General features: G+C 62.3%; 41 protein-coding genes (2 of these 41 only partly in view). 14 read left to right on the forward strand and 27 right to left on the reverse strand.

What is annotated here, in order from left to right; all coding sequences use genetic code 11:
* The 3 genes in view from ASD58_RS24375 to ASD58_RS24385 are tightly spaced (at most 45 nt apart) and all read right to left on the reverse strand, a layout consistent with a single transcriptional unit that may run on beyond the window.
* On the reverse strand, positions 1-461 hold the 5' portion of the coding sequence (locus ASD58_RS24375) for a GDSL-type esterase/lipase family protein (protein ID WP_057263996.1). The gene continues 262 nt to the left of window position 1, outside the view; the window shows 461 of its 723 coding nt (coding positions 1-461); it begins with the start codon at positions 459-461; its stop codon lies beyond the left edge, outside the window.
* Positions 462-465: 4 nt separating this feature from the next.
* On the reverse strand, positions 466-1,725 hold the full coding sequence (locus tag ASD58_RS32390) for a GDSL-type esterase/lipase family protein (RefSeq protein ID WP_057263998.1): 1,260 nt from the start codon (positions 1,723-1,725) through the stop codon (positions 466-468).
* A 45-nt stretch (positions 1,726-1,770) separates the two neighbouring features.
* Positions 1,771-3,000, reverse strand: coding sequence for a DUF418 domain-containing protein (locus ASD58_RS24385; RefSeq protein ID WP_057264000.1), 1,230 nt, complete (start codon positions 2,998-3,000; stop codon positions 1,771-1,773).
* 51 nt (positions 3,001-3,051) lie between these two features.
* Here ASD58_RS24385 and ASD58_RS24390 point away from each other — a divergent pair, with 51 nt between their 5' ends.
* Positions 3,052-4,311, forward strand: a complete 1,260-nt coding sequence (locus ASD58_RS24390; RefSeq protein WP_229210094.1) for an anion transporter — start codon at positions 3,052-3,054, stop codon at positions 4,309-4,311.
* A gap of 12 nt (positions 4,312-4,323) precedes the next feature.
* Here ASD58_RS24390 and ASD58_RS24395 read toward each other — a convergent pair whose 3' ends face one another.
* On the reverse strand, positions 4,324-5,625 hold the full coding sequence (locus ASD58_RS24395) for an alpha-L-fucosidase (RefSeq protein WP_162253059.1): 1,302 nt from the start codon (positions 5,623-5,625) through the stop codon (positions 4,324-4,326).
* A gap of 38 nt (positions 5,626-5,663) precedes the next feature.
* Positions 5,664-6,605, reverse strand: a complete 942-nt coding sequence (locus ASD58_RS24400) for an esterase family protein (protein WP_162253060.1) — start codon at positions 6,603-6,605, stop codon at positions 5,664-5,666.
* A 186-nt stretch (positions 6,606-6,791) separates the two neighbouring features.
* Here ASD58_RS24400 and ASD58_RS24405 point away from each other — a divergent pair, with 186 nt between their 5' ends.
* The 3 genes from ASD58_RS24405 to ASD58_RS24415 all read left to right on the forward strand — a co-directional run bounded on the left by ASD58_RS24405 (position 6,792) and on the right by ASD58_RS24415 (position 12,462).
* Positions 6,792-7,796 (forward strand): sugar kinase, encoded by a 1,005-nt coding sequence (locus ASD58_RS24405; protein ID WP_057264006.1) that lies wholly within the window; start codon positions 6,792-6,794, stop codon positions 7,794-7,796.
* Positions 7,797-7,990: 194 nt separating this feature from the next.
* Complete coding sequence (locus ASD58_RS24410) at positions 7,991-9,292, forward strand: hypothetical protein (RefSeq protein ID WP_156401462.1); 1,302 nt, start codon at positions 7,991-7,993, stop codon at positions 9,290-9,292.
* Between the two features lie 41 nt (positions 9,293-9,333).
* The gene (locus tag ASD58_RS24415; protein WP_057264010.1) at positions 9,334-12,462 is read left to right on the forward strand and encodes a TonB-dependent receptor; all 3,129 of its coding nucleotides are present in this window, start codon (positions 9,334-9,336) and stop codon (positions 12,460-12,462) included.
* Between the two features lie 54 nt (positions 12,463-12,516).
* Here ASD58_RS24415 and ASD58_RS24420 read toward each other — a convergent pair whose 3' ends face one another.
* The 19 genes from ASD58_RS24420 to ASD58_RS24510 form a co-directional block, all read right to left on the reverse strand.
* Positions 12,517-14,655 (reverse strand): exo-alpha-sialidase, encoded by a 2,139-nt coding sequence (locus ASD58_RS24420; RefSeq protein ID WP_156401463.1) that lies wholly within the window; start codon positions 14,653-14,655, stop codon positions 12,517-12,519.
* Between the two features lie 183 nt (positions 14,656-14,838).
* Positions 14,839-15,768 carry a GntR family transcriptional regulator gene (locus ASD58_RS24425; protein WP_057264014.1) on the reverse strand — a complete coding sequence of 310 codons (930 nt, stop codon included), beginning with the start codon at positions 15,766-15,768 and terminating at the stop codon, positions 14,839-14,841.
* Between the two features lie 7 nt (positions 15,769-15,775).
* The gene (locus tag ASD58_RS24430; RefSeq protein WP_057264016.1) at positions 15,776-16,456 is read right to left on the reverse strand and encodes a FadR/GntR family transcriptional regulator; all 681 of its coding nucleotides are present in this window, start codon (positions 16,454-16,456) and stop codon (positions 15,776-15,778) included.
* A gap of 11 nt (positions 16,457-16,467) precedes the next feature.
* Positions 16,468-17,298, reverse strand: coding sequence for an amidohydrolase (locus ASD58_RS24435; RefSeq protein ID WP_057264018.1), 831 nt, complete (start codon positions 17,296-17,298; stop codon positions 16,468-16,470).
* Entirely contained in the window at positions 17,295-18,416 is a 1,122-nt protein-coding gene (locus ASD58_RS24440) for a mannitol dehydrogenase family protein (protein ID WP_057264021.1), read from the reverse strand. Before ASD58_RS24440 ends, ASD58_RS24435 begins: the two co-directional genes overlap by 4 nt.
* The gene (locus ASD58_RS24445; protein WP_057264023.1) at positions 18,417-19,427 is read right to left on the reverse strand and encodes a zinc-binding alcohol dehydrogenase family protein; all 1,011 of its coding nucleotides are present in this window, start codon (positions 19,425-19,427) and stop codon (positions 18,417-18,419) included.
* 1 nt (position 19,428) lies between these two features.
* Positions 19,429-21,354 (reverse strand): glycoside hydrolase family 97 protein, encoded by a 1,926-nt coding sequence (locus ASD58_RS24450; protein ID WP_200951676.1) that lies wholly within the window; start codon positions 21,352-21,354, stop codon positions 19,429-19,431.
* 8 nt (positions 21,355-21,362) lie between these two features.
* The gene (locus ASD58_RS24455; protein WP_057264025.1) at positions 21,363-22,127 is read right to left on the reverse strand and encodes an SDR family NAD(P)-dependent oxidoreductase; all 765 of its coding nucleotides are present in this window, start codon (positions 22,125-22,127) and stop codon (positions 21,363-21,365) included.
* The gene (gene fucP / locus ASD58_RS24460; protein WP_057264026.1) at positions 22,120-23,439 is read right to left on the reverse strand and encodes an L-fucose:H+ symporter permease; all 1,320 of its coding nucleotides are present in this window, start codon (positions 23,437-23,439) and stop codon (positions 22,120-22,122) included. Before fucP ends, ASD58_RS24455 begins: the two co-directional genes overlap by 8 nt.
* Positions 23,440-23,473: 34 nt before the next feature.
* Positions 23,474-24,340, reverse strand: coding sequence for a fumarylacetoacetate hydrolase family protein (locus tag ASD58_RS24465; RefSeq protein ID WP_057264028.1), 867 nt, complete (start codon positions 24,338-24,340; stop codon positions 23,474-23,476).
* 36 nt (positions 24,341-24,376) lie between these two features.
* On the reverse strand, positions 24,377-25,390 hold the full coding sequence (locus ASD58_RS24470; protein WP_057264030.1) for an aldo/keto reductase: 1,014 nt from the start codon (positions 25,388-25,390) through the stop codon (positions 24,377-24,379).
* Between the two features lie 13 nt (positions 25,391-25,403).
* Complete coding sequence (locus ASD58_RS24475; RefSeq protein WP_229210095.1) at positions 25,404-26,609, reverse strand: UxaA family hydrolase; 1,206 nt, start codon at positions 26,607-26,609, stop codon at positions 25,404-25,406.
* Between the two features lie 14 nt (positions 26,610-26,623).
* Positions 26,624-26,959, reverse strand: coding sequence for a UxaA family hydrolase (locus ASD58_RS24480; RefSeq protein WP_057264034.1), 336 nt, complete (start codon positions 26,957-26,959; stop codon positions 26,624-26,626).
* A 12-nt stretch (positions 26,960-26,971) separates the two neighbouring features.
* Positions 26,972-27,301: an L-rhamnose mutarotase gene (locus ASD58_RS24485; RefSeq protein ID WP_057264036.1), complete on the reverse strand. Its 330-nt coding sequence runs from the start codon at positions 27,299-27,301 to the stop codon at positions 26,972-26,974.
* A gap of 157 nt (positions 27,302-27,458) precedes the next feature.
* The gene (locus ASD58_RS24490) at positions 27,459-28,784 is read right to left on the reverse strand and encodes a glycoside hydrolase family 27 protein (RefSeq protein ID WP_200951677.1); all 1,326 of its coding nucleotides are present in this window, start codon (positions 28,782-28,784) and stop codon (positions 27,459-27,461) included.
* A 56-nt stretch (positions 28,785-28,840) separates the two neighbouring features.
* A complete protein-coding gene (locus tag ASD58_RS24495) occupies positions 28,841-31,774 on the reverse strand; it encodes a TIM-barrel domain-containing protein (RefSeq protein ID WP_057264040.1) in 2,934 nt (977 codons plus the stop codon).
* Between the two features lie 12 nt (positions 31,775-31,786).
* Positions 31,787-33,694, reverse strand: a complete 1,908-nt coding sequence (locus ASD58_RS24500) for a glycoside hydrolase family 97 protein (RefSeq protein ID WP_057264154.1) — start codon at positions 33,692-33,694, stop codon at positions 31,787-31,789.
* Between the two features lie 28 nt (positions 33,695-33,722).
* On the reverse strand, positions 33,723-34,457 hold the full coding sequence (locus ASD58_RS24505) for a polysaccharide deacetylase family protein (protein WP_082565656.1): 735 nt from the start codon (positions 34,455-34,457) through the stop codon (positions 33,723-33,725).
* The gene (locus tag ASD58_RS24510; protein ID WP_082565657.1) at positions 34,454-36,445 is read right to left on the reverse strand and encodes a sialate O-acetylesterase; all 1,992 of its coding nucleotides are present in this window, start codon (positions 36,443-36,445) and stop codon (positions 34,454-34,456) included. Before ASD58_RS24510 ends, ASD58_RS24505 begins: the two co-directional genes overlap by 4 nt.
* A 196-nt stretch (positions 36,446-36,641) precedes the next feature.
* On the opposite strand from ASD58_RS24510, the gene ASD58_RS24515 reads away from it, so the two are divergent.
* From ASD58_RS24515 to ASD58_RS24555, 9 genes are all read left to right on the forward strand, one after another.
* Positions 36,642-38,180, forward strand: coding sequence for an alpha-L-fucosidase (locus ASD58_RS24515; RefSeq protein ID WP_057264044.1), 1,539 nt, complete (start codon positions 36,642-36,644; stop codon positions 38,178-38,180).
* Positions 38,181-38,354: 174 nt separating this feature from the next.
* Positions 38,355-40,709, forward strand: a complete 2,355-nt coding sequence (locus ASD58_RS24520) for a sialidase family protein (RefSeq protein ID WP_057264046.1) — start codon at positions 38,355-38,357, stop codon at positions 40,707-40,709.
* A 51-nt stretch (positions 40,710-40,760) separates the two neighbouring features.
* Positions 40,761-41,342 (forward strand): PEP-CTERM sorting domain-containing protein, encoded by a 582-nt coding sequence (locus ASD58_RS24525; protein WP_057264047.1) that lies wholly within the window; start codon positions 40,761-40,763, stop codon positions 41,340-41,342.
* 6 nt (positions 41,343-41,348) lie between these two features.
* A complete protein-coding gene (locus ASD58_RS24530; RefSeq protein WP_057264050.1) occupies positions 41,349-42,548 on the forward strand; it encodes an acyltransferase family protein in 1,200 nt (399 codons plus the stop codon).
* A 17-nt stretch (positions 42,549-42,565) separates the two neighbouring features.
* Entirely contained in the window at positions 42,566-45,199 is a 2,634-nt protein-coding gene (locus tag ASD58_RS24535; protein ID WP_057264052.1) for a glycoside hydrolase family 3 C-terminal domain-containing protein, read from the forward strand.
* 98 nt (positions 45,200-45,297) lie between these two features.
* Positions 45,298-46,566 carry an ABC transporter substrate-binding protein gene (locus tag ASD58_RS24540; RefSeq protein WP_082565658.1) on the forward strand — a complete coding sequence of 423 codons (1,269 nt, stop codon included), beginning with the start codon at positions 45,298-45,300 and terminating at the stop codon, positions 46,564-46,566.
* Positions 46,567-46,691: 125 nt separating this feature from the next.
* Entirely contained in the window at positions 46,692-47,753 is a 1,062-nt protein-coding gene (locus ASD58_RS24545) for a non-reducing end alpha-L-arabinofuranosidase family hydrolase (protein ID WP_200951679.1), read from the forward strand.
* Positions 47,754-47,906: 153 nt separating this feature from the next.
* Complete coding sequence (locus ASD58_RS24550) at positions 47,907-50,537, forward strand: discoidin domain-containing protein (protein ID WP_229210096.1); 2,631 nt, start codon at positions 47,907-47,909, stop codon at positions 50,535-50,537.
* Positions 50,538-50,550: 13 nt separating this feature from the next.
* Entirely contained in the window at positions 50,551-52,533 is a 1,983-nt protein-coding gene (locus ASD58_RS24555; protein WP_156401465.1) for a beta-L-arabinofuranosidase domain-containing protein, read from the forward strand.
* On the opposite strand, the gene ASD58_RS24560 is transcribed toward ASD58_RS24555, so the two are convergent.
* From ASD58_RS24560 to ASD58_RS24570, 3 genes are all read right to left on the reverse strand, one after another.
* A complete protein-coding gene (locus tag ASD58_RS24560) occupies positions 52,530-53,531 on the reverse strand; it encodes an NADP-dependent oxidoreductase (RefSeq protein ID WP_057264058.1) in 1,002 nt (333 codons plus the stop codon). The genes ASD58_RS24555 and ASD58_RS24560 overlap by 4 nt on opposite strands.
* 52 nt (positions 53,532-53,583) lie before the next feature.
* Positions 53,584-54,387 (reverse strand): oxidoreductase, encoded by an 804-nt coding sequence (locus tag ASD58_RS24565; protein ID WP_057264060.1) that lies wholly within the window; start codon positions 54,385-54,387, stop codon positions 53,584-53,586.
* 86 nt (positions 54,388-54,473) lie between these two features.
* Entirely contained in the window at positions 54,474-55,082 is a 609-nt protein-coding gene (locus tag ASD58_RS24570) for a TetR/AcrR family transcriptional regulator (RefSeq protein WP_057264062.1), read from the reverse strand.
* 556 nt (positions 55,083-55,638) lie between these two features.
* Between ASD58_RS24570 and ASD58_RS24575 the strand changes: the two genes are divergently transcribed.
* Positions 55,639-57,671, forward strand: the 5' portion of a protein-coding gene (locus ASD58_RS24575; protein WP_057264064.1) for a hypothetical protein. Its footprint extends 34 nt past the window's final position; only the first 2,033 of its 2,067 coding nucleotides appear in the window; the start codon lies at positions 55,639-55,641; its stop codon lies off the right edge, out of view.

Here is a 57,671-nt window from a genome sequence, read left to right on the forward strand (position 1 = left end):
TGCGGATACTGCTGCCTAAGCTTCGCCACCACGGCCTCGATACCGCTGAATACCTCGTCGGCGCCCTCATTGCACAGGTTGATGTTATTCACACCAATCATCAGCACAACCAGCTTCGGCCTGAGCGCGGCGATGGCGGGATCCTGCAAACGCCACAGGACATTGCCGGTGTGGTCGCCGCCAATGCCGAAATTGGCAGCCTTGAGCGGGCCGAAATGCTTGTCCCACAGGTCTTTCGGCCACATCTCGGTAAGGGAGTCGCCAACGAACATCACATCGACATCGCCCTTCGCGGCGCGGGCCGCCTGGTCGGAGTACATCTGGTGCCAGCGCTCGACCGACATCCAGGGATATTCGACGTAGCGCTCGGCCGGTACCGTGGCGCAATTCCCTGCCCACGCCGATTGGGCAGTGCAAGCAGCCAGTAGCAGGCACACAGCCGCCGCTTTGAAGATAGCCATAGGTTTAATCCACCAATAATTTTTTCAACACGGGATCCATGCTGCGCGCCCAGATTTCATAACCCTTTTCCTGCGGATGCAGGAGATCCGGCATCACTTCGCGCGACAAGGTGCCATCCGCGTTAAGCAGCGCGGCATTGATGTTCGCGAAGAATACGCGATGCCCGTCCGCGTAGTTGGCAATGATTGCGTTCACGCTCTCGTTGAGCCGGCGCAGCAAGGCCGACGGCTGTTCCTCGCGCGGGAAAACCGCCAGCAAAAGTACTTTCGTCTTCGGCAGGCGGTTATGCAGCTCGTCAATGATAGCCTTCACGCCCGCGGCGGTGGCAGCAGGATCATCGTTGCGGTCACCGGTATTGTTGGTACCGATCATCAGCACGGCCACTTTTGGCGCAATGCCATCCACCTCGCCATGGCGCAGGCGCCACAGCACATTTTCCGTGTGGTCGCCGCCGAATCCCAGCGCCACGGCATCGTATTTCGCGTAATAGCGCTGCCACACGGCCTGGCCCGAATTCTCCCAGCCCTCGGTGATGGAGTCGCCAATGAAGACGAGCTTCGGCGATTTTCCGGCCGCCTTGAGCTTACGGACTTCCTCCAGCTTTCTCTCGTGGCGCGGCAACCAGCCGGACAAGGCCCAGGCATGCGACAAGGGTTCCGGCGTCAGCGCTTGCACCCGATAATCGGTGCAGTGCTGATTTGCCTTGCCGCTGCGGACGAATTTGATATCGGCCAGCACCACCTGGCCGCTGCCGTTTGCCTCCAGCGCGAAAGGCCCACCCACCTTGCTGAAGTCGTCGTCCTGGCGCGCAAAACAGGAGAGTGCGAAAGAAAGGTGCTGCCAGCCTTTGCCTTGCAAGGCCTGGCCCGGCAGCACAAACGGCACCTTGCGATAGCAGTCCTGCCCGCAGCGTATGACAAAGTAAATTCCGCCCTTTTCAAGCTGCTGGACATTGATGTCGAATTCCAGCGTGCCGCTTGCGGCGAAAGACCGCAAGTCGAGCGGCGCACCACCGTCGAAACGCAGGCTGGTGTGCCACACATCCCGCCACTGCAGGGTAAGCGCGCCTTGCCGGCCGTCGACTTCATCGACGCGGATTCCCGCCACCCCGGTGGGCGAGGCCTCAAGGGCGCCAATTGAAACGCTCCATGAAGGCATTGGCCTGCCGGCATACAAGGCGATTTCGCTTGCATCGCCGGCATGTACAGCGGAAGAGACGGCTGCCAGGAGCAGCAGAGCTGAAAAGTGTCTTAGGATTCTCATCCTGCGATTTTGCTGCGGTCCACCGCGCCGGCGCAATTATGAAAATCACCAGGCGCCGGAACGATTTTCGGCAATCTCCGGCATCCTCCTCCGGAACGGCACATCCACCGTCTGGTAGGTCGCGGCGCGCCATATCCATTCCAGCGGCCCATACGCGAACCACCCGAACCACCAATGGGCGAACGCCACCTGCACCGCGAACGCCGCCAGGGCAAGCAGAACTGCCGTCGACTGCAGCATGGTCGCATGAAGGCCAAGACCGAAGCTGTAAAAGACCGGTACGAATACCAGCGATTGCGCCACGTACAGGCTCAGGGTCATTCGGCCGACAGGCGCGAGCAGCTTCAACACGGCGTGACCCGGCCCGTAATAAAGCAACAGTAAGCCGAACAACAACACCGACATGATGCAAAGGTTGGTCAGGCTGCCAGCGATGGTCCCGGCAACGCTGCGCGGCATGAACATCGCGGGGGTCGCCGGCACCAGCGCTACCAACCCTTCCCCCCATTTCGACATGACGGCCAGGGCCAACACCGCTGCCGCGAGCCCGGCGTAGCGCGCCGCCCTGAAGCGGCCGGGATCGGAAAAGAAGCCAATTCGGCCGAGCACCATCCCGATGAGTGATAGCCCGAGTATCTGGCTCAATCGGCCCGATTCGGCCATGAAGCCCCATGTGACGAGATGGCCGTCGGTCCAGTTCATCCGGATGGTTTCGAGCAGGCTGTCGCCGGTCAGGTACACCTGCGGCGTAGGGCTGGTCCAGAAATACGGCGCCTCATTGGCCCAGGCCGCACCATTCAGGCCGCAGAACATTTTCAGCACCAGCGTAGGCTGCAGCAGGAAGAAGGCGGCGAGTGCAATGACCACACGGTTGGACCGGAGCCGGTAGAAAGGCAGCAGGAATAAGCCCATCAGGGCCAGCACCTGGAGCACGTCCCCGCGATACCACAGGCTGTGGGCGACGCCGATGACGGCCAGCACCACAAGCCGCCAGATGAAGCGGCCCGTGAAGTCAACGCCGCGCCGTGCCGACCTGTCCATGATGATGAAGAAACTCACGCCGAAACACAGCGCCAACAGCGCAAATGCCTTGTCGGCGAAGGTCTTGAAAACGGCATCGTGCCAGAGCAGTTGCACCGGGTCCGAGGTCGGATGCGCCCAGTAAAGTTCATACAGTTCGGGCATATGGACAAGGAAAAGCCCGAACAGCGCAAAGCCGCGCAAGGCATCGAGGCCCTCCATTCGTGGCATGACGTCGATTTTCCGGGCTTGCATTTTGCGCCCCTCTCAGGTCAAAGACAGTACATTTGTTAAAATTGGCGACGTTTGACTGCCACCGACACTGCGCCGCTCATGTCCACCACCATCCTCATTATCTTTCTCATCGTCTACCTCGGCATGATCCTTGGCGGGCTGCCTTTCCTGCAGCTTGACCGCACCGGCGTCGCGCTGCTCGGAGCCATTGCCCTCATCAGCGTCAACGCCCTCACCGTGGACGAGGCACTGGCATCGATCCATTTCCCCACCATGATCCTGCTGTTCTCCTTCATGGTGCTGTCGGCGCAGATGCGGCTGGGCGGCTTCTACGACTGGGTCACCGACAAGATGGCCGGGATGCCCGTCACGCCACCGCGCTTGCTCGCCGTCCTGATCGTGGTCACCGCAGGCTTGTCCGCGGTGTTCAGCAACGACATCGTCTGCCTGGCCGTTGCGCCCGTCCTGGTTGACGCTTGCAGGCAGCGCAAGGTTGCGCCCATCCCCTTCTTGCTGGCGCTCGCCTGCTCCGCCAATATCGGTTCCGCGGCAACCCTGATCGGCAACCCGCAAAACATGCTGATCGGCCAGACGCTGAAACTGCCGTTCGACGGGTACTTCCTGCAGGCGGCGATTCCTGTCGCCCTCGGCTTGTTCGCTTGCTGGGCCTTGATCGTGTGGCAAACCGCCGGCGCATGGCACGCACCGCGCAACGCCGAAGACGCCGCCGATGCCGAGGCCCCGCGCGAGGCAGTCCCGTTCGATGCCTGGCAGACCGGCAAAGGACTGGTGATCGCGGGGGCCCTGCTGGTGGCCTTCCTCTTCGCACCGTGGCCAAGGGAACATATGGCGCTGATCGGCGCCGGCATCCTGCTCACCAGCCGCAAACTCCATTCCCGCAAGATGCTCGGCCTGATCGATTGGGAATTGCTGGTGCTGTTCATGAGCCTTTTCGTTGTCAACCACGCGTTGCAGCGCACCGGCCTCACCGCCGATGCCATGCATTACCTGTCCGGCCACGGCGTGCAACTCGAGCGGCCAGGCACGCTGTTCGGTGCTACCTTCCTGCTGTCCAACCTGGTCTCCAACGTGCCCGCTGTCATGCTGCTTCTCCCCGTTGTGCAGCACGAAGTAGGCGGCGTCATGCTGGCCCTCGTCAGCACCCTGTCGGGCAATCTGCTGATTGTCGGCAGCATTGCCAACATCATCGTGGTCGATGCGGCGGCACGGCGCGGCATTGCCATCGACTGGAAACGCTTCGCCCGCGTCGGCGTGCCGGTGACCCTTGCCACCCTGGCCGTTTCCGGCGCCTACCTCGCGCTGAGGTTCTAGCGCCCGCGCGGTTCAGATCTTCAACGGCGCAATCTGCGAAGCCGGCGAATCGATCTGCACCGCGATCACCGTATCGATCGCTTCGCGGGCCGCAGCCGGCATGGTCAGCTTGATGCCGTCCGCGTCCTGGCTGAACGTGACCTTTTCTCCCGAAAGCAGCGTCGCCCGGACGATCCTGGCTGGCAGCGCCGGCAAAGTCAGCTTGTCGCCAGGCCATTGCAGGACATGCACATAAATGGTGTTGCCCCTGTGCGTCGAGGCGCCATATGCCCCAGGCAGGAAAGGACCGCCGCGCGTGCCGTAGATGCTCTGGCCGTACTTGTCCAGCCAGGCGCCGATCTCGCGCAGGCGTTGTGCCTGCTCCGGATCAATCCTGCCATCCGGCCCGGGCCCGACATTCAGCAGCAGGTTGCCATCGCGACCCGCAACATTGGCAAGCAGCTGGATGTAATACTTCAGCGGCTTCGGTTTCATGTTGGGCTGGTAGCCCCAGGCGCCGGCGATGGTGGTGCACAGCTCCCATGGGTGGGTGTTGTCGAAGTCCCCCAGCGCGCCGTCGCCTTCGCGCGAATGGAAGTCTTCAGGCATGTCGGCGCGGCCGTTGACCAGAACCTGCGGCTGCTTTTCCCGCAGCTTGCTGTACACCTGGTCCGAGCCCCAGCTGAAGCCACCCTTGTAATGCTTGCCATTTGGGCGCTTCGCCCACCCTACACCCCATTCCGCGCCATCCCAGTCGCCGCCGAAATTGAGCCAGTCCATTTCTCCGCCATCAAACCACAGCACGTCGAGTTTTCCGTAGTTGGACATCAGGCGGTCCATCTGGCGGTGATACTGGGCGCGCATCGCCTCGGCGTTTTCTCGCTGCAGGTCGGGGAAGAAGAAACCCGGGAAGCGCCAGTCCAGCGGCGAATAGTACAAGCCCACGCCAAGGCCGGCCTTACGCACCGCCTTCACGTAGTCGGCCACAAAGTCGCGGTGCGCTGCGCTGTTCACGCTGGTGAAAGGATTGTCCCCGTCATCGAACATGGCAAACCCGTCGTGATGCCGCGACGTCATCACCATATACTTCATGCCGGCCGCCTTGGCCAATTGCGCCCACTCATCCGGGTCGAAGTGGTCCGGCCTGAACTGGTCGGCCAGCTTGGCGTATTCGCCCACTGGAATCTTCTCGTTCCACTGTACCCATTCGCCCCGTCCGGGGACGGCATACAGTCCCCAATGAATGAACATGCCGAAGCGGGCCTGGCGCCACCAGTCGATGCGTTCCGCCTTGGGTTCCGCCGACATGGCCGGTACGCCGACCGTAGCGGTCATCAACAATGATGCCGCTAAAACTATTGACTTTAAATGCTTCATGATTGGACCACTGGTTGGCGGAAAATAAGCTGCGAAAAATGATAAAGGCTTTCGGCCCAGCTATCACGGTCATGTCCGTAGCCGTCGACATGCCAGATGTGCGGCACTTTATGCTGGCGCAGCGTGCGATGGAATTCCTGCGACACGCCTATCAGACCATCCTGTTCCCCGCAGGCCAGGTATATCAATTGCAGAGGGGGTTGTCCCGCTTCGAGCAGGGGCGACAGGCCGGCGGCGGCGCGTGTGTTGGGCGCCGCTGAAAATCCGGCCACTGCGGCAAAAGCATCGACGTGGCCGAGGCCAAAGTTCAGGGCCTGGCCGCCACCCATCGAAAGACCGGCAATCGCGCGCCCCCCGCGGCCAGGCACGGCCGGATAGGCGCGCTCGACGGCCGGGATCAGGTAGTCCAGCAAGTCCTGTTCGAATAGGGCAAAACCGGCGATATGTTCCGGCGAAAACTTGCGCTCCTCGGGCACCGGGCGGTCGTCCGGCAACGCGCGGCCATTGGGCATGACGACAATCATCGGCACCGCCTTGCCGGACGCGATCACATTATCGAGGATGGCGCCTGCGTGGACGTAGCCGGGCCATTCCTGGTGGTTCCCCGCCAAGCCATGCAAGAGGTACAGCACCGGGTAGCGCCGTTGCGGGGAGTAGCCGGCCGGCAGGTAGACGCTGGCTTTGCGCATGGTTCCAGTCACACCCGATTCGTAGCTGAACTCCACAATCGCGCCTTGCGCGACGCCGGGCTGCACATCGGCGAAACCGGCAGGCGGCACAGGAAACGCACGCACATCATCGGCATCGAGGGAAACTGCGCCGGGACGCGCAATCCTGTGCTGCTCGGGATTGGCAGCCGGATGGCCTGGCTGTACTGGCAGCGCACAAGCGGTTGCCAGCAGGCTTGCGGCGACTACAGCGGGGAATCTGTGGGGCATTGGATGCATTCCAGGCAGATGATCGGATGCGCCCGATTTTGGCCGCTGCCCCAAAGCCGGGCAATTCCAATATTCACCAAGCACACAAACGATTTTCCGCAGCAGGCCTTCGCTTGGCGGATTTCGTTGCCCCGCTTGGCAATTTTCGCCATTGCGCTGCAGCGGCGCAGTTCTCAAGATGCATGTATGGAAAATAACATTGTTTGCTTCGGCGAGCTTCTGCTGCGCCTGTCCGCACCTGCGGGCCAACTGATGCTGCAATCGCCGCACCTCGACACCTGCTTCGGCGGCGCCGAGGCCAACGTCGCTGTATCGCTAGCCCGCCTCGGTCACAGCGTTTCGGTGGTCAGCAGCCTGCCCGCGAATGCGCTGGGCACGGCGGTGCGCGACGGGCTGCGCATGCATGGGGTCGACACTGGCGCTATCCATTTCGCAGCGGGACGCCTCGGGCTATACTTCCTGACCACAGGTGCGGTGCTGCGCCCTTCCGAGATCATTTACGACCGCGCAGGATCGGTATTCGCCGAAACCGATCCCGCCGCATATAATTGGCGCGCTTTGCTGAAAGGCGCGACCTGGCTGCATGTTTCGGGCATTTCGGCCGCCACCGGCGACCGCGGCGCGCAGGCAACGCTGGCGGCCATGCGCGAAGCACGCGCACAAGGACTCAAAGTTTCCTTCGATGGCAATTACCGCGCTTCGTTATGGGCAATGCGCGGCAGCGACGGCGCCGATGTTCTGTGCGAACTGATGCGCCACGCCGACCTGGCGTTCGCCGACCAGCGCGATTTCGCGCTGCTGCTGCGGCGCCCCGAACTCGCCCGGTGCAGCACCGGCGAAGCGCTGACTGCGGCATTTGCAGCGTTTCCTCACCTGTCACAGGTGGCTGCGACCAGCCGCACCCAACTCGCCAACGACCATCACCGCCTCGGCGCGACGATGCACACGCGCAGCGGTCTGCTCCAGGCCCGCGAGTACCAGCTGCAAGGCATTGTCGATCGCATCGGAACCGGCGATGCCTTCGCCGCCGGCGTTTTACACGGCCTGTTGTGCGGCTGGGACGAGGACCGGTCGCTGGAATTCGGTCTGGCGGCGGCCGTGGTCAAACACTCGATCGCAGGCGATTTCAACCTGGCAGACGAAGTGCAGATCGAAGCCGCGCGCACAGGGACGCTCGACGTTCGCCGCTAACGCCGCCAAGACAGGTGCTTAAGGAATTTTGTCTGTTGTATTGGCGTTTTTTGTAATTGCCCGCCAATGCCAGGACTTGCACCATACGCATGCTGTCGCCGCATCGCGCCATGCGCGGCGCCGCTTGACCAGCGGCTGCGGCGACAAGCCGTTCAAATAAATCATTAGAGGAAAAAATCATGAGGAGACAAGCAATGAGATCCCACGTTTCGGTGGCTGGATTGGCCTGCGTGACGCTACTGAGTGCCTGCGGCGGCGGCGGTGGCGGCAGCAATGGCACCAGCACCGCTGCCGCAACGGGCAGCAAATTCCAGTCGATCGATTTCGGCTATCCGGGCGCACGCTACGTGGCGACTGACCCAGCCCCACTGGCTGCGACGACAACTTCGGGACTGGCAATCACCTTCAGCTCCAACACGCCTGAAATCTGCACGGTGGCCGACGGCAAGCTGGTGCCGGGGAAGCCCGGCGAATGCTCGATCACCGCCAGCCAGGCCGGTGACGCGACGTATGCACCTGCCTCCTCGCAGCAACTCTTCAAAGTCCTGAAACAAGTCCAGACCATCACCTTCGATTCGCCAGGCTTCCAGGCCATTACCGCGCAGCCTGCGCCGCTGGTTGCCACCTCCACCTCCGGGCTTCCGGTCGCATTCACCAGCACCACGCCGGCAGTGTGCACCACTAGCGGCACCACGCTGACGCTGGTCTCCAAAGGGCAGTGCGGCCTGACTGCAAACCAGGACGGCAATACCAATTTCGCTCCAGCGACGCCGCAATCGGTCGCCTTCACCGTAGGGGACGCACCGCCGCCGGTATTGACCTTCCTTTCCGGCTTTGCATCAACCGGCGCGACGCAAGAAGGCGGCAACATCAACACCTGGGCCGGCAGCAATGTCGACGGCTGGTGGTGCAGCGACGCCAACTGGTGCGGTTCCGCCATCAGCGCCGACGGCAGCAACTACAGCTTCCATTACCTGATCCAGACCCAGGATCCCAAGCACGTCTTCAACGGCGGCGGGATCGGCGCATACCTCGGCTTCGGCATCATGGCCCCGGGCGTCGGAACGATCAGCACCACCGGTAACACCACCAGCGGCATCCAGGTCGGCAAGCAGACCACGCTGAAGTTCAAGCTGGGCCAAAACGCTGAATGGTTCAGCGCTTCGGCCAAGGACATCAAGGTCACCCTGGTGCTCGGCCACTTCGCCAACAAAGTATCGGACAACAACAAGGCTTGCAACGTGGCGCTGAACACTACCTTCACGCCCAAGGGTGCCTCGGTGCAAAAGTACGAGCTGGAGCTGGCCAGCTTCACCGCATTCGGCGAGAACTGCGGCCTGACGCAACTGGACGCGGCCACCGAACTGGCGACTTACCCGATCGTGACGATCAAGTTCGAAGCTGCCAACTCCAATGTGACGGTATTGAGCACCACCGCCACCAGCCCGACCTATCCGAACGAAATCACGCTGAGTGGTGCAGTCACCGTCCAATGACCAGGTAATCGAGCAAAATTTTCTTGAGGGAGTATGAAGTGATGCGGAGACATATTAAAAGAACCGCGCTGTCCATCGCGGTCGCACAAGCAGCGCTGGTCGTGGGCGGTGCAGCTTACGCACAGACCAACAGCCAGGCGCCGGGAAGCAATGGCACAGCGCAGGAAGCCGATACCACGCCGAAGATCGTCGTCAGCGGCCAGCGCGCGGCAATGCAATCGGCGCAGAAGATCAAGCAGTATGCGGACGAAATCGTGGACGCAGTGGTGGCGGAAGAAGCCGGCAAGCTGCCCGACAAGTCGATCACCGAGGTGCTGCAGCGCGTTGCCGGCATTACCATCGACCGTAACCGCTCGCGCGGCGACCCTGAGCACTTCTCCGTGGAGGGTTCGGGCATTTCGATCCGCGGCCTGACCTGGGGTTCATCGACCCTGAATGGCCGCGAAGCCTTCTCGGCCGGCTGGCCGGGCCGGGAGCTGAGCTGGGGCGACGTGCCGCCGGAACTGATGTCCGCCGTGATCGTGCACAAAAATCCGCCGGCCAGCCTGATCGAAGGCGGCGTCAGCGGCCAGGTCGACCTGCGCACCGCGCTGCCTTTCGACTACAAGAGCGAGAAGTTCGCATTCTCGGCCAACGGCAACTACGACCAGATGGGCAAGAAGAAGTCGCCCGGCGCTTCCGCCCTGTATTCGAAACGCTGGGACACCGGCAGCGGCCAGTTCGGCGCCCTGATCGACCTGTCCTTCAACCGCACCAACACCCACAACGACACCGTGCAGATGGATGCCTTCTATCCGCGCGACGACATCGTCAAGGGCCAGACCTTATGGGTCCCCAAGTCCGCATCCTGGCGCAGCAACACCGGTGAGACCAACCGCGCCGGCATCTACGGTGCGCTGCAGTGGAAAAACGACAAGGTGGAATCGGCCCTTACCTATTTCCATTCTGGCTACAAGGAACAAAGCGATGAATACGCCCTGTTCAGCGGCGTGGAGAGTGCGTACAAGTCCGCGCTGATCAATCCAGTCTTCGATGCCAATGGCGTGCTGCAATCGGCCACCTATACCTATCCGTTGGGCGGCCTGGGGGCCAACAACTTCGCAGCAGGCGGCCTGAATTTCAATTCCAACACCGGTTTCGCCGACCGCCGTTCGCAGACCCGCGAAATTGCGTGGAATACCAAGTGGAAGATCAATGATCACTGGTCGGTGCAGAATGACCTGCAGTGGGTACATTCGACCAACAAGAACTTCTCCACCAATATGGCGATGGTCACGTATGTGCCGAGCATGAATATCTCGACCACCGGCGTGCCTCCCCAGGTCAGCTTCGACCAGACTGCGCGCGACTTCCTGTCCAATCCGGGCAATTACTACCTGGACCACTTCATGCCCAGCCTGAGCAAGGCGTCCGGCGACCTGTACGCCTGGAAAGTCGATGCCAAGCTGCGCCTCGACCATCCTGTCCTGCGCGACCTGGCCTTCGGCATGCGCCTGACCGAGCGTTCGGCGACCCACATCAACGCCGGCGGCACCGGTTGGTACAGCGTGGCGCAGCCATGGAACGTCAAGACCACCAGCGTGCCGGGCCGCCTGCCAAACTCCACCGACATGCAGAGCTGGCAGAGCCGCGGCAGCTTCGGCTACCTGAGCGATCCGCGCTATGCCGCCCTGGTGCCTACCCAGATGTACAACTTCACCAATTTCTTCAACGGCAAAACCACCCTGCCGCCATCCCTGGTCATGCCGACCATGGCCTTCACCAGGGACTATCCTGGCGCCTACCAGCAATCGCTGCAGATCATGCAGATGCAATGCCAGGACGGCAACCAGCTGTATGGCACCAACAAGGATTGCTCGACCGCCGGCAACGACTGGAAACCGCTGACCTGGGACGGCGACCCAGCCAACGTCGGGCACCAGAAGGAGCGCACCCAGGCCGGCTACGTATCCGCACGCTTCGGCTTCGACGAATGGCGCTTCCCGGTGGAAGGCAATGCCGGCTTGCGCGTGGTCCGCACCAACACCACGGCCCAGGGCTACACTGTGTTCAAGCCGAACTACGGCAACGATCCGCAGCCGGAAATCCCGCTGTTCGGTGAAATCAACGAGCCGCTGCAAGCAAAGCACAACTATACCGACGTCCTGCCGAGCCTCAACCTGAAAGCAGACCTGACCGACAAGCTGCAGGCCCGCTTCGCGTTCGCCAAGGCAATGTACCGTCCGGGCTTCGGCGACCTGCGCGAGTACATCACGCTGAACCAGAACGTCATCAACAATGACAACGACCGCAGCGTGAAAAACATCACGTACACCGGCAAGGACGACGGCAACGCCAACCTGAAACCGATCACCGCCAACAGCTACGACTTGTCGCTCGAGTGGTACCCTGGCAATGGCTCGTCGCTGACCTTCGGCCTGTTCCATAAGAAGGTGCGCGACATCATCCTGCCGTCCGCCTTCACCCGCAGCTACAAATCCCTGGACGGCAACGAGCAGAGCTTCCTGATCACGGCGCCGAACAACGCAGCCAGCGGCAAGTTGAGCGGAGCGGAAATCGCCGGCCAGACCTACTTCGACCACGTGCCAGGCTTGCAGAACCTGTTGCCGGAATGGGCCAAGGGCTTCGGCATTTCGGGCAACTATACCTATATCCGCAGCAAGCAGAACCTGGACCACCCGTTCGACCTGAAATACTGCGCTGCGGCGGGCACGTTCAACAACAGCTCCCTGTCGCTGTACGGCTGCGACACCAACGGCCTGCCGTTCACCGAGCTGCCGATCATGTACTTGTCCAGGAATGCCTACAACCTGGCCTTGCTGTACGATCGCGGCCCACTGTCGGCACGCCTGGCATACAGCTGGCGCGGCCGTTTCCTGCAGGGCGTGACGGTCAACGGCACCCGCGGCGACGACGGGACCAGCGCCGATCCTGCCCGCGCAGGCATGAAGGACGTCAGCTGGGGGTTGCCGACCTGGCAGGAAGCCATGGGCCAGCTCGATCTCGGCATCGACTACAAGCTGACCGAACGCTTCTCGGCCAGCTTCTCGGCAACCAACCTGACCGATGTCGTGGTCAAACAAACGCAGCAGCAACACATCGGCGACATGGGGCGCGCCTGGTTTGAACCGGGCCGCAGCTATCGCGTCCAGTTGCGCTACATGTTCTAAAACTGTCCCACCTCGCTCCCGCCGCACTCCGAAAGGACTGCGGCGGGAGTTTTTTTACGGCCTGCCCATCACGATGCCGCGGCCTGCGGTGCTCATATACACAACACCGAAGGTATTCATGTCGCCTACGACGAACCGGCCATTGCCAACGCCGCCATACTGGTGCGCATTGTCATTGATGCGGGTCCAGTTCGCGCCGGCATCGGTGGAACGGAACAAGCCGACCACACCGCCCACCGTGCCCCAGATAAAGACCGTCGGATAATTGGCGCCGCTGGCAGCCTTGCCGAAACCGACAGCGCTGCAGTAGCTGACGTTGGCCAGCGTATTGAATTGCCAGCCGGAGCTGGTCGTCCGCGCCAGGCCGCCACCATACAGCGGCACCCAGATATCACCCTCGCGTCCCGGAGCGGCGCGGATCAGATCCGAACCCCAGCTGGCCAGCGTGTTGAACTTCCAGAACGAAGCGCCGGCATCGGTGCTGATCATGAAACTGCCATCGGATGGGCTATACACATAGAACTTGCTGGCATTGGCCGGATCGGCTATTGGGCGTGCATTGTTCACGCCCAGGCCACCCACCGCCGACCAGCTGCCACCCATATTCGTCGAGCGATACGTGGTGGTGGAATTCTCAGGGCTATGCAGCAAGGCCGAGCCGCTGGCCGACAAAGCCACCTGCCCTTTGCTGCCATTCATCGACACCTGGCTCCAATTCACCCCACCGTTGGCAGAAGTGTACATATTGCCCCCGACCCGCACCGCCAGGCTGGTGTTGGCGTCGGCCACCGCCAGCCCGGTGGTGGTGCCCATGCGCGGTTCGTACATCGGATTGGTATAGGTGGAGGTGTTGTAGTGACGCAGGCCATCGACATCGCCCAGCGCCGAGAGCAACGGGCCGCCGGGGATGCTCACCAGGTTCAAAGGCACCGTTTCTTCCAGGCCCTTGGTGTTGAAGGTCCAAGTGGTTGGCACGGCATCGATATCGCTGGTCTTGAAGATGCCATTGCCCGAGGTGACCCATACCGATTTGGTGTTGAACGGGTCGAAAGCCACTGTGCCGGCCCAATGGATGGAGCCGTTGCCGATCCAGCTGATGCCGCCATTGTCGCGTGCGAAGCCGCGCGCGATCACATCCGTCCAGCTGGCGCCACCGTTGGTCGTGATGTAGATGCGGTCGCCCCAGGCTCCTCCTTGCGCGGCGTACTGGTTGACGGTCGACGCCACCATGCGCTGGGAATTGTTCGGGTCGACACTGATGCCGCTGAACGCACGCGTGACACCGGCCGGAGTGATATTGGTCCAGGCCCCGTTTGCGATCGTGTACTTCCAGACCTGGCCGTTGTCCATCGGTTCCGTTCCCGACTGATTGCCGTGCGGTCCGGCGCCGTTGCCATACGTGACGATCAGGTTGCCTGCGCCGTCAAACGCAGCGCGCTGCGGCATCAGCCCCGAAGGCGCGCCCGACACGGCGGAAAACGAGGCGCCGGCATTGTCGCTGCGGTAGAAGTTCGCGCCCACCGAGCCGTAGCGCGACACGCCGACGAACAAACGCTGCGCCACCCCGCCCGACACACTGGACGGATCGGCCATGACGACGCTGATGCCGTTATCGTTCGGCGTGGTCGTCACGTTCAGGGCGCTGACCCGCGACCAGCTCGAGCCGGAATTGGTGCTCTTGAACAGGCCATTCCAGCGCGTACCCACGTACAGCACGTTGCTGGAGCCCGGGTCGACCACCAGGCGCTCGCCGTTCTGCCGTCCCATGCCATTGCCATGCGCCTTGAATTGGCTGCTCACGTCGATGGTAGTGAACGTCGCGCCATAGTCGGTGGAGCGCAGGATGGCGCTCTTGCCGCCGTTGAAATAGCTGATGCCGGCCAGCATATAGATATTGCGCGCGCTCTTCGGGTCAACCGCCAGCGATTCGACGCCGAGGTAGCCGGTCTGGTCATCGGCCACCCAGTCCAGCAGCGAGAACCAGCGGCCGTTCGCATTGTCCCAGCGGAAGGCGCCGCCGACGTCGGTGCGCGCATACACCACGCCCGATTCGGTCTTGCTCGGTATGACCGCCGACACGAATCCGCCGCCGCCGATGGCGACCGTGTCCCAGCTATAGGCAGCTGCCGGCTGCTGCGCCGCCAACAACACCGCCCCGCAAGCCGCAGCCTGGACGGCCGCGCTCCGGAGCATTGATTTGATCCACTTCATTTGATTTGTCTCCAATTGAATTGACTGCATGTGGAATAGAAGAAAAGCCTGAAGCCGGACTGGCTGCAGGCGCGTATCCCCGGCCGCCAGAACAGGCGGAGGGACGTTTAAAACATATAGGAAAGAGGGGGGCCGCACGCCAACCATGGCGCGCTTTGAGCTAAATCATTGTTGCCGTTGGCCGATTTCGTAATGCGCAGACTCGCGGATTTGGGCTGCTTGCAACAGGGTGCTGCGGGCGGAGGCCAGGTGGACACGCATGCCCTCCAATGCAGCCGCGGTGTCGCGCCGCGCCAGGGCCTGCAGGATATCCAGGTGCTCGTGCACGGCATGCTCATTGCGCGCCCTTTCCGTGCCCTTATCCCATTGGTAGTGGTAGTGGAAGACCAGCGACACGATGTCGTAGAAGTCCTGGGCAAAGCGGTTATGCAGGCTGCCGATCAGGAAGGTGTGGAAGTCGCGGTCGAGCGCCGGGAAATCCTGGTGACGGGCCGGCATCACGGCGCCGAGCTGTTCATGCCTTGCGATCAACCGCTCCAGTTCCGCATGGGCAGGATCGTCTGCCGCCAGCGTCGCAAAACGCTCGATCGCAGCCAGCTCGAACATCTGGCGCACCTCGGCCACTTCCATCGCAAATGCGCGGTCGAAGGCGCACAGGCGCCAGCCGCCTTGCGGTTTCTTGGCGATCAAGCCATAGCGCGAGAATCCGATCAGGAATTCGCGCACGCTGATGGTGCTGACCCCGGCCGCACGCGCCAAATGGGCCTCGGAGAATTCCGTTCCAGGCGGCCAGTCGCCTTGATAGATCAACTCCATCAGCACTTGCCGTACCCGTTCGGTACCGCTCTGCAAGTCGGCGACATCGAAATAATCCGCCTGCAGTGGCTTGCGCAGCAGGCGGCGTTCCTTCATGCCGCTGATCAGGCCCCGCTCGAAAAAGTGGGCGATGGCGCTGCGCACGGCGCTGCGGCTGCCCTCCCCCAGGGCTGCCAGCCGATGCTCGGTAGGCAGTGCTTCGCCCACCTCCACGCTTGCCGCGATATGGTCCAGCAGCACATTGACGCTACGCCTGGACACGGTCGGAGCACGAGCCATCGATGCCTCAGCCTCCCGACAAGGTGCGGTGCACGCGCGCCAGGTGCGCGCGCATCGCTTGCCGTGCAGCGGCTTCATCGCCCGCGGCAACGGCGCTGAAGATGGCGCGGTGGTCCGCCAGGGTGGCTTGGCCCAGTTCTTCGGTACGGTAGTGCTGCTTGAGCCTGTGGGCCATGGCGCCGCGCTGCTGCCACAGGTATTCAACTACTCCCAGCAGGGCCGAATTGCCGGCGGCATGCGCCAGGGCCAGGTGAAAGTTGCGGTCTGCAGCTTCATGGCTGGCCGGGTTGGCGTAGGTACGCTCCATCTCAAGCACTGCGGCCAGGATCGCGTCCAGGTCGGAGTCGCTGGCATTGCGTGCGGCTCTGGCCGCAACTTCAGCTTCGATCATGCGCCGGGCGGCCAGTACCTCGAACGGTCCGGGGCCCGACACCGGGTCCGCCGCCGGCGTGGCGCCGGTGACATAGACTCCGGAACCGCTGCGCACCTCGATCACGCCGCCGATCTCCAACGCGACAAAAGCTTCGCGCAAGGAAGCCCGGCTAACGCCCAGCGTGGCGGCCAGCTCCCGTTCGGCCGGCAGGCGAGCTCCCGTTCCAAGGCCCTGCTCCCGGATCAACTGCTGGATCCGATCCGCCACCAGCCGGTACAGGCGAGGCTCTGGTTTGGCGACTTCATTCGGCATCATCTGCTTCCGTTTCAAGCCATGCGATAAAAGCGCTGCGCATTCAGTCCCAGCACAGCCTGCCGTTGCGCTTCGTCCAGATGCGCCAGCAACTCGCCGCTGGCATCGAACCATGTGGCGTAGTCCGCCGCCAGGTTGAGCACCGGCCAGTCGCTGCCCCACAACACGCGTTCCGGCCCAAACGCCTGCAGGATATGGCAGGCAAAGGGCCGCAGCTGTTCCACCGTCCACCCGGGGCCGGCCTCGGTCACCATGCCCGACAACTTGCAGTGAACCTGCGGTTGGGCAGCCAGGCCCGCCATGTCCTCCATCCAGGACGCATCCGGCCCATCCCGCATGGCCGGCTTGGCGAGGTGGTCGATCACGATGGGAAGCTGCGGATGGCTGCGCGCGAATTCCAGCAAGGACGGCAAGTGGCGCGGCAACACCAGCGCGTCGAAACACAGGCCATGGCACTGCATGGCGGCCACTGCCGGCGCCAGGGCCGGGTCGGCGATCCAGCGATCGTCGTCCAGGTCCTGCAGCATGGGCCGCAGGCCGCGCAGCCTGGGGTGCGCAGCCAGCGCGGCAATCCGCTGCGGCGCATCGGGCGCCTTCAGGTCGGTCCAGCCGACCACCGCGCCGATAAAACTGTAGCGCTCCGACAGGTCCAGCATGAAATGGGTATCGGCCTCGTTGGGCATCGATTGCACCAGGACGGTGGCTGCGACGCCGTGCCGGTGCAGCAGCGCCCCCAGGTCCTCCGGGTAGAAGTCGCGGTAGATGGCCTCCAGTTGCGGCGGCGGCCAGGCGCCCGCACGCTCGGACAGGCGCCAGAAATGCTGGTGGGCGTCGATGCGCTTCATGCCGCCACGCCGCGTGCCAATGCCGCGCGCAATCGCGTTTGCGGCAGGTCCAGGCCCAACCCGGCCGCCAGGTCGAGCGCCGGCTGCAGGCGGCGGCGCTTCTTCTCTGCGTGATTCTGGGCGATATCGGCCAGCCGGTGCTCGAGGAATGGATTGCAGAAGCGGTCGCGGACCTGTGCCAGGTAGGCCAGGCTTTCCTCTCCTTCGCCCAGCGCAGCAAACAGCGGCAAGACTTCTTCTTCCCACACCGCTTCGAGCTCCGCACGCTGCGCAGGGTCGGCCATGGCTTCGCGCACGGTTTCACCGGCGGCACGCGCATCCTGCAGCCACCGTTCGGCCAGGAAGGTGTGTCCCAGGTTCAGCATCAGCAGCTTGCGGCGCTCATAGGGGGCCAGGCGGTCGGTCACCACAATTTGCGGATGCGTACACGGCAATACCATGCCCGGCTGCGACTCGATCGCCCATAAGGCATACGGTTCGGCCACGGCACCGGCCGGCTCGAGCGCCTGCGACACGATGCGGTCCACCAGGGAATTGACCCAGACACAGGAACTTTCCAGCCATGCCAGGAAGACGCCGTCCATCTGCCAGTTGCGCGCGAGCCCGGCCACCGTTTCGCGCAGGACGCTGCCGTTATTGGCAATCAGTTCGCACGGCATCAGCGTGACGGGCGCCGCACCGCGCAGGAAGCGCGCATGCAGCAATACTAGCAGCTTGGCCGGGAAGCTTTGCGGAACCTGCCCGTTTTCCAGCAAGTGCGCGCCATCAGCGGGATTCAGCTCGTAGCCACGGTCGCCCGTGTTCGAGACGATCACCTGCGCCGCCACCGCCGCTTCGACAACTTCCGGCCATTCCTGGCTGGCCTGCAAGGCGTAGGCGACCGAACCTACTTGCAGCTTGCGCTGGAACGGCGCGCCGCCCTGCCAGCCGCGAATCACGACGGGATAGGCGCTGCCTTGCCTGAAGGCGGCCGTCCGGCGCGCGCTTTCAGCACTGCTGGTGGTCTGCACCACCGTGACCCGGCCCAGCGCCGTGCCCTCTGCCAGCGCCTCGCTGATGAACAGGTCAACGTGCGCCTGCAGGAATCGGCTGGTGCCAAATTGAAGAATGGGGTGCATTCAGACCTCGACGATGGCCTTGATCACGCCGCTGGCCGGATCCATCCATTGCGGCAGCACGTCGATAAAGCCGTCCAGCGTTGTACGGTGCGTGTTCATCAATCCGGTCGGCACCTGTCCGGCCTTCATCGCCGCCAGCACTGTGCGGAAATCGTCGGCAGTGGCATTACGGCTGCCCAGCAGCGTGGTTTCGCGCTTGTGGAATTCGGGGTCGGCAAAGGAAATGCGGTCCAGCACGATCGATACCAGCACGTAAGTGCCGCCATGCGCCACAAACTCCAGGCCGCGTTCCATGGCTTTGACGTTGCCGGTGGCATCGAAGACGGCGTCGTAAAACTCGCCATCCGTCAATGCCGCCATCACCTGCTTGTCGCCCTCTCCCGCCAGCACCGTGTACGGCGCCTCGAGCACGTCGCGGCTGAACGCCAGGCGGTCCTCACGGGTATCGAGCACAGTCACCTGCGCGCCGTTCAGGCGTGCGAACAGCGTGACCGCCAGGCCGATCGGGCCTGCGCCGACCACCAGCACACGCTGGCCTTCCTTGACCGCGCCACGGCGAACGGCGTGGGCGCCGATCGCCAGGAATTCCAGCATCGCTGCCTCGTCAAGCGAAATGCCGTCGGTCTTGAATACGAACTGCGCCGGGAGCGCCAGGTATTCGGCCATGCCGCCATCGCGATGCACGCCCAGCACCTGGATGTTGGTGCAGCAGTTGGTCTTGCCCTGGCGGCAGGCCACGCATTTGCCGCACGACAGGTAAGGCATCACATAGACCTGGTCGCCGGCCGCCAGGCCGGAGCCTTCCGGCGCGCTGACGATCTCGCCCGACAACTCGTGTCCCATTACACGCGGATACTGAAGGAAAGGCTGGGTGCCGCGGAAAATGTGCATGTCGGTGCCGCACAGGCCGATGCGGCGCACCCGCACCAGCGCTTCGCCGGCAGCAGGCTGGGGGACCGGCAAGTCGCCCAGGCGCAGTTCGCCCGGCGCTTGGCATATTACTGTTTTCATCTTACTTTTCCTCTGAAATCGGTTCCAGGATCGCGGCCGCGCCGCCTGCCGGCGCCAGGTGCAGCGGCAACAGGTCGCCTGCCCTCACCAGGCGTTGCACACGCCGCAGTTCGTTGGGCGTAGCGACGTCTTCCCATACAGTGGCGCGGTAGCGCCCTGCTGGCAGGAAGCGCAGCGATACCTTTTCAGGCCACCCGCCCTTCGCTTCGTCAGCCGTCATCGCGCCGAGATACCAGGTGCGGCCCTGGCGCCGCGCCAGCACGATGTCGCGCCCCGGCGTTCCGGACACGAAGCGGGTCTCGTCCCAGGCCGTCGGCACGCGCTGGATGAAATCGAAGCCGGCTGCGTCGCGGTACGACTCCGGCGCGCCGGACACCATCTGCAAAGGACTGTCGTACACCACATACATCGCCAGGGCCTGCCCGCGCGTGGTCTGCGTCTGCGGGTTCACCTCGCGCACCCTGAAGCTCGCAGGCGTGCCGTTGTCAAAGCCGCCAGGGGTGTAGTCGAGCGGGCCGGCCAGCATGCGGGTGTACGGCAACATCAGGTTGTGACGCGGCGTGATCTTGCTGTCCATCTTGTTCCACTCCGCCCCCATCACGCCCTCCTGGGTGATGAAGTTCGGGTAGGTTCGCTGCAATCCGGCTGGAACATAAGCGCCATGCAGGTCCAGCAGCAGGTGGCGCCTGGCCGTGGCCTGCGCGATCTGGTGGTAGAAGGCGACAACGTCCTGGTCATCGCGGTTCATGAAGTCGACCTTGATGCCCTTGATGCCCCAGCGTGCATAGGTGTCCAGCACCTCGTCCATGCGGGGTGCGACATGCTCCCAATGCGCCCAGAGCAGCAAGCCGACGCCCTTGGCTGCGGCATAGCGCACCAGGTCAGGCATGTCGATGCCGTCGGCGGGGCGTGTGATGTCGGTGGCTGGATTGGCATCGCAGCAACCGCCAGGGCCGAATGCCCAGCCGGCATCGATCAGATAATACGGCAAGCCGGCGGCGGCAGCAAAATCGATGAAGCGCTTGTAGCTGGACATTTCCGGCTTCATTCCCACCAGGGGCCCCGACCACCAGTCCCAAGCCGCTTTGCCAGGGCGCACCCAGCTGAAGTCACCCTCCGGCGGAGGATTCAGGTTGCCGACCAGATGCGAGCCTATCAGGTCGCCGGCGCGGTTGCCCATCATGACTGCGCGCCAGGCCGTGGTCAGCCCGCCCTGGGACACGAAAGCAGGCGCCGGCCGTTTCGGCGGCGCGGACAGGCGGACATGCAGCGCGCCATTCTCCGCCACCAGTGCCGCGCCGGTGTAACCGGCCAGGTTGGCCTGCGTGATTGCATAGGCAGTATTCGCCGATGGCACGCTGCACACGACCGGCACGTCGTAAGCCTGGCCTGCACGCAACTGCGATACCCTGACACTGTCGAAAGGCACTTCGTGCGCCCCATCGGCGACCGATACCAGGCATTCGGGATCTCCGGCAGGGATGAAGGCCGTCCGCTCGCCGCGCAGGCGCACGGCTTCGGCGCCATCGATGCGGTAGCGGAAGGCGGCGCCATCGTCATACGCCCTCACGTCGATCAGCAGGCGCCGGCCAGCGCCGGAACGCTCCTTGAAAACCAGGGTGGTTCCCCGGTAATGGTCGCGCGCTGTCGCGGCCTTGGTGGCCACCAGGGGAATATTGCGGTCAACATTCACGTCCTCGCGCGATTCCAGCGCCAACGGACCAAATTCTGCCGCGCCATCGAATTCCAGCCCCAGCGGGGATGGCGCAATCACGGCTTTTCCGCCACGCGAAATCGCAAAGTGACCGGCATCTTCATCGATGCGGATGGCAACGCGGCCGTCCGGTGATGTCACCGTGGCCGGTGCCGCAGCGGCGAAAGCGGCAGGCAAGAGGACCGCGGCAATCGCCGCCGCAAGGGTTGTCAAGACTGGTTTCATGAGTTCAATGTGATAAAGCCGCCATCGATCGGATAATCGCTGCCGGTAATGAATGCTGCCGCGTCGCTGCATAGGTAGAGCGCCAGTGCCGCCACTTCCTCCGGCTGGGCCATGCGGCCGATAGGCTGGGTCTTCGACAGGCGCTCGAACATCTCGGCTTCCCTGCCCGGGTATTGGCGGGCCAGGAAGCCATCGACGAAAGGCGTATGCACGCGGCCGGGTGAAATCGAATTGCAGCGGATCTTGTCCTGCAGGTAGTCCTTCGCCACGGACAGGGTCATCGCCATCACGGCCCCTTTCGCGGCCGAATAGGCAAATCGTTCCGCCACGGCGACCCAGGCTGCCACCGACGCCATGTTGACGATTGCACCGCCGCCGCGCTCCCGCAAGCGGGGAATGGCAGCGTGCAGGCAGTTGTAGACACCTTTGACGTTGACGTTCATCACACGGTCGAAATCGGCCTCACTGGTGTTGTCAGCCTTGCCGATATGGGCCACGCCGGCATTGTTGACCAGGATATCGAATGGTCCTATGGTGCTAAATACCTCCTCCACCATTGCTTGCTGCGTCACGTCGCAAGGATGCGCCCGAGCGTCGCCGCCAGCCGCGTGGATTTCGGCGGCCACCGTGGTGCAGGCCTCGTCGCTGACGTCCACGATGTGGACCAGCGCTCCCTGGCGGGCGAACAGGATGGCAATCGCACGACCGATGCCGCTGCCGCCGCCCGTGATGACGGCTTTCTTCTGGTTCAGTTCAAACATGCTGCAATGCTCCGTCATTGGAAACGGCGGCCCGCGCGTCCTGCTCCAGCGACGCGGTGCGCGCGAACCAGGCAATCACGAAGAAGCAGAGCAAGGGGGCTGCATAGCCGTACTGAAGGTTGTGGGTGGCATCGCTGATATACCCAAACACCAGCGGCAGCACGGCGCCGCCGACGATGCTCATGATGATCAGGCTGCTGCCCATCTCGGTATCTGCTCCCGCGCCATGGATGCCGAGCGCAAAAATGGTGGGGAACATGATGGACATGAAGAAGGCAATGCCTATCACCGCCGCCACGCCAACCATGCCGCCGGCGAACATGGCCACGGCCGACAGTACGGCGCAGGCCAGCGCATAGGAGAACAACAGGCGCGCCGACGCGAAATACTTCATCAGCCAGGTGCCGGCGAAACGTCCGCTGACAAAGGCCAGGCCGCAGCCCCACCCCAGGTAATCGGCAGCCGCCACCTGTGAAAGCCCGGCCGCCTGCGACGCATACAGGATGAAAAAGCTGAAGACGCAGACCTGTGCGCCCACATAGAAGAACTGGGCTATGGCTGCGCGGCGGATGGATGGCTTGCGCATGGCGCGCAGCAAGGCGCGTCCGGTCGCCGTGGAAGGCGCCGCCTGGCCTGCACCGCTCCCCTCGCCCGCACCGACCGCCGGCATCTTGAGGAAATAGAAAATCACGGCGATGAGCATGATGACCAGGGCGATCGCGAGGTACGGTCCTTTGACGCTGGCCGCTTCCGCCGCAAGGGTCGCCCGGCGCAGGTTCTCCGGCATCGCCTGCAATTGCGCATCGGGCACCCCATCCACCAGGATCAGGCGGGCGCCGACTATCGGGGCCAACGTGGCCGCCAGGCCGTTGAACGATTGGGCCAGGTTCAGGCGCTGGACTGCACGGTCCGGCCGCCCCAGCATCGAGATATACGGATTAGCCGCCGTTTCGAGCACCGCCAGTCCGCAGGCAATGATGAACAGCGCAGCCAGGAAGACACCATAGCGATGCGTATCGGCAGCCGGCAGGAACAATAATGCACCGGCGGCAAACAGCGACAGACCGAAAATCATCGCCCATTTGTATCCAACGCGGCGGATCAACATGCCCGCTGGCAGAGCCATCACAAAATAGGCGATGAAGACCGCCGAATCCACCAGCGCCGATTGCAGCACGCTCAGGTTGAAAGAACGGCGCAGGTGCGGAATCAGGATCGGATCGAGATTATGGACGAAACCCCACATGAAAAACAGTGAGGTGGTCATCACAAAGGCAAAGGCATAGCTCTGTCGGCTGCTTGCTTCGGTCATGGCGGATGTCTCCGGAGAGTAGAGGGAACGGCGGTCAGCCGTCGATCAGCGCGGGGTCCCAGGCATGCACGGTCTGGCGTTGCTGGCCCAGACCCTCGATGCCAAGTACCATGCGGTCCCCCGGTCGCAGGTAGACCGGTTCGGGTTTCTGGCCCAGGCCTACGCCGGGCGGGGTTCCGGTGCTGATCACGTCACCCGGGTTGAGGGTCATGAAGCGGCTGATGTAACTTACAAGGTGTGCTACCGTGAACACCATGGTGCGGGTATTGCCGCTCTGGTAGCGCTTGCCGTTCACCTCCAGCCACATATCGAGGTTCTGGGGGTCGGGCACTTCGTCGGCCGTGACCAGCCACGGGCCGACCGGACCAAAGGTATCGCAGCCCTTGCCCTTGTCCCACTGGCCGCCGCGTTCAAGCTGGTATTCGCGTTCGGACAGGTCGTTGACTACGCAATAGCCGGCCACATGCTCCAGCGCCCGGTCCACTTCAACGTAGCGGGCACGCGTGCCGATCACCACACCCAATTCGACTTCCCAGTCACTCTTGACCGAATCCCGCGGCAGCACCACCGGATCGTTGCAGCCGATGATGGCGCTCGTCGCCTTGGTGAACAGGACGGGCTCCGACGGCACGTCCATGCCCGATTCTGCCGCGTGGTCGGAGTAATTCAGGCCGACGCAAATCAGCTTGCCGATATCGGCCACGATTGGCGCCATGCGCACCGGGCCTTCAACAGCCGGCAGGCGCGTTGGATCGACCGATGCCAGTTTGTCCAGTGTTGCGCGGCCCAGGCAATCCGAGGTCAGGTCAGGCAGCAAATCGGACAGGTCCCGCACGATGCCGTTCGCATCGAGCAGGCCGGGTTTTTCTTGGCCCTTCGGGCCGTAGCGCAGCAGTTTCATAATATCCTTGTAAGTCGAAAATAAGCGAGCCGCCTCTCAGGCAGCGTTCGGTGTCGGCGCCCCGCTGTCCAGCAAGCCGCGCCGCGCCAATTCCTGCCAGAGCCCTTCCGGCAATGCCTGGGCAAACCAGGCGGCGTTCTGGCGCAACTGTTCCGGGCTGTGCGCACCCGCTACACACGAAACGACCGCCGGATGGGCCATTGGGAACTGCAGGGCGGCGGCCTGGATCGGCGCGTCGAAATCGCGGCACACAGCGCTGATGGCATCGACCCGTGTGACGACCTCACTTGGCGCGTCTTCGTAATTGAACTTCCGGCCGCCGGCCAGGATGCCCGAGTTGAATGGCCCGCCGATCACGATGCCTACGCCGCGCCTGGCACATTCGTCCAGCAAAGGTTTGCGGGAGGCCTGTTCCAGCAAGGTGTAGCGGCCCGCCAGCAGCGCGCAATCGATATCGCAAGCCTCCATCGCATCGGCGACTGCGCGCCATTCATTGACGCCAAGCCCGATTGCGCCTACGCTGCCTTCCTCGCGCAGCTGCGTCAACGCGCGGAATCCGCCGCCATGCGTCAACTGCTTCCAGTAATGTGGGTGCAACGGTCCATGCGTGACACGTCCGATATCGTGCACATAGAGGATGTCGACGCGATCCATGCACAGGCGCCGCAAGCTATCCTGGTGCGAACGCATGATCCCGTCATAGCTGTAATCGAAGTAAGGCCGGAATGGCAGTGGCTGCGCCCAGCCGTTTTCGCCGGGCTGCACGCCGCTATCGAGCAGCATCAGGCGTCCCGCCTTGGTGCTGACCACAAAGCTGTCGCGCTCCCGCTCGCGCAGGGCGGCCCCCAGCCGGCGTTCGGACAGCGTATAGCCGTAGTAAGGCGCGGTATCGAAATAGCGGATGCCCGCGTCCCATGCGGCGTCGACCACCGCCTGCGCCTCCGCATCGCTCATTGCCTGGTACAAGCCTCCGAGCTGGGCGCAGCCAAGGCCCATGCCTGTCAATGCGATGCCGCTGCGCGGCAGCTTGCGGGTATCGCTGGCGTTCATGCCGGCCGCCGTGTCAGGCCCGCTTCAGCGGAAAACATCCGGGGCCGGAGGGCTCGAAATGCTTGTAGGTCAGGATGAATTCCTGATGGCCCAGCGCCTCCGAGCAGCTTTGCTCCCCGTTCGCCACGCGTGCCACCAGGTCGACGATCTCGCTGCCAACTTCCTGGAGCGAAGCTTCGCCGGTGAGAATGCGGCCCGCGTTCACGTCCATGTCCTCGGCCAGGCGCTCATAGGTCGCCGGGTTCGCGCACACCTTGATTACCGGTGCGATTGCCGAACCCACCACCGAGCCGCGCCCGGTGGTAAACAAGGTCAGGTGGGCGCCGCAGGAAATCAATTCAACGATTTCCGCGTTATCGGAAATATTTGGAAAACCGAAGCGCACTTCGCCGTCGGGCACCACGTCCAGCAGGTATAAGCCGCCGCCCGCGGGCTGGTCGCCCGGCTTCAGGATGCCGCTGATCGGCGACGCGCCGCTCTTGGCATAAGCGCCCAGCGACTTCTCTTCAAGCGTCGTCAGGCCGCCATCCGCGTTACCAGGCGCAAAGCTGCCGTGGCCCAGGACCGTGTAGTAGCGGGCCGCCTTGTCGACACAGGCCACGATGGCATCGCCCAGTTCCGGCGTGGCGGCACGCCTCTTCATGTGGAACTCGCAGCCGACCAATTCGCCGGTTTCTTCAAAAATGCAGGCTGCGCCTGCCGCAACCAGCTGGTCGAAAGCTACGCCGACAGCCGGATTGGCGGTAATGCCACTGGTGCTGTCCGAACCGCCGCAGATCGTTGCAACGACCAGTTCTTCCGCAGCCATTGGCACGCGCTCGTGCGGCGCCAGCGCGTCCAGCGCCCAGCGGACCCACTCCACCCCGTCAGCGACGCTGCTGCGGGTTCCGCGGTTCTGCTGGATGGTGATAGTGTGGACCGGCCGGCCGCTGGCGGCCGCTTCATCCTGCAGCCCGCTGCGATTGAAGCTTTCGCAACCGAGCGAGACGATCAACGCCGCGCCCACATTCGGGTGGGTCACAAGTCGCTTCATCATCGTATCTGCATATTCGTTTGGATAGCAGCCAGGGAAGCCGATCAAGTGCACTTCCTGTCCGTGGAATGCATTGACGATCAGCCGCGCTACGTGATGGGCGCATTCGACTGTGTAGGCTACGGCGACAATATTGCGGATGCCCTTGCGGCCGTCGGCGCGCAAGTAACCCGACAGTGCAGGCATGTTTGTACTCATGTTCAGTGGCCGCTTCCGATAAAGACATGGGCGTCCGCGCCCAGTGTGTAGGTAGGCAGGTAGTCGCTGGCCAGGTTATGCGTGTGCAGCATGGCGCCGCGCGCGACTACAGCAGTGACGCTGCCGATCAAGGCGCCGTAGCGCAGTACTTTCTCGCCAGGCTGCAGCGCATGGCGCGCCACCTTGTAGCCGAGGGGGATATCTTCAGGCAGGGTCACCGCCACACCGTCGATGTCGACGATATCGCCGGCAGCCAGCGCCGTGCGGGCAATCAGGCAATTGTCTTCAGGCGACATGAGAAGCAGTTGCGGCGCGTTTGGTGGAGTACTGTTCAACATGGCGCGCTCCTTTCAATCCATATGGAAGACGGATTCCGTCGTCGCCCAATGCTCACCCTCGGCGCGGCTGGCCAGGGGCAACTGGCAAGGGCCGCAGAACGTCCACCAGCGCTGGGTCTCCGCATCGGCAGCGATCAGCTTCATATCGGCCGCGAAGTTGGCGCCGTGGTATTCCCAGTAGCCGAACAGGAGGTTCTCGGGCTCGCGCAGGAAAATGCTGTAGTTGCGCACATTGGCCTGCTGAAGCTTCGCCAACACCTGCGGCCAGACAGCTGCATGCAGCGCCTTGTATTCCGCGATCTTATCGGCGGCGATCCCGATCACCATCCCCATGCGCTCCATTCCGGCTCCTTGTGTACGTCATATATTTCGTCCAATGCAGCCATTGTGCAAACAGCGGCAACAGCCGGCAATTGCTAAAATCACCAAGGAGCGGAACGATATTTCGCACGGCAGCGCGAGGGCGCGCGCTGCCGCCAGGCGGAGCCCGCGCGCAGGCTCACGCCGTGATGCGCAACAGGGCAGAAGCGTGAGGTGCGAGGGCCTGGCGGATCACACCGTGCGCTGGCGCCAGGTCCTTGCGCTGCCACAGGTCGCGCAAGGCGACGGTCTTGTCGCCCAGGTTCAGCCGCGACAGGTCGAATGCGACGTCCACTGGCGCATCGCCGGTGTTGAACAGGGCAAGGTAGTGTGAAGCATTGCTGCCGTTCGGCTGCGCACTCCAGATCCGGATACCCGGCTCGGCCCGGTGCGGCCGGTTTCGCTGGCTCTTTTTGTGCATTGCCAGCACTTCAGGATTGGTCAGCAGAGCCAGCGTATGGCTGTCCAGGCTACGCAGGTCGCCGCCCATGATGAGGGGCGAGCGGGCGATGCTCCATAACGTCATCAGCGTCTGCTGTTCATCCGGCGTGAATTTCGTGTCGCGCTCGCCCAGTGCGAGGCGTCCAAGCGGCAGCATGTCGGCGTCCGGCCAGGAGTTCTCGCCCATGACCGGGTTCCAGTTTTCGAGGCGCTCAAACTGCTCCTTCAGCAGCTTCCACTCGTCCCAGAAGTCGTCCGAGATGCGCCACATCTGCGCGTAATGCGGTACGTGGCCGGCCCATTTGAGATCGGTCTCGCCCGGCGAAATGCTGAGCGTGATGGCCCGTCCGGATGCCTGGATGGCCTTGTGCGCGCCTTCGATTTCGCGCCAGTTCTTGTGATAGGGACGGGCCAGGTCGTCCATCTTGACGAAATCCACACCCCACGAAGCATACAATTTGAAAATCGAGTTGTAGTACTCCTGCGCCCCCGGTTTGGTCATGTCGATGCCGTACATATCGCCGTTCCATTCGCAAATCGAACTGGTATCGGCAATATCCTGTGCCCTCAGGCTGGTGCCCAGGATCGGCGTATTCATGCGCACTGCCTGGCGCGGGATGCCGCGCATGACGTGGATGCCGAACTTCATTCCCATGCGGTGAATCTGGTCCGCGAGACCCTTGAATCCCTTGCCGCCCGCGGCCGACGGGAAGCGGTTCGGCGCCGGCAGAAGGCGGCCGTATTCATCCATCGTCAACTCGGCATCCTTGCGGTATTCGTAGCTCTTCGCATTCGGCTCATACCATTGGATGTCGACCGTGAAGATGTCGTATCCCGACGGCAGCAGCTTCTGCGCCATGATGCGGGCATTTTCCAGGGCCTGGGCCTCGGTGATAGTAGTGGCAAACGAGTTCCAGCTGTTCCAACCCATCGGCGGCGTGGGCGCGAGAGGCGCGCGGGCGGCCGCCCTTGGCGTTGTCGCCAGCGCGGCGGCTGGCAGCGTTGCCGCGGCGGCCGTGGCCATGGAAGTTGTGATGAGTCGTCGGCGAGGTAAATTAATCATGGGATCTGGGAATATGGTTAAAACTTCACAATCATGGATTTGCCGTCGTAACGCACGGTACGCGTGGCTTGTGCAGCCGTCAGGCCCCTGCCATTGCCCTGGTCGACCAGCACCAGGTTCAGGGTGCGGCCCTTCACCATGCCAGGGAAGCTCCCCCTGCGGGCGCCGATGGCCAGGGTCTTGGCCTTGTCGTTCCAGCTTAACTTCACGCGGGCAGACTGGCCCTTCTCATAGGCATAGGTCTCGTTATCGTCTTCGTATAGCGTAAAACTGCCGTCGGCGCCCGGATAGATGCGGATTTCATAAGGAGCCTCGGGCTGTTCGGTGGCATATTGGAGCTCGGGCCCCATTGGCAGGATGGCGCCGGCGCGCACGTACAGCGGCACAATATCAAGCGGCACATCGCGCTCGACGGTCTGGCCGCCCTGGTAGCGCTGGTTGGTCCAGAAGTCGTACCAGGCGGTCCCCTTCGGCAGGTAGGTGCGCAAGTTCGCGTCGATCGCCGGTTTGGATTCAGCCAACGCACGGATAGCGCTCGGCGTGCGCCAGGCAAGGCGCAAGCTACGGTCGGACGTCGCCTGGAAGTACTCGAGCTTCACCTTGACGTGCTGGCCCTTGTGCAGCGCCACGCGTTTGCCGGCCAGCCGTTTGCCGCCGTTCTCCCAGCGTTCCAGGACGACAGCATCATCGAAATACAGGCGATAGCCGTCGTCACCTTCGACGCCGATCTCGTACTCGCCGTCTTCCGGTACTTCCAGCGTGCCGTTCCAACGTGCCGAGAAGTCGTCCAGCTGGCTCAAGCCCGCGGGAATTGTGGCAAGCGGAGGAGCCGGCCATGAGTGGTCGATGGCCTTGTCGATCACTTTACCCTTCGGGATCTCGAAATTGCGCCCTTCGAAGTACTGGCCCGCCAGGCCGGGCTGGCCATCCGGCGTGCGCAGGAAGTCGCCCGGGATGGTCGCCGGCGGTGGCGGCTGGATGCGATGCATCGGCCGGGTGACCGGGTGCACCAGCAGCGAGGGGCCGAACATGAAGGCATCGTTAATGGCGTAAGTGTCCTTGTCGTCCGCAAAGTCCATCGGCAAGGCACGCATCAGCGTGTAATGGTCGCTGGTCACCCTGGCGCTCAAGCCGTAAGTGTACGGCAGCAAACGGTAGCGCAGGTGAGCGGCGTCCAGCAGGGACTTGTAGACTTCCGCGTCGAGCGACTTGAAGATGTAGGGTTCGCGCTCGATATCTGTGCCATGCACGCGCATGATCGGGTTGAACGCGCCATACTGGAACCAGCGCGCGAACAGCTCGCGATAGGCCGGGTCCTTCTCGCCCCCGGGATAATCACGCGCGACGAAGAAGCCGCCGGTATCCTGGGTCCAGTACGGGTTGCCGGTGATGGTGACGTTGACGCCGCCGCTCACCTGCTTGCGCAAGGTGTCCCAGCTCGAGAAAATATCACCCGACCACGATGCAGCTGCAGTACGCTGCGCGCCAGCCCAGGCCGAGCGGGTCAGCGTGAACACGCGCTTGTTGCTGGTGGCGCGCTGGCCATCGTAAGTACCCTGGGTGGTCAGGAGCGTATAGGGGTTCAGGTAGCGGCTGAAATCACCGAGCGCGTTCTTGCCCAGCGACTTGATGTCGGCTTCATTCTTGCCCGCATCCCAGGCGGCGGATCCGACTTCCACTTCGGTGCCGTCCATCCACAACGCATCCACCCCTTTGTCGAACAGGCCGGACTTCGCGTGCTTGAAGTAGATCCGGCGCCCTTCAGGGCTGTAGGCATCGTAGACACGCGCCTTCTGCGATATCCAGTGCAGCGGTTCGAAACGCAGGCCGTGCTGGTCAAGCTCTTTGCCCAGCGCCGTGTCGTTGCCCACCGATGGCCAGATCGAGACCATCAGCTTCAGGTTCATCTTGTGCAGGCTGTCCGTCATGGCGGTCGGATCGGGATAACGCACCGGATCCCACGTCATGCCGCTCCAACTGCCATCCTTGTCGCTGCCCCAGTACTGCCAGTCCTGCACAATGTAATCGAGGGGGAAGCGCTCCTTGCGGAAAGCCTGCGCCACTTCGACCAGGCGCTGCTGGGTAGGATAGCGTTCCTTGCTCATGAACAGGCCGAAAGCCTGCTTCGGATACATGGGGGCGGCGCCGGTCAGGCGGCGGTATTCGCCCACCACATCGTCCATCGAACGGCCGCCCATGAAATAGTAGTCAACGCCACCGGGAGCGCTTTCGGCCCACAGCCTGGCGCCTTCTGGACCGTCCCGGAACCGCATTTTGGAATAGGTATCCCATAGGATGCCATAGCGCTCCGAGGACATCATGACAGGAATGATGATGCCCAGGTTGGTCTGTACCAGCAGCAGGTCCTGGTTGCGGCGGTTGACGGCGTCGCTGTCGGTGTAGCCGAAGCCAAAGATCGCTTCGTCCGGTTTCAACGTGAACCGGTTCTCCACCTCATACGACGGCGCCCCTGAAATTTCCACCGTCTTGATCGACTGCGGTTGCTGCGACTCGCGCGTGTACAAGCGCCCTGACCCGTCCATGAAACTCAGGGCCCCTGTCTTGCGGTCGATGGCAATGCGCAGCTTCGCGCTCTTGATGGTCAACGTGTCCGCGCCCTCCTCCAGCTCGAAGGCCACCGCACCTGGCTTCTCCACCACTACCAGGCTTGGGCTGGTCCAATGGTTCGCACCCAGGTTGGCGTTAATGCGGACCGTGTCAGGCCCATAGAAAATCACGTTTTTCGTCACGCCGGCGGCACGGAACTGGACGCCGTTCTGCAGGCGCACGTAAGCAAAGCCTTCGTGCACGCCTGCGGCGAAAGGCACCGCCAACAGGTGTCCATTCTTATCCAGGCCACTGCTGGCCCGTTCCACCGCGCCGGCTGGCACGCACCAAACAATGGCCAGCGCAATCGAAGCAGCCAGTACGGTTCTTGGCAGATGCTTCATGTATCCTCTCAATCAGCGGAATACCGCAACAAAGCCGCCGCGCGGCTTGATCGTCACGCGGGCCTTGCCGGTGGCAAGTTCTTTCTGGCTGAATTCGCGATCTCCTGCGCCGTCGCTGATCATGGTGCCTTTGCGATTGCCGATGAAGGAGAGGTCCAGCTCGACAGTGCGCTCGCTCTTGTCGGCATTGATGCCCGCCACATACCAGCTGCCGCCGGCCTTACGTGCCACGACAACGTGCGAGCCTGGATAGCCGGCGAGGAAACGGCTGTCGTCCCAGCGGCGCGGCAAGTCGCGCAGGAAACCGCGGACATATTCCGGCACCGCGGACATCCCCTCCGGGATCTCCGCGAAGTGCTGGATACCCGACAGGAACAGGACCGACTCAGCCAACTCGAAACCGTTGCGGGTGGAGCGCTTGATGTTTGGCTTGTCGCCAAATACCATCGGCGTGAAATCCATCGGATCGAACAGGTTGCGGATCATGGCTGCATTCACTGCATGGCCGGCCACTACGTCTTCATCCTTCTGGTCGAATGTGGTGAACTCCAGGCCGCGGATAGCCTCGGCCGTCATGAGGTTCGGGTAGGTTCGCTCCAGGCCGCGCGGCAGCGTGGCGCCGTGGAAGTTGACCAGCAGGCCGGCATTGGCGGCATCCTTCAGGATGTCGACGTAGTACTGGATCATTGAAACGCCATCGGCGCCGAAGAAGTCGACCTTGATGCCCTTGATGCCCATGTCGCGCAGGCGTCCGAATTCCTTCAGGCGGGCATCATGTGTCAGCAGCTTGTTGCGCGGCGTCTGCGGCGCAGTATTCCAGTCGCCGGCGGAGTTGTACCACGCCAGCAGGCTCACTCCCTTGGCTGCGGCATAGCCGGCCAGTTCGGCCATCTTGTCGTAGCCGATCTGCTTGTCCCATTCGGCATCGACCAGGGTGTAGTCCCATTTCATGTCCGCCGCATAGTCGATGAACTTCTTCTGCACGTCGTAAACGGTGGCCCCGTCCTTGAGCAGCGGCCAGCTCCAGGACGCATGGCCAGGTTGCACCAGCTTGGCATCGAACTTGACGGCCGGCGCCGCCAGGTCGGTGCCGAGCGTGGAATTCATCACGGTCCCAAGCGCACCCACCGCGACCACGCGCCACGGCGTTGCAAACGTGCCTTTGGTTTCAGCCAGCAGTCTTCCCTTGGTGAAGACTTCCTTTGGCGTCGGCCCGTCGATGCGGTACACGCCGCCGGGCGACGCGGTCGCCAGGCGCGACGCGTGGAAGCTGCCATCCATATTCGCTTCCGTCAACGCTACCCAGGTATCGCCGCTGCGGAACAGCGCCGGGAACGCCCAGCCGGATTTCAGCGGAGCGGCCTGTCCGACAGGAACATCAAGCAGGTAATGCTCTTCATAAGACGGGTTGGTTTTGCCCCAGCCGGACTTGGCCACCGCCAAGGGCTGCAGGAAGGCGCGCGTATTCTGGCCGAAAGCAAAACCGGAGGCCTCGCTGACGAAACGCTTGACCGGAATCGCTGCGTCAGCAACCACGTAGCGGAAGGCCACGCCGTCGTCGGATACGCGGAACGCCACATCCATTTTGTTGCCGGCGGCATTCACCAGCGAATACACCTGTTCATTGGCGCGGTACTGGATGTCGCGGCGTTTGCCGACCGCCATCTCGTATTGCTCGGCAACCGGCTGCACCGGCGACGTATTCACCAGCTTCAGGCCGCGAGCGAAGTCCACGCCGGCCAGGTTCAGACCCAGTGGCGACGGCAGGAGCACAGGCTGGCCATTGCGCTTGACGCTATAAGACAGGGTCTTGTCCGGATTGACGACAACCGACACGTCCAACTGCTTGTTCGGGCTTTCGAGCGCCAACGCGGCACCGCTGGCCAGGGTCAATCCAAAAATCGCACTCAGTTTCTTCATCTTCATTTTTCTCATTATCAATCGGTAATCATTCCCAGCGCAGGTGCACGACCTTGTAGCCGTTGTCGCGGATGGCCTTCAGCAGAGCCGGCAGCGCTTCGGCCGTCGGGCCATTTGCGTCGTGCATCAGGACGATGCCACCACCGCTATGGCGCAGCCGTTCCACCAGGCGCGCCACCAGCGCCGCAGTGCTCATGTCATTTGGGCTGTAGTCGTCGATGCCGACATCGATAGAGGCCACGGTGATCTTGCGTTGCTTGAGCTGCGCCAGGATCGCAGGCGTCTCTTCAAGGAAGGGGAAACGGTATGCGGCCGGTCCGTATCCGAAAACGCCGGAAAAGGTTTGCATGCCGCGCGCCAGGTCGGCCAGCTGTTCGTTGTCGGGCATCGACTTCAGGAAAGGGTGTGCGAAGCTGTGCAGAGCCGGGGTATGGCCGGCCTGCACGACGCGCTGTCCCAGTTCCGGGTGGCTGGCAAGATTGGCCCCTGTCATGAAGAAAGTCCCCTTCACGCACTGTGAGGCGAGCGCTTGCAGCACCCTGTCAAGCGTCTCCGGATTCGGCCCGTCGTCAAAAGTCAGGACCACCTCTCCCTTCTCCAGTGGCAGGGCGCCATGCTGCACCGTGCCGTAAGCCGTATATTCGCGCTTCAGCGTCAACACACGGGAAGTGCCCAGGGCCTCCGGAGCGCACGCAGCAACCGCGCCACCTGCGGCGGCGAAAAGCAGCATAGCGAATGACCATTGAGGCAACAGGAATCTCATTTCACCTCCAGTTCAAACCCGTTGGCAGGCAGATCGTCTGCACTGAACAGATTAATGAAAGGCGCGTCGGCCCAGGCATAGCGCACTTTGCTTGCACTTCCTGTCGCGGCGCCATGCAGGGTGACCGTATCGCCCTTGGCGGTCGCGTGGGCGTATTTGCACACCTTATTCGCGCAGACTTCGAAACCAATCGCCGTATCCGAGGAATAGGTGCGCAAGCCCCCGTTGGTGTCGGTGAACCGGACCACGATATCCTTCCCGCTACGGCTTGCCGAAACCGCCTGCGGTCCGCCCGGCGTGATTTTTTCGCCGTAAGCGACAACCCGCGCCGCCCGCGCAAGGCGGGCGCCGACGATTGCCTTCTGGCCGGGATGGATGTCGGAGCGGTCCCCGAAGTCGAAGGTCACCGCCAGTCCCGCATGGGGATCGTTGCGCACCGACACCGACTGCGCCTCGCGCAATTCGGCCCATGCCGAATAGCCAGGTGTGGTCGCCACCGAACCGAAAGCAGTCAGCTGGGCCACCACGAATGGCAGCTCGGGCTGCGCGAACGTCCTGCGCCAGTCGGCAAACAGCAGTGGCAGCAAGGTACGGTATTCCTGCGCGGCGCCGGCGTTCGCCTCGCCCTGGTACCAGGCTGCCAGCTTGAACCTGAAGCCCTGCATCGGTGCGATCATCCCGTTGTACAGCGTGGTGACGCTGGTCGGCGGCTCCCAGGGCGTCGGCGGCTGCGTCGCCTTGAGACGGGATCCAAGCTGGTATTTCCAGCGCGAGGGCAAAGCGATGCTGCTGCCGTCGGCAAATCGTAGCGCGCGCTGGTCGGCCGGGCTCACCAACCCACCGCCGTTATCGTCATCCAGCACGCGCACCGCAATCACATTCTTGCCCGGCTTGAGTACGCCCTTCGGCACCGGATAGTCGCGGCCCGACCACCAGTTGATACTGGCGCCGACACGCACTCCATTGACCCAGGTGGTGTCCGCGGTAGCGATCTGGCCAAGCAACAATTGCGCGCCGGCGTCAGCTTGCTGCGCAGTCAGCTCCACCGTGGCGCGGAACCAGACGACGCCTCGATGCCGGCTGACTTCCCTGATGGAAGATTCGCTCCAGCGTCCACCGGCCTCCATGCCGGGCCAGGCACTGTCGTCGAATTCCGGATTGACCCAGGCCAGTTGCACGCGGGCGCCCGGATCGACGCTGGCCCACCATGCTTCCTGGCGCTCTTCCTCAGCGCGCATCCCGGCTGCGGTGTCGGCGCCATAGGCATCCACCACGTCGAGCGCCTGCTGGTAGGTGCCAAGCTTGCGCATGGAGGCACCGCTGATCCAGCTCTGGATCGCGCTGCCGCCCCAACTGGCGTTGACGAAGCCTACCGGCACCTTGTACTGGCGGTGCAAGCTGCGCGCCATGTGATAGCAGACGGCGGAAGCCTGGCCGGTAGTCTGCGGCCCCGCCACCTGCCATTGTGGGGCGGTCCTGAATTCTTCCTGCAGGACCGGCGAGGTTTCGCGCGCGATATTGGCGAAGCGGATCTGCGGGTTGGCCGAATACGTCACGTCCATCGGCGCATTGGTCGCATTTGCCATGGCCAGTTCCATGTTCGACTGGCCGCCGCACAGGAAGACGTCCCCGACCAGGATGTCGTTCAACGTCGTCGTGCCGCCACCCGTACTGGCACTCAGCGAAAAAGGGCCGCCAGCGGACAGGCCCGGCAACCGGGCGCGCCACTTGCCGCCGCTATCTGCTTTGGCCTGCACGGTTTCGCCGCCTAGCCTGACGGTAACAGAAGCTCCCGGCTGCGCCTTGCCCCAGGTTTCTATCGGCTGGTCGCGCTGCAGGACGGCATGGTCGCCGAAGATGGCCGCAAATGTCGGAACCTGTTCGGAGGCACCTGATGGCGCGCTTGCGGCAAACGCCAGGGCACCCAGCCCCACGAGTAATGTCCGCCTGGCGGGCCTGGCGCAATGCTTGTCTCTTTGCGATTTCATTCTGTGCCGACTCTCGACTTGCTTGACTATGGCCATTGTGCGAGCGGCGCGAATGAAGCGGCAATTGCGAAAGTTAACAACCGGGCCAACGAAATTTCTCACCCAGCCCGTAAAACACCCGGTATCGCTTGCCCGGTGCAGTGATTGAATTTAACCTGACCCGGATAATCAAAACCAACAGTCCGGAGCCTAAGCCATGCCGAATCGCCGCGCCACGCTACTTGCGTTTGCCGCCCCACTACTTGCCCTGTCGATCCCGATCCACGCCGTCCAGGCGCAGGAGGAGCCCGTTCAATTGACCACGGTTCCCGGCCCATTCCATCCCGAGGCGGAGTCGCTTAAAACCTACAAGACGCCCGAGTGGTTCCGCGACGCCAAATTCGGCATCTGGTCGCATTGGGGGCCACAGTCCGTTCCGCGCGCAGGCGACTGGTACGCTCGCAATATGTACATCTACGGAACCGATCAATACAAACACCACCTGGAGCACTACGGCCACCCTTCCAAGTCGGGCTACAAGGACATCATCCCCTTGTGGAAAGCGGAAAAGTTCGAGCCGGATGCCTTGATGGCCTTGTACAAGAAGGCCGGCGCACGCTACTTCGTCAGCATGGGCGTCCACCATGATAACTTCGACCTGTGGGACTCGCGCTACCACGAGTGGAATGCCGTGAAAATGGGCCCCAAGCGCGATATCGTGGGTGACTGGAAGAAGGCCGCGCTGAAAGCCGGCCTGCGTTTCGGCGTATCGGAGCACCTGGGCGCCAGCTATGGCTGGTTCACGCCCAGCCATGGCTACGACCAGATCTGGCCGATGCTGGGCGTCGACTACGACGGCGCCGATCCGAAATACGCCTCGCTTTACCATCGCGCGCATAACCAGCCATATCGCGGCTCGAGCGGCTGGTACACCACCGATACGCGCTTCCAGCAGGAGTGGTACCAGCGCATCACCGACCTGGTGACGCGCTATCAGCCCGACCTGCTCTATTCCGACGGCGGCCTGCCCTTCGGCCAGGTGGGCCGCAGTCTGGTGGCCAACTTCTACAATGCCAACCGCGCCAGCCATGGCGGCAAGCTGGAGGCGGTGTACAACCACAAGAACATCGGTTCTGGTGAATTCATCCGCGAAGCCGGAGTGCAGGACGTGGAACGCGGTGTCATGGAGGGTATCAATCCGCTGCCATGGCAAACCGACACCTCGATTGGCGACTGGTTCTACAGCGAAGGCTACAAATACAAGACCACCGCCGAGGTTGTGCACATGCTGGCAGATATCGTCAGCAAGAACGGCAACCTGTTGCTGAACGTGGTGCAGTATCCTGACGGCAGCTTGCCACCCGAGCCAATGCAGTTCCTGAAGGAGATGGCGGCATGGATGTCGGTCAATGGCGATGCGATTTATGGCACGCGCCCCTGGAAGACTTTCGGTGAAGGGCCGACCAAAGCCACGTCCGGCCACTTCCAGGAAAACGCCGCGTACACGCCGCAGGACATCCGCTTCACAACGAAAGACGGGGCTCTCTACGCGATCACTCTCGGCACGCCGACAGCGGCAGTGCGTATCCAGTCCCTGGGCCGCAAGGCGGGCCTTGAAACGCGGCCAGTGAAGGCGGTCTCCCTGTTGGGCAGCGCCACCCCGCTGCGCTGGGAGCAAAGCGATGAGGCACTGACGATCCAGTTGCCAGCCAGCCTGCCAACCCAAGTGGCTAGCAGCTTCCGGATCAGCTTCTAATACTGTGTAATTCTTTTCAACTTTCTGCACATTCCAAGTTTTATCGCCACGAATTCGAGAAATCGGGACCCGCTCCACTTAGTCTGGCCCGACGGGCCTGCCGGACAAGCCGTAACGAGCGGCCGCCGGCCCGTTCCCAACAAACTCGATTCGATTTTTTCTTGGAGATAAAGGATGAAGAAACCAACCCTCGCCCTTGCCTGCGTGGTGGCCGCAATGATGGCCGCCTGCGGTGGCGGCAGCAGTCCGTCCGACCAGGCGCCGCAATTCGCCGCCACGGTAACCACCAGCAGTACGGCCAGCACCACCGGTACGCGCTGGATGAACGTCAAGTACGGCGGCAGCGGCTATGTACCCGGCCTGGTCTTTCACCCGACCAGCCCGGATGTGCTTTACGCGCGCACCGACATGGGCGGCAGCTATCGCTGGGATGCCGCCACATCGTCCTGGATCCCGATCACGGACGGTTTCGGCATCACCGAAGAATTCTTCAATGGCGCCGAAAGCATCGGCCTCGATCCGAACGATGACAAACGCGTCTACCTGGTGACGGGCATGTACGACTGGGCCGGTCGCAATGGCCGGCTCTACATTTCGACCGACCGCGGCGACCACTGGACCCACGTCGACCTGCCATTCCGCGTGGGTTCCAATGATCCCGGCCGCGCCATCGGCGAGCGCCTGGTGGTCGATCCGAACCAGTCCTCAGTCCTGTATTACGGCTCGCGTACCTCCGGCTTGTGGAGGAGCGCGGACTATGGCCAGACCTGGGCCCAGCTCACGTCCTTGTCTTCGTTCCAGTACAGCAGCGACCAGATCCCTGCCCTGCCAGGGCGCGCGTCGGGCGGTATCGAGGGCGTGCTGTTCGACACTTCGGGCACTGCTTCCGGCAGCGCCACGCAGGCCATCTACACCACTGTGGCGCCTGACTACGCCAACGCTGCCGGGCTGAATTACAACCTGTACAAATCGAACGACGGCGGCGCCACCTGGACCGGCATCGCCACGCCGGTCAGCGGCTACCACATTCCCCACATGGTCCGCGCCAAGGACGGCATGATCTATATGGCGTTCACGCGCGACATGGGTCCCGGCGCCGGGGGCCCGGGCCGGCTCTACAAGTTCGACGGCGCCAACTGGACGCTGTTGAAAAGTTACGATACGGAGCAATGGGTCAACTTCGGCCTGGGCGGCCTGTCCGTTTCCGGTTCCGGCCCGACCACCCGTATTGCACTGGGCGTCACGAATTCCTGGGGCAACTGGCAGGGCCAGCCAATCGTCCAGCTCTCGGACGACGCGGGCTTGACCTGGCGTGAAATCTCCTCGATGACGCCGCACACCCCGTCCGAAGGAGATTTTTCCGGCTGGATCGACGATGTCGAGATCGACCCGAACAACCCTGAGCGCATCCTGCACGTGTTCGGTGGCGGCGTCTGGGAAACCAGGAATGCCTCGGCGGCCAGCCCAAGCTGGAACCTGGCCGTGAACAGCCTCGAAGAAACCGCCACGCTGGCCCTGATGACGCCCCCCAAGGGCGCCAGCTATACACTGCTACGCAGCTCGGGCGACATCGGCACCCACGTACAGACCGAATTGCTGAAGAAGCCGACCCGCGGCCCGCTGGGCTGGTTCGGCAACGGTTTCAGCGCCGACATGGCCTGGTCAACGCCCTCCTACATCGCAGCCATCGGCAGCCCTGTATGGAATACGCCCAACGTCGCAGGTGGATACTCCAGCGACTCCGGCGTGACCTGGACAGCCTTTGCCGCCAACCACCCCGACGCCCTCGCCAACCAGGGCGGCGAGTCCAATATCGCCGTATCCAAGCCAGGCTTTATCGTATGGGCCCCGGCGAACTCCCGACCGGCCTACACCACCGATAAAGGGGCAACGTGGACTTATACCAACCTGCCGGCCCTGAGCGCCGTCGGCATCAATCGCGGCTACCGAGTCGTCGCGGACCGCAAAAATCCGAACAAGGTGTATGCCTATAATTCGGGCGGCGCGTGGTGGAACCAGTGGTCCGACACCGCCCATTTCTGGACCTCGACCGACGGCGGCCACACTTTCACCGAGAGCACGTCGTTCATCGCCGCCGGCGCGCTGGTAGCGGACTTCGGCCATTCATCCGTGGCGGTCAACCCGAATGCCGAAGGCGATATCTGGGTCACCGATGGCTTCAGCGTCCTCCACTCCACCGACTCCGGCGCCACCTGGACCAAGCTCGCGGCAACGGCCCCGGTCTGGGGCAGCAATCCAGGCTGGATGTACCCGGAAGTGTACGGCGCGACCTCGATCGCTCTGGGCAAGGCTCCTGCCGGCGCCACGTATTCGTCCTCGATCTACATCGTCGGCACGATCAATGGCGTGTGGGGCGTGCACCGTTCGGACGACGGCGGCGCGAACTGGCGCCGTATCAATGACGACAAGCACCAGTACGCCGGCCTTGGCAACCTGGCCGCCGACCAGTCGGTACCGGGACGCGTGTTCGCCAGCGCTGCCGGCCGCGGCGTCGTGTTCAGCTATTGATGATCGCGCCGGCACTGCCGGCGCATCACCCACCATTTCCTGGAGAATGACATGAAATTCAGCACCTTCATCGCCGCCGTCGTGCTTGGCGCGGCAGCGAGCAGCGCCAGTGCAGCGGTCCTCAGTTTCGACAGCCTTACCGAGATGATGTACGGCGACGGCTTCCCGCTGGCCGCCAATATGAGCTATGACGGGACAGACCTGAGCTATGTGGAATCCGGCTTCAAACTGACCCTGCACGCCCCGAACGCAGCCCCCGGCACGGCCAACATCGGCACCGGCACCTTCGAGCCCCAGACTTTCAACTGGCACGATGGCCTGGACAACGGTTCCGACACCTACGTCACCCTCACTCGCGTCGGGGGCGGCCTGTTCAACCTGGCAAGTTTCGATTACCTCACCGACGCAAGCGATGTTTCGGCGGACGGCAACCTGCTCGGCGTCATCCAGGATGCAGGCACCTGGACCACGGCACTTGCCGGCATCACCGAACTGCGACTGAGCTCTGGCGCATTCAATCAGATCGACAACGTCGAAGTCGATGCCGCGGCAAAAGCCGTACCGCTTCCCGGCACATTGCTGCTGATGCTGGGCGGCTTGGCCGCCGCTGGCCTGGCGCGCCGTCGCGCCTGATCTCCCATGGATGATGCTGAACTCCAGGTTGTGCCGCCACGCGCTGCACACGGCGGCGGCGCGGCGCGCTGGCAGGCGCTCGATTGGCTGCGGGGCCTCAGCATCATCGGCATGCTGTTGAATCTCACCCCTGGAGCGTGGGAAAAACAGTATGGATGGATGGTCCATGCCAAATGGGAAGGCGGCAACCTGGTAGACATGGTGGCGCCGGCTTTCCTGTTCTGCATCGGCGCCGCAATGCCCTTATCGCTGTCACATCGGATGAACATGGGACAATCGACCACAGCGCTCTGGCGCCACGGAATGTGGCGCGCCGCGATGCTGGTCGCACTGGGCCTGTTCCTGAACGCCTATCCCGGTTTTGACCTCGTTCATTTACGCATCCCCGGGGTGCTGCAGAAGATCGGACTGGCCTTCGCGCTGGCGCTCAGCCTCGTCCTGCTGACGATGCAGCGCCGGGCCGGCAGCACGCCGAAGTTCAGGCCTTACCTTCTACTCGGCGCCACGCTCTTTATCCTCTCTTCGCATTGGGCCCTGCTCTATTTTGTTCCGGTGCCAGGCTTCGGTGCGCCCCGCTTTGACCCGGTCGGCAGCTGGCCCGCGTACATCGACCGGAACGTGTTCACCGTCCCGCATATGTTCATCTGGTGGCCGGTCGAAGGCAAGGTGGTTTTCGACCCAGACGGTTTGCTCAACGCTTACACCAGCAGCGCCAGCGTATTGATTGGCGTCCTGGCCGGTCTCGCCCATATGAACGGTAAGCTCAAACGCCCCGCTGCAACGGCCTTTGCCACCGGCGCAGCATTGATCGTCGCGGCGCTGTTATTGAGCGGCATCTGCCCGATCATCAAGAATATTTATACCGCTACCTTCGTGCTGTTCAGCGCCGGGTTCTCCTTGGCCCTGCTGGCCGTATTCAGCATCCTCGCCAACTGGCCACTAACCCACACGCTTCTGTTCCCGTTAAAGGTATACGGCGCCAACCCTCTACTGGCCTATGTGACCAGCTTTCTGCTAGCGCCGCTGCTCGATTACAGCTGGTACTTTCCGGGCGGCGCGGCTTCGATACGCAGCGCCAGCCAGGCCGCCTTGAGCGGCGTGTTCGATCCTTATGCAGCATCGCTCAGCTTCGGACTGATTTATCTCGTGTTCCAGTTCCTGATCCTGAAAGCCTGCTATCGGCGCCGCTGGATTCTTAAGCTCTAGTCTAACCTCGACATTACATGACTAATTTCCGCAATCGCCGCACCATCCTCGCGGCACTCGTCTCCATGGCCTTTTCGTTCCATGCCTGCCAGGCCCAGTCAGCCAGCGCTGACGATGCCGGGCAGCGGGCCCGGGATCTGCTGGCCCGCATGTCACTCGACGAAAAAGCCAGCCTGCTGCAACATGAGTCGCCTGCCATTCCGCGCCTGGCCATCCCCGCATATGACTGGTGGAATGAAGGTTTGCACGGCGTGGCACGCGCCGGCAATGCCACGGTGTTCCCGCAGGCGATCGCTCTGGCGGCGACCTGGAACGTCCCTCTCGTCACGCGCGTCGCCGATACGGTTGCCACGGAGTTCCGCGCCAAATACCGGCAAACCGTTGGCCCGGATGGCTCGACCGCCTTGTATCGCGGTCTCACGGTGTGGTCGCCAAATATCAATATCTTCCGCGACCCGCGCTGGGGACGCGGCCAGGAAACCTACGGCGAAGACCCCTACCTGACTTCGCGCATCGGCGTGGCTTACGTACACGGCCTGCAAGGAGACAATCCTTCCGCGCCCAAGGTCTCTGCCACGGTCAAGCATTTCGCGATCCACAGCGGGCCGGAAGCCGACCGCCACCGCGAAGACGTCCATCCCTCGCCGCGCGACCTGACCGAAACGTATTTACCGGCATTTCATGCCACGGTGACCGAGGGCCAGGCCATGGCGGTCATGTGCGCCTACAACTCAGTGGATGGCGTACCCGCCTGCGCCAGCGACAAACTGCTCAAGGACTACCTGCGCGGCGCCTGGCATTTCCAGGGCCATGTGGTCTCCGATTGCGGGGCGGTGGCTGACATCCATGATGCCGATGCACACCACTTCACCGCAACGCCGGAGCAAGCCGTGGCGGCAGCCTTCAATGCCGGCACCGACGTCATGTGTGAATTCGGTAGCAGCCCAACGGCAACTCCCGCCACGACGGTGCGGGCGGTACAACAAGGTTTGCTGGCCGAAGCGGTTCTCGACCGCGCCGTGCTGCGCCTGCTGGAGACGCGCATCCGCCTTGGTTTGCTGGACAAGCCTGGCAGCGGAACTTTCGGCCAAATCGCGGCCAGCGAGGTCGACACACCACCCCACCGTGCCCTGAACCTGGAAACAGCGCGGCAATCGCTGGTGCTGCTGAAAAACGAGGGATTGCTGCCGCTGAAGCAAGCGCCCCGCAGCATTGCCGTCATCGGCCCGAATGCCGATAGCGTCGACGCCCTGGTCGGCAATTACAACGGCACGCCGTCGCGGCCAGTGACAGTGGTAGCAGGCCTGCGCGCCCGGTTCCCGCAGGCGCGCGTGACGCACATCGAAGGCACCGGCTGGGTCGCCCCGCCCCTGCAGGATGTTCCGGCAGACCGCTTGTGCGTCGATGCCGAGTGCACCCGTCCAGGCGTCAAACTGGAGCGATTCGACAACCTCGCTTTGGCGGGCGCCCCAAGTGCGATTGAATCCGCTGCCAATGCCGCGCTCAAATGGGGATGGCCCGACAACGCCGAACGCAAGACCTCGACGCGCTGGTCCGGCTACCTTCGCGCGGCCGAAAGTGGCACGCACCATTTCCGCCTGAAGGGCAACCAGACCTACCGTATCCGTATCGATGGCCAACTGGCGGCCGATATGTGGGACCTTGCCTGGCCGACCTCGAACACCGGGCTTACCCTGGATGCAGGAAAGCTGTACCGGATCGAAATCGAGGCGCAGCAGACCGGCTGGGAAGGAGAACAGCAACTGCAATGGACGCGCCCGAGCTTCGACAACGCAGCAGCATTGGAAGCAGCCCGGCAAGCCGACCTGGTGGTATTCGTCAGCGGCCTGACCTGGCAGCTGGAGGGCGAGGAAATGTCCGTGCACGCGCCAGGCTTCGCTGGCGGCGACCGCACCAGCATTGACCTGCCGGCGCCGCAGCAATCCCTTCTGGAACAGCTCAGCGCGGAGCTGGGCCCGCTGAACAAACCCCTGGTGCTGGTCAACATGAGCGGAAGCGCCATGGCCTTGAACTGGGCCGACCGCCATGTACCGGCCATCATCCAGGCCTGGTATCCGGGCGGCGAAGGCGGACAGGCGATCGCCGAACTCATTGCCGGCGATTTCAGCCCGGCCGGACGCTTGCCCGTGACGTTCTACAAGTCCGCCGCGGACCTGCCACCGTTCAAGGACTACGGCATGCAGGGCCGCACCTATAAATATTTCAAGGGCAAGCCGCTGTACCCGTTCGGCCATGGCTTGAGCTACACCCGCTTTACTTACAAGACTGGTGCGGCAGTGCCGAAGACGGTGTGCGCCGGTTGCGACGTCAAACTCGTGGTCGACGTAAAAAACGAGGGCAAGCGGGCCAGCGACGAAGTGGTGCAATGGTATGTATCGCGGCCAGTCCCCGGCGCGCCGAACCGCACGCTCGCCGGCTTTACCCGCCTCGCCCTGCGCGCTGGTGAAACGCGGCGCGTCAGCTTCACGCTCGGCGCCAAGGCGCTCAGCACCGTCGACGCGGCAGGCCAACGCAACGTCGAGCCCGGAACAGCCGATATCTGGATTGGCGGCGGCCAGCCAGGCGGACAGGCTGCGGGGATCGGCGTGAAGTTGACGGTCAAAGGCCGGCGTAGCCTGCCTCCTTTCTGAGCGAATCGTTCTGGTGGCGTGGCAAACCGCCTCGGTGCCAGCCGTCGACGTTTCTGACTGTCATTGACAGGCCCCGGTCTTGGGCACAAACTTGTTTCATGACGGCTACAGAGACCAAGCCCTCGATCCACAAGCTTTCCCGCCGCCGGGTCTGGCTGAAGGGAGCAGTGGCCTCATGCCTGGTTTACAGCCTGCCCAGTTTGGCCGCCGGAGCCGAACAGCTGTTTGTCGACTATATCTTGTCGCACGGAGCCCAGAGAACCGCGTGGACACGCATCATCAGTGAGTTCTCCAAGACAAACCCAGATATTGCGGTGACGCAAAACGACTATCCGTGGGCGCAATACCAGCGAGATCTCACAGCTCGGCTGAGCAGCGGACAGGTCGACATCGCATTCTGGTACGCGGGAGAAGGCCTGCGCGACGCGGTCGAAAACAAATTGCTGGCCCCGCTGGATGACGATACGCTTGCGCTACTCAAAAAAAACAAGTTCTATCCGGCCACCCTGGAGGGGACCCGCATCGAAGGCGAGGTATATGGCTTCCCCTTGTATTACTACCCATGGGGCTTCGTCTACCGGAAATCGCTATTCCAGAGCCTTGGTCTTGAGCCGCCAACCTCATGGGGCGAATTCCAGCGCGTATGCGAACGGTTGAAGGCTGCGGGTGTGAGTCCGATCGGCCTGGGTGCCGGGAACAACTGGCCTGCCGCCGGCTGGTTCGACTACCTTGACCTGCGCATCAATGGCCTGAAATTCCACCGCAAGCTGCTCCGTGGCGATGTCCCTTTTACCGATCATAGGGTCAAGAAAGTATTCAATACCTGGGCAAGCTTGCTGCGCAAGGGCTACTTCTTCAAACCGACCATCGAAATGAACCACGAGCGTGTCCTGCCCTACTTGTACCGCAACCAGGTAGGCATGATGCTGACCGGCAGCTTCGTCGCCGCAAAGTATCCTGCGGCGCTTGCGGACGATATAGGTTTCTTTGCCTTCCCAAGCATTTTGCCCGACATGCCGCAATTTGAGGACGTCCCGCTCGACGTGCTGGTCTTGCCGGCGCGCGCAGCAAATCCCCAAGCCCGCAAGCGCTTCCTGGCCTTTCTCGCCGAAAGCGGCGCGGTGCGGCACATCGCCGAGGCGGACCAGACTTTCCCGGCGCAGGCCAGCGCCTTGTCCCCACCCATCCGGATGGAAGAGGCTGCACGACAGGTGCTGGCCAATGCGGCTGGACTGAGTACATTCTTCGACCGGGAGGCCAAGGCGGAACTGATTGGTCCGGTGTTCGAGGGGCTGCGCCAGTTCCTCAAGCCGCCGCATGACACGGAAAAGGCCGTCCTCGCGATCGAGGAACTGCGCCGGAAGTAGCACTCCAATGCCGCGTCCTATAAATCGGCCGAGGCCGCTTATGATTTCTTTCAAACGATTGCGCTTTCGTTGACCCGCGGAAAGGCATTGCCTAGAGTCTGTTCGTTTGCAAATGAGGACGAACGATGAGAGTAATTCCCCACCTTTTCGGGTTGGCCGCATTGGCTGCCCTGGCTGCATGCAGTGGAACCAGTGCGATCCCGGTCAGCACTGCAAGGCCGGCATTCAGCTGGACATCCAGCGCACCGCTCATATTGCCGCAGGCCGCTCCTGGCCGGGCAAGCTACGCAGTGAAAGATCCGAGTATCGTCCATGCGGGGGGCAAGTATCACGTATTTATGACGACCGCCGGATCCGATGGATGGGGGCTGGCATACACAAGCTTTGAGAAGTGGTCCGACGCCCGGACTGCAAAGATAGTGCCGCTCGCCCAATCTCCGATGGGCCCTGGATACCGCGCTGCACCGCAAGTACTTTACTTCGCACCGCAAAAAACCTGGTACCTCATTTACCAGGGGCCCGATCCGCTTTACTCGACATCGAAGGACGTCGGAGACCCCCTATCGTGGAGTGCGCCCAAACCCTTGTTTGCCGCTGCCCCAGACATCGTAAAACCGCCGCAGGGTAACGGCTGGCTGGATTTCTGGGTGATTTGTGACGAAGCAAAATGTTATCTGTTCAATACCGATGATCATGGCCGACTGCTGCGATCCGAAACTACCATCGGCCAATTCCCCAATGGCTTCCATAACACGGTCGCCGTCATGAGCGAAAAAATGGAGGACCTGTTCGAGGCCAGCAATACCTACAGGATTGCCGGTTCGCAGACCTACATCACACTTGTAGAGGCGATTTCGCCAAAGGGACGCTATTTCCGGATCTGGAAGAGCAATGGACTGGGCGGCAAATGGGAGCCATTTTCTTCCGCGCCAATGAACACGTTTGCCAGCCGTGACAACGTCGAGCAACTATGGTCCGAAGGTATCTCGCATGGGGAGATGATTCGAACGAATCCCGATCAAACGATGACCATCGATCCTTGCCGGCCGCTCGAGTATCTGTTCCAGGGCAACGACCCGGCAGTGCGCGTGGACGATTACATCAAAATCCCGTACCAGCTGGGTGTGATCACCGCGAAGGGTGAAAACCCGGTGAGCTCGCTTTGCCGTCAACCTGCTCAATACTGAACAAGGAGCAAAGCGACTGCCGTTCCGCCAAGCATGCTTCCTCTGCCGCCGTTGGTGAATTTCATTAAGCCCGTTGCGAATATTCGTAATTGCCAAGGTACGGAGGCGATCCGACAATTGCCGCAAAGCAACTTCAACCATTCGAAGGAAGGTATGAAAAAATACAAGATGCGAACAATTGTCCTGTCGATCATCGCAGCGGGCCTCACTGTGGGCTGTGGCGCCGGCACAGAGGATGCTGGTATTACGACGGCACCAAACAACGCCAGCAACGCCCCGGCGTCAAGTGGCACTAGCGGCACGCCTGCTACTGGCAATACGCCCAGCACCGGCACCACGCCCGATAGTGGCACTGCGCCAGGCACCGGGACTCCACCTAGCGCTGGCACCACGCCCAGCACTGGCACCGCGCCCGGCACAGGCGGCACAGCGGCCCGCGTTTTCGCCCACCCAGGCATCGCGCTCACTCGATCCGACCTCGACACGCTCAAGACCTACGTCGACCAGGGCCGGGAACCCTGGAAGTCCGCCTACCAGCAATTGGCGAACGATGGAAAGGCCAAGTTAACCTATGTCATGGGCGGTCCCTATGCGACAGTGGGCCGTGCGCCGGACGTCAATCTCTGGGCATGGCGCAACGACATGGTCGCGATCTGGAATCTCTCGCGCATGTGGCATTTCACCGGCAACCAGGAATACGCAAAGAAGGCGCGCGAAATCCTCATGGCGTGGGCCACCACCCAGGTGGAGTTCACCGGCCGCGAGTCGATGCTTGACCTGGGCGACTACGCTTACATGTTCGTGGGCGGCGCCGACATCCTGCGCGGCACTTGGCCGGGCTGGACGGAAGCCGACACCGCCACAGTGAAGAAGTATTTCAAAAACGTCCTGATACCGGCATCTAACCCCTACGGCGAGCATCAGTTCGGCGCCGCCAACAAGGGGGCGCTGGCCCTGGTTGCCCTCGGTTTGATGGACATCTTCAACGACGACGCGGTGGCGCTGGACAAAGTTGTTTACCAGCTGCGCACGCTGGCCCACATCGGACTGCGCAATTCCAACGATATCGGCATGATCGGCGACTCCCTGCGCGATCAAGGCCACTTCCATGGGCAGCTGAAATCGCTGATCATGCTCTCCGAGGCGCTCTGGAAGCAAGGCATCGACGTCTATTCCGATTTTGACGATCGGCTGCTGGCCGCCGGTGAATATTTTGCGCGGGTGAACGAGCTCGTACCGACCACTGCACTCCCGTTTGGCACCACCGATGCCTATTACACTGCCGACATGACCAACCGCGGTTGGGACGGCGGGGGTGGCGGGAACGTCGTGCTCAATCAGATTTATGGCGCCTACGCCCTTCGCAAAGGTTTGCAGGCTCCGTTTATCGCACAAAGACGTCTCTGGATGCCGGTGGATGGCAACAGCTTCATGTTCTTGAAGGACGCCGACGCCTCCGTCGCTGCGCCTGCGCCACAGCTCCCCATACCGTCGACGACCTCGCTTACCGCTGGCTTGAGCAGCATTGATCTCGGCGGCGCCACCCCAACTGGCACTGCCAGTTATACCGCCGGCAAATGGACCGTGAAAGGCGGCGGATCGGAGATCTGGGGCACAAACGACAGTTGCTACTTCGCTTACAAGGCTCTTGTCGGCGATGGTGCCATCATCGCCAAGGTGGAATCGGTCCAGAATACCGGACCTTCCGCCAAGGCGGGCGTGATGATGCGCACAAGCCTCGACCAGGGCGCCCCGCGCGCGTGGATGGCGATCGCCAACCGCGCTGCGGCCGAGCAGAACATGCGCAATCTCACGGCGTATGGCGGCAGCAACTATGCGAACAAAGTCCTCCCGATTGCGAGCACGACGGCCTCTTATTGGGTGAAGCTCGAGCGCATCGGCAACGTCATCACCGGCTACCTGTCTCCCGATGGCACCAACTGGGCTGCGACAGACGTCGGCCGTATCGACGGCCCTCTTCCGGACAAGATCTACGCCGGCCTGGTAGTTTCTTCGACCGCAAACGGCACGCCGAACAGCTCAGTCTTCAGCAACGTCCAGATCACTGGCGGAGACGGGAATGCACCGAGCGTGATCCCGGCAGCGCCAGCAACGCTGCTGGCTGCCCCGGGCGATGGCGCCGTACCGCTACGCTGGCAGCGCTCCTTCGGCGCCACTCGCTACATTGTCAAGCGTGCCACCGTGAGCGGCGGCCCTTACACCGCCATCGCAACGGACGTCAAGGGCGGCAGCTACACCGACAAATCGGTGACAAACGGCACGACCTACTATTACACCGTAACGGCGGCAAACTCCGCGGGCGTAAGCGCCAATTCCCCCGAGGATGCGGCAACGCCGTTCCACCCGATGGTCAATGTCGCCACCGGCGGTACCGCCAGCGACAGTGCGAACAATGTGGACAACGCCAAGCGCGCCTTCGACCATAACTCGGCAACGCAATGGTTCTACAAGGGCGTGACGGGCTGGCTGCAGTATGACCTCGGACACAAGGAGACAGTCCAGCGCTACACCGTCATCAGTTCCAACGACCTGGTTCCCCGCGACCCGAAGGCCTGGGAGCTACTGGGTTCCAACGACGGCGTCACCTGGCAAACTCTTGATGCTCAAAACAACCAGGCGTTCGCCCGGCGCTTCGCACCAAACAGTTACGCGGTCTCGAGACCTGGCGCCTATCGCTACTACCGGCTCAACATCACGGCCAATAACGGCGACGCCACCTTTACCGATCTCGCCGAATTCGGACTGTTCGCTACCAAGCCATGATGAACACGGCCATTTGACGAAAACCTTTCATATGCCCTTCACCCGACGCTCGATGCTCAAGGCCACCTTGGCCGCGCTGCCGGCACATTGTGCCGCCTGCGACCTTGGTCAATCTGCACATCCCGCGCCGGGTGTTGCTCCAGTCGATGCGGCTCGCGCCTTCCTGGCAACCGAGGCGCGCCTGCTGCCGGGAAGTCCGTTTTACGTGCGGCAGGAATTGCATCGCAAAGGGGTACTGGCTTCTTATGACCCCGACAAGCTGCTTTACCCCTACCGCGCTGTGGCCCAACTTCCCCAAAAGGAAGGCGTCGACAAAGGCTACGACGGCTGGGACAGTGGATTTCTGCGCGGGCACATGACCGGGCACTATTTGTCCGCCGCCTCGCGCATGGCGGCGGCTACGGGAAGCACCCTTTTTCGCAACCGGGTCAACTATATCGTGGGAGAGCTATCCAAATGTCAGGTGAAGCTGAATCTGGATGGTTACCTGGCAGCCTTTTCCCCGGCGGCGTTTGACCAGCTTGAAGGCAAGCCAGGGGCCGACGCCGAGGGCATCGGGGTGCCCTATTACACGATCCAGAAGATCATGTCGGGCCTCCTCGACGCCCATGCCTATGTCGGAAACCAGCAGGCGCTCCAGATCGTCACCGGGATGGCTGACTACTTTGGGAAACGACTCGCGGCGCTTCAAGCCACGCAGATCGAGAGGATGTTCCGCACGGACGCCAGCCGCAATCCACAAAACGAATTTGGTGCGATGGGTGATGTTCTGACGGAACTCTTCAAGATCAGCAAAGATCCCCGGCGCCTCGACGCCGCCCGCATGTTCAATCGCACATGGTTTGTCGGCCCACTTGCCGAGGGCGAGGATCGGCTCGGCGGCTTACACGCGAATACGCACATCGCGCAAGCGGTGGGCTTGGCCAACTGCGCAAACGCCGATGGCAACCCGGAGGAACTGAAAGCGTCCGAGAACTTCTGGCGGCTGGTCGTGCACAAACATTCGTTCGTCAACGGAGGCAACTCGTTTAACGAATGGTTCGACACACCCGGCACGGAGGCTGGCCCGTCGATCGATGACCGGAAGGTATTACCCCCGACTACTGCCGAAACGTGCAATACCCACAACATGCTCAAGCTTACCGCCAGGCTGTTCGAGCGCACCCGCCGTGCGGAGCTTGCTGACTACTACGAGCGTGCCTTGTACAACCACGTGCTGGCGTCTGTCGCCCCCGATTCGGGCGCCATGACCTACTTCACGCCGCTCCATGGGGACTTCCGCACCTATCTTAACGGCAGCTTTTGCTGTACCGGCAGCGGCATTGAAAACACTGCACGCTATAACGAAGGCATTTACTTCCACGAGGGCGATGCACTCTGGGTGAACCTGTATATTCCCTCCGAGCTCAATTGGCGGGAAGCCGGGATCGTCTTGCGGCAGCATGGGGATATCACGCGGGGTCAGCCGGTGCGCCTGAAGGTGGTCAAAGCCGGAGCCAAAGCCATCGCCCTCAATTTGCGAATCCCCGCGTGGGTCGCCAAGCCGGTTTCAGTAAGAATCAACGAGAAGCCGCAACACGTGGATGCAAAGCCCTCAAGCTATGTTTCGTTAAGGCGGCAATGGAAGGCCGGTGACGTGATCGACCTTACACTTCCAGCTGGACTGCGACTTGAGCACGCCAGGGACGTCTCGTCGATGGTTTCCATATTCTATGGTCCCGTATTGCTGGCCGGAGAACTTGGCAAGCACAATATGCCTGGCAGCGACGTGGGCGACAAGGATGCCTACCTGAAGATCGCCAGGGCACCGGTTCCCGATATCGTCAGCACGTCCAGCGATCCCGCCGATTGGCTCGCTCCAATCCCCGGCGATCCGTCCGCGTTCAAGATCAAGGACGCCGGTCCAGCAAATGGAATTGTCCTTCGGCCGTTATTTGACCTGCATCATCAACGCTATTCCGTTTACTGGCGCCTTCTCAAACAACAAGAAAGCTAACACATCTGCACCACCACTTTGCCTTTCGACCTGCCTTGCTCGAGGTACGCGAGGCCCTCCTTTGCCTGGGCAAAAGGAAATACCCTGTCGACTACCGGATGCAGGCGCGACGCAGCGAGGTGTGCGCCGATCTCTGTCAATTGCCGCCCATCCGGACGCACGAACAGAAAAGAATAGCTGGCCTCACGCTGCTTTGCCTTTCGAATGATCCCGCCGCTCAGGAGGCCGAACACGAACTTCATCAAGAAGTTCATCCCGCGCTGCTGTGCGAATGCAGCATCCGGCGGCCCGACCAGCGAAACGATCTGGCTGCCGGGCCTGACGACCTGAAGCGACTTTTCCAGCTCGCCACCGCGCAGCGTGCCAAGCACCACGTCGTAGTCGCGGAGTTGTTCTTCGAATTCCTGCTTTTTATAGTCGATCACTTCGTCCGCGCCGAGCTTACGCACAAATTCAACATTGGCCGTGCTGGTCGTCGTTGCCACCTTGGCTCCCAGCAGCTTCGCCAACTGGATGGCAAAGCTGCCGATACCGCCTGCACCGGCTGGCACGAACATCTTTTGGCCCGGCTGCAATCGGGCACGTTCCACCAACGCTTGCCACGAGGTCAGGCCTACCATTGGAATTGACGCGGCCTGCACAAAGTCCAGGTTAGCAGGTTTGCTCGCCGCTACGCGCTCCGGCACAGCGGCATATTCGGCTAGCGTACCGACACCGAGGTCGAAGGTGCTGGCAAATACCGCGTCGCCGACTTTAAATCGGGTCACCGCGCTCCCGACCGCGACGACAACGCCAGCGAGATCGCTCCCCATGGTCGCCGGCAATTGGAGTTTGATAATGGGTTTGAAGCTCCCGGCGGGAATCATATTATCGATGGGATTGAGACCCGCTGCGTGAACCTGGACCAGGATTTCATCCGGCTTGATCGTTGGCCGCGGAACATCCGCGAACTCGATATGCTTTGCGCCGCCGTAGCGCTTCAAGACTAATGCTTTCATTGTTTTATTCCCTGGAGAGTGACGAAATAGTGCGGGAGGCCTGAAAGGCGCACTAAGCGAGGTTCAAGTCCTTACGCAAGCCGGCGTCCACCAGCCCCGCTGGTGCGAAGGAACGCAGCAAGCGCAGCCGCCTGGCCAGGACTCCAGCGGTGTAGCGGAGTCTGGGCCTGCGTGCCAGCGCCGCTTCCAATACCGTTTCGGCGACGATCTCAGGTCCCTCCGCGCCGTCCATCGCTTTCTGCACCCGGCGGGCGACGACATCCCGCACCTCGCCGTAGGCTTCCAGCTTTGAATCGGGTTCCAGCAAGTTGGCATCGAATGGTGTCTTGGTATACGCCGGCTCGATCACGATTGAACGAATGCTCCAATGGCGCAATTCATGGTCCAGCGATTCCGAGTAGCCCTCAATGGCATGCTTGCTGGCCGAATACAAAGCACCGTAAGGCATCGGGAGGAAGCCCAGCACAGAACCGATGTGCACAATGCGCCCATTTCCCTTTGCCCGCATGTGCGGCAGGACAGCGCGGGTCATGCGGACCACGCCAAAGAAATTCGTGTCGAAAATCGCCTGCGCCTGTTCGATCGAGCTTTCTTCCGCACCCGCAGGGGCTACGCCAAAACCAGCGTTATTGACAAGCAAATCAATGCCCCCTTCAGCGGCAACCACTGCCGCGACGGCCGCTTGCACGGAGGCGTCGCTGGTCACGTCGAGTGAAAGCATCTCGAATGCCCCCGTTGCCCCTTGTGCGCCACGGCGGCTGGTGCCGTACACTTTGAAGCCAGCTTGCGTCAGGCGCCTTGCTGTCGCCTCACCAATCCCGGACGAGGCGCCGGTAACCAAAGCAATCTTTTTCATAACGTCACTTTCTTCTCAAGTCACACACTGAATATGATGCTCATCATATTCCAAAGCAAAAAAAAGGCGCGGCCGTGGCGCCCACATCACTCGGCGGCCGGTGTAAATTGTTTTAGCGCGGCTGCGCACAGTGCTTGCGACAGCTTGGGATCATCGACCGCACGCGCCACCATTGTCGTACCGATCAAGCCGCACACCAGCGCCATTGCTCGCTCATGCGCCTGCGGTTGGCCCCAGTCCGGCAATTGACGCGCAAACAAGTCAATCATCTCCTTGATGTGAATGGTCGCCGCACGCCGCACCTCCGGCGCCTGCCTTGGCATTTCCGATCCCAGCGCCGAGACCGGACAACCAGTCTCAATGGCCGAGATGTGTTCGGGCGACAGGTAGGCCTGCATCATTGCCTGCAATGCTTGCCCTGGCGGAGCTGTCGCCGCCACGCGTGCCGCCAGCGCCACGGATTCGGCACCGGCGCGATCCCCGGCTTCCGCCAGCAGCGCATCGCGCGATTCGAAGTGCGCGTAGAAACCGCCGTGCGTCAAGCCGGCCTCCTTCATGATGTCGGCAACACCGGTACCGCTGTAGCCGGTGCGGCGAATGGCGCGCGCTGCGACCTCCACGATACGTTCGTGAGTTTCTTCTTTACGACTGGGCAACGGTGATTTGGTGGTCTTCTTCTGCATGATGCCCATCATATACCATATCGGCGAGGTGCGCTTGAATCTTTCCAGCCGGTTGGAAATGAGAAGAATCATAAATGCCTTTGGCATTTATCATAATTGCCATAAAGCAACGTTTTATTCAAGATGTTAAAGATATGGATATCGCAGACTTCGCATAATGAATAAACCAGCTAATCAAGTTTTCCTGACTACAGTCATACTGCCACTCGCCCTGACCGGCTGCTGGCACCGATCGTCAGGCAGCCCGGCCGATAACAAGGCGGCGCCAACCGACCAAATCATCGCTCCTCCTTCCAGCACAAGCCCGGCCACACCATCGGGCGGAAGCACGCCCCCGCCAACCGACGGGACGGCAGCAACACCACCATCCAGCACGGCGCCGACACCACCCGCGGCAGATACGTCTGCGCCGCCTGCCACGGGCACGGGCACGGGCACACCGCCCTCATCGGGTACGAGCACGCCACCTTCCGGGACAATCAGCTTGCCGCCTTCCGGGACCACCAGTCCACCACCTACCGGAAATACGCCTGTACCAACGCCACCAAAAACTTATGCATGGTCGGCGGTGCAGTTCGGCGCAGGCGGGTATATTACCGGTATCACTTATCATCCGTCGGCACAGGGGCTGGCGTATCTGCGCACCGACATAGGCGGCGTCTACCGCCGTAATCCGGGGAGCTCGACATGGGTACCGCTTAACGATGACCTGAACCGCGACGACAGGCAATTGGAAGGTGCCGCATCGCTAGCGATCGATCCGAGCGATTCGCAGAAACTGTATGTGGCGGCTGGCATGTACCTGCCAGCGTCGGGGCGCAATGGCGCCATCCTGCGCTCCGCCGACCGCGGCGCCACGTGGTCGCGCACCGAACTGCCGTTCCGCCTGGGCGGCAATTCGGACGGCCGGGGCACGGGCGAACGCCTGCAGGTAGACCCGAACAAGAGCTCGATCCTCTTCCTGGGCACTAACCAGAACGGCCTGTACAAATCGACCGATGGCGGCGTTAGCTGGTCGCAGGTGCCGGGCTTCCCAACCTCGGCCGGGACCACTTTCGTCCTGTTCGACAAATCCAGCAGCAACGTGGGCACGGCCACAAGGACGCTGTACGTCGGCATCGCAGCGACAAGCGGCGAAACGTTATACCGTTCAATCGACGGCGGCACGACCTGGGCGCCGGTGCCAGGCGGCCCGGCCGGCTTGATGCCAGTGCAAGGGGCACTGGACGGCTCCGGGAACCTGGTACTGACCTACGCCAATGGCCTTGGACCGACTAACATCACGGCAGGTGCCGTCTACAAATTGACGCCGGCCAGCACGAGCTGGAACAACATCACGCCGGTCACTCCGAGCGGCGGCTTGCCGTTCGGCTACGGCGGCCTGGCCGTCGATGCCCGCAATCCCAACACCATCGTCGTCTCAACCATCAACCGTTCTTCCACCGGCGATGACCTGTACAAATCAAGCGACGGTGGCAAGACCTGGACCGGGTTGAACGCCAACAGTACGCACGCAGCGCCCGCCAATCCCTGGGTGACCGCTTATTACGGTGGCTCGCTGGCCGGCAAGATGGGGCATTGGATCAGCGACATCGACATTGATCCGTTCGATTCCAATCACATTATGTACAACACCGGCTACGGCCTGTGGGAGAGCAATAACCTGGGCAGCGCAACCGTGGCGTGGCTCTTCAATGTCAGCGGCATCGAAGAGAGCGGGATCACAGCGCCGCTGGTCTCCCCCAGCAGCGGCGCCCACCTGTTTACCGCGCTGGGTGACGTGGCAGGCGCGCGTTACGACACGTCCTTCAATAGCGGCAGCGGCTATTTCAGCAGTCCAAATAGCTCCAGCTACAGCGTCGATGTGGCGGAACTCAACACCAACGTGGTAGCGCGCACCACCAGCACCGCACTCATGCTCTCGTCCGACAATGGCATCTCCTGGCGCCAGTCTGCCGGCATCGTCGGCTATGATGCCGGCCGTATCGCCGTATCCGCGACCGGTACCACCCTGTTATGGGTGCCGGGCGGACTGTCCGCGCTCTACTCGACCAATGGCGGCGCCACCTGGGTCCTATCGAAAGGCTATCCGGTAACGGGTGCCGTGAACTCGGGCAAATTCTTCAATCCCGTGGCTGACAAGGTCGCGAACGGCTACTTCTACACCTACGACTATTCGGCCGGCACGATTCTGGAAAGCGCGAATAATGGCCAAGGCTTCGCGCCGATTTATTCCGGCCTCGATATCTTGCCTACCTCGTCGTCGCAACACCAGCTGGCATCCGTCCCAGGCTCGGTACGCCGCGACCTGTGGCTGGCAACCCCGAACGGCCTGTGGCACATCAACGGTGCCGGCGCGGCGCCGGTGAAGATCGCCAATGTGCAGTCGGCCTACGGTGTGGGATTCGGGATGGCCGGCGCCGGCCAGAGCTACCCGGCAATCTATCTCTCCGCCAAGATCGACAACGTGTCCGGCATCTATCAATCGCTCGATGCCGGCGCCACCTGGAAGAGGATCAATGACGACAAGCACCAATGGGGAGGTGCGAATTATGTCACCGGCGATATGCGTGTCTTTGGCCGTGTCTATGTAGGCGCAAA

The organism is Duganella sp. Root1480D1, assembly GCF_001427305.1.
Classification (GTDB): Bacteria; Pseudomonadota; Gammaproteobacteria; order Burkholderiales; family Burkholderiaceae_D; genus Rugamonas.

Bases quoted from the DNA above. Each gene is read 5' to 3' on its own strand.
- ASD58_RS24420 (WP_156401463.1), bottom strand. From the start codon at position 14,655: ATGCTCCGGAGCGCGGCCGTCCAGGCTGCGGCTTGCGGGGCGGTGTTG.
- fucP (WP_057264026.1), bottom strand. From the start codon at position 23,439: ATGACCGAAGCAAGCAGCCGACAGAGCTATGCCTTTGCCTTTGTGATG.
- ASD58_RS24560 (WP_057264058.1), bottom strand. From the start codon at position 53,531: ATGAAAGCATTAGTCTTGAAGCGCTACGGCGGCGCAAAGCATATCGAG.
- ASD58_RS24385 (WP_057264000.1), bottom strand. From the start codon at position 3,000: ATGCAAGCCCGGAAAATCGACGTCATGCCACGAATGGAGGGCCTCGAT.
- ASD58_RS24570 (WP_057264062.1), bottom strand. From the start codon at position 55,082: ATGATGGGCATCATGCAGAAGAAGACCACCAAATCACCGTTGCCCAGT.
- ASD58_RS24525 (WP_057264047.1), top strand. From the start codon at position 40,761: ATGAAATTCAGCACCTTCATCGCCGCCGTCGTGCTTGGCGCGGCAGCG.
- ASD58_RS24495 (WP_057264040.1), bottom strand. From the start codon at position 31,774: ATGAAGCATCTGCCAAGAACCGTACTGGCTGCTTCGATTGCGCTGGCC.
- ASD58_RS24465 (WP_057264028.1), bottom strand. From the start codon at position 24,340: ATGAAACTGCTGCGCTACGGCCCGAAGGGCCAAGAAAAACCCGGCCTG.
- ASD58_RS24395 (WP_162253059.1), bottom strand. From the start codon at position 5,625: ATGACCGCTACGGTCGGCGTACCGGCCATGTCGGCGGAACCCAAGGCG.
- ASD58_RS24480 (WP_057264034.1), bottom strand. From the start codon at position 26,959: ATGTTGAACAGTACTCCACCAAACGCGCCGCAACTGCTTCTCATGTCG.
- ASD58_RS24530 (WP_057264050.1), top strand. From the start codon at position 41,349: ATGGATGATGCTGAACTCCAGGTTGTGCCGCCACGCGCTGCACACGGC.
- ASD58_RS24545 (WP_200951679.1), top strand. From the start codon at position 46,692: ATGAGAGTAATTCCCCACCTTTTCGGGTTGGCCGCATTGGCTGCCCTG.
- ASD58_RS24535 (WP_057264052.1), top strand. From the start codon at position 42,566: ATGACTAATTTCCGCAATCGCCGCACCATCCTCGCGGCACTCGTCTCC.
- ASD58_RS24490 (WP_200951677.1), bottom strand. From the start codon at position 28,784: ATGGCCACGGCCGCCGCGGCAACGCTGCCAGCCGCCGCGCTGGCGACA.
- ASD58_RS24540 (WP_082565658.1), top strand. From the start codon at position 45,298: ATGACGGCTACAGAGACCAAGCCCTCGATCCACAAGCTTTCCCGCCGC.
- ASD58_RS24415 (WP_057264010.1), top strand. From the start codon at position 9,334: ATGCGGAGACATATTAAAAGAACCGCGCTGTCCATCGCGGTCGCACAA.
- ASD58_RS24470 (WP_057264030.1), bottom strand. From the start codon at position 25,390: ATGAACGCCAGCGATACCCGCAAGCTGCCGCGCAGCGGCATCGCATTG.
- ASD58_RS24505 (WP_082565656.1), bottom strand. From the start codon at position 34,457: ATGAGATTCCTGTTGCCTCAATGGTCATTCGCTATGCTGCTTTTCGCC.
- ASD58_RS24455 (WP_057264025.1), bottom strand. From the start codon at position 22,127: ATGTTTGAACTGAACCAGAAGAAAGCCGTCATCACGGGCGGCGGCAGC.
- ASD58_RS24550 (WP_229210096.1), top strand. From the start codon at position 47,907: ATGAAAAAATACAAGATGCGAACAATTGTCCTGTCGATCATCGCAGCG.
- ASD58_RS24400 (WP_162253060.1), bottom strand. From the start codon at position 6,605: ATGCCCCACAGATTCCCCGCTGTAGTCGCCGCAAGCCTGCTGGCAACC.
- ASD58_RS24405 (WP_057264006.1), top strand. From the start codon at position 6,792: ATGGAAAATAACATTGTTTGCTTCGGCGAGCTTCTGCTGCGCCTGTCC.
- ASD58_RS24515 (WP_057264044.1), top strand. From the start codon at position 36,642: ATGCCGAATCGCCGCGCCACGCTACTTGCGTTTGCCGCCCCACTACTT.
- ASD58_RS24410 (WP_156401462.1), top strand. From the start codon at position 7,991: ATGAGATCCCACGTTTCGGTGGCTGGATTGGCCTGCGTGACGCTACTG.
- ASD58_RS24520 (WP_057264046.1), top strand. From the start codon at position 38,355: ATGAAGAAACCAACCCTCGCCCTTGCCTGCGTGGTGGCCGCAATGATG.
- ASD58_RS24500 (WP_057264154.1), bottom strand. From the start codon at position 33,694: ATGAAGAAACTGAGTGCGATTTTTGGATTGACCCTGGCCAGCGGTGCC.
- ASD58_RS24485 (WP_057264036.1), bottom strand. From the start codon at position 27,301: ATGGAGCGCATGGGGATGGTGATCGGGATCGCCGCCGATAAGATCGCG.
- ASD58_RS24425 (WP_057264014.1), bottom strand. From the start codon at position 15,768: ATGGCTCGTGCTCCGACCGTGTCCAGGCGTAGCGTCAATGTGCTGCTG.
- ASD58_RS24475 (WP_229210095.1), bottom strand. From the start codon at position 26,609: ATGCCTGCACTGTCGGGTTACTTGCGCGCCGACGGCCGCAAGGGCATC.
- ASD58_RS24440 (WP_057264021.1), bottom strand. From the start codon at position 18,416: ATGCACCCCATTCTTCAATTTGGCACCAGCCGATTCCTGCAGGCGCAC.
- ASD58_RS24430 (WP_057264016.1), bottom strand. From the start codon at position 16,456: ATGATGCCGAATGAAGTCGCCAAACCAGAGCCTCGCCTGTACCGGCTG.
- ASD58_RS24510 (WP_082565657.1), bottom strand. From the start codon at position 36,445: ATGAAATCGCAAAGAGACAAGCATTGCGCCAGGCCCGCCAGGCGGACA.
- ASD58_RS24435 (WP_057264018.1), bottom strand. From the start codon at position 17,298: ATGAAGCGCATCGACGCCCACCAGCATTTCTGGCGCCTGTCCGAGCGT.
- ASD58_RS24565 (WP_057264060.1), bottom strand. From the start codon at position 54,387: ATGAAAAAGATTGCTTTGGTTACCGGCGCCTCGTCCGGGATTGGTGAG.
- ASD58_RS24445 (WP_057264023.1), bottom strand. From the start codon at position 19,427: ATGAAAACAGTAATATGCCAAGCGCCGGGCGAACTGCGCCTGGGCGAC.
- ASD58_RS32390 (WP_057263998.1), bottom strand. From the start codon at position 1,725: ATGAGAATCCTAAGACACTTTTCAGCTCTGCTGCTCCTGGCAGCCGTC.